The sequence below is a fragment of the Nonomuraea sp. NPDC049309 genome (genome assembly GCF_043196965.1).
GTDB lineage: Bacteria > Actinomycetota > Actinomycetes > Streptosporangiales > Streptosporangiaceae > Nonomuraea > Nonomuraea fastidiosa.
In genome coordinates, this window is record NZ_JBICSH010000002.1 from 1 (window position 1) to 55,495 (window position 55,495).

Annotated in this window: 58 protein-coding genes and 1 tRNA gene (1 of these 59 cut by a window edge); 17 read left to right on the forward strand and 42 right to left on the reverse strand. The window is 69.8% G+C overall.

The features are described from left to right. The 11 genes from rpoB to ACGFIM_RS13700 form a co-directional block, all read right to left on the reverse strand. A partial coding sequence (gene rpoB, locus ACGFIM_RS13650; protein WP_393199788.1) for a DNA-directed RNA polymerase subunit beta occupies positions 1-3,059 on the reverse strand: 3,059 nt, incomplete at its 3' end. A gap of 445 nt (positions 3,060-3,504) precedes the next feature. Further along, the gene (locus ACGFIM_RS13655) at positions 3,505-4,002 is read right to left on the reverse strand and encodes a hypothetical protein (RefSeq protein ID WP_393199790.1); all 498 of its coding nucleotides are present in this window, start codon (positions 4,000-4,002) and stop codon (positions 3,505-3,507) included. Beyond that, the gene (locus tag ACGFIM_RS13660) at positions 3,999-4,499 is read right to left on the reverse strand and encodes a hypothetical protein (RefSeq protein ID WP_393199792.1); all 501 of its coding nucleotides are present in this window, start codon (positions 4,497-4,499) and stop codon (positions 3,999-4,001) included. The genes ACGFIM_RS13655 and ACGFIM_RS13660 overlap by 4 nt, the downstream gene beginning before the upstream one ends. Before the next feature lie 946 nt (positions 4,500-5,445). Continuing rightward, positions 5,446-5,844 (reverse strand): 50S ribosomal protein L7/L12, encoded by a 399-nt coding sequence (rplL, locus tag ACGFIM_RS13665; RefSeq protein ID WP_364068701.1) that lies wholly within the window; start codon positions 5,842-5,844, stop codon positions 5,446-5,448. 72 nt (positions 5,845-5,916) lie between these two features. Next, on the reverse strand, positions 5,917-6,441 hold the full coding sequence (gene rplJ / locus ACGFIM_RS13670; protein WP_393199794.1) for a 50S ribosomal protein L10: 525 nt from the start codon (positions 6,439-6,441) through the stop codon (positions 5,917-5,919). A 236-nt stretch (positions 6,442-6,677) separates the two neighbouring features. Beyond that, positions 6,678-7,502, reverse strand: coding sequence for an LppX_LprAFG lipoprotein (locus tag ACGFIM_RS13675; RefSeq protein WP_393199796.1), 825 nt, complete (start codon positions 7,500-7,502; stop codon positions 6,678-6,680). 258 nt (positions 7,503-7,760) lie between these two features. Continuing rightward, a complete protein-coding gene (gene rplA, locus ACGFIM_RS13680; protein WP_393199798.1) occupies positions 7,761-8,480 on the reverse strand; it encodes a 50S ribosomal protein L1 in 720 nt (239 codons plus the stop codon). Positions 8,481-8,543: 63 nt separating this feature from the next. Then, positions 8,544-8,975: a 50S ribosomal protein L11 gene (rplK, locus tag ACGFIM_RS13685; RefSeq protein ID WP_393199800.1), complete on the reverse strand. Its 432-nt coding sequence runs from the start codon at positions 8,973-8,975 to the stop codon at positions 8,544-8,546. A 118-nt stretch (positions 8,976-9,093) separates the two neighbouring features. After that, positions 9,094-9,858 (reverse strand): transcription termination/antitermination protein NusG, encoded by a 765-nt coding sequence (nusG, locus tag ACGFIM_RS13690; RefSeq protein ID WP_393199802.1) that lies wholly within the window; start codon positions 9,856-9,858, stop codon positions 9,094-9,096. 67 nt (positions 9,859-9,925) lie between these two features. Further along, positions 9,926-10,171: a preprotein translocase subunit SecE gene (gene secE / locus ACGFIM_RS13695; protein ID WP_393199804.1), complete on the reverse strand. Its 246-nt coding sequence runs from the start codon at positions 10,169-10,171 to the stop codon at positions 9,926-9,928. 78 nt (positions 10,172-10,249) lie between these two features. Then, positions 10,250-10,322: transfer RNA gene (locus tag ACGFIM_RS13700), tRNA-Trp, on the reverse strand. 168 nt (positions 10,323-10,490) lie between these two features. Here ACGFIM_RS13700 and ACGFIM_RS13705 point away from each other — a divergent pair. Beyond that, the gene (locus ACGFIM_RS13705; protein ID WP_393199807.1) at positions 10,491-11,699 is read left to right on the forward strand and encodes a pyridoxal phosphate-dependent aminotransferase; all 1,209 of its coding nucleotides are present in this window, start codon (positions 10,491-10,493) and stop codon (positions 11,697-11,699) included. An 81-nt stretch (positions 11,700-11,780) separates the two neighbouring features. On the opposite strand, the gene ACGFIM_RS13710 is transcribed toward ACGFIM_RS13705, so the two are convergent. Next, a complete protein-coding gene (locus ACGFIM_RS13710; protein ID WP_393199809.1) occupies positions 11,781-12,284 on the reverse strand; it encodes a hypothetical protein in 504 nt (167 codons plus the stop codon). A gap of 53 nt (positions 12,285-12,337) precedes the next feature. Continuing rightward, positions 12,338-12,997 (reverse strand): hypothetical protein, encoded by a 660-nt coding sequence (locus ACGFIM_RS13715; protein WP_393199811.1) that lies wholly within the window; start codon positions 12,995-12,997, stop codon positions 12,338-12,340. Between the two features lie 18 nt (positions 12,998-13,015). Between ACGFIM_RS13715 and ACGFIM_RS13720 the strand changes: the two genes are divergently transcribed. After that, the gene (locus tag ACGFIM_RS13720) at positions 13,016-14,038 is read left to right on the forward strand and encodes an adenosine deaminase (RefSeq protein WP_393199813.1); all 1,023 of its coding nucleotides are present in this window, start codon (positions 13,016-13,018) and stop codon (positions 14,036-14,038) included. Here ACGFIM_RS13720 and ACGFIM_RS13725 read toward each other — a convergent pair. Together ACGFIM_RS13725 and ACGFIM_RS13730 are read right to left on the reverse strand one after the other, a co-directional pair. Beyond that, positions 14,027-14,911 (reverse strand): hypothetical protein, encoded by an 885-nt coding sequence (locus ACGFIM_RS13725; RefSeq protein WP_393199815.1) that lies wholly within the window; start codon positions 14,909-14,911, stop codon positions 14,027-14,029. The genes ACGFIM_RS13720 and ACGFIM_RS13725 overlap by 12 nt on opposite strands. After that, on the reverse strand, positions 14,898-15,437 hold the full coding sequence (locus ACGFIM_RS13730; protein WP_393199817.1) for an RNA polymerase sigma factor: 540 nt from the start codon (positions 15,435-15,437) through the stop codon (positions 14,898-14,900). The genes ACGFIM_RS13725 and ACGFIM_RS13730 overlap by 14 nt, the downstream gene beginning before the upstream one ends. 125 nt (positions 15,438-15,562) lie before the next feature. On the opposite strand from ACGFIM_RS13730, the gene ACGFIM_RS13735 reads away from it, so the two are divergent. Further along, entirely contained in the window at positions 15,563-16,306 is a 744-nt protein-coding gene (locus ACGFIM_RS13735) for a class I SAM-dependent methyltransferase (protein ID WP_393199819.1), read from the forward strand. Between the two features lie 52 nt (positions 16,307-16,358). Here the strand turns inward: ACGFIM_RS13735 and ACGFIM_RS13740 are convergent, their stop codons facing one another. The 4 genes from ACGFIM_RS13740 to ACGFIM_RS13755 form a co-directional block, all read right to left on the reverse strand. Then, complete coding sequence (locus ACGFIM_RS13740) at positions 16,359-17,243, reverse strand: carbohydrate ABC transporter permease (RefSeq protein ID WP_393199821.1); 885 nt, start codon at positions 17,241-17,243, stop codon at positions 16,359-16,361. Next, on the reverse strand, positions 17,243-18,127 hold the full coding sequence (locus ACGFIM_RS13745) for a carbohydrate ABC transporter permease (RefSeq protein ID WP_393199823.1): 885 nt from the start codon (positions 18,125-18,127) through the stop codon (positions 17,243-17,245). The genes ACGFIM_RS13740 and ACGFIM_RS13745 overlap by 1 nt, the downstream gene beginning before the upstream one ends. A gap of 60 nt (positions 18,128-18,187) precedes the next feature. Continuing rightward, positions 18,188-19,459 carry an extracellular solute-binding protein gene (locus tag ACGFIM_RS13750; protein WP_393199825.1) on the reverse strand — a complete coding sequence of 424 codons (1,272 nt, stop codon included), beginning with the start codon at positions 19,457-19,459 and terminating at the stop codon, positions 18,188-18,190. Between the two features lie 214 nt (positions 19,460-19,673). Continuing rightward, complete coding sequence (locus ACGFIM_RS13755; RefSeq protein ID WP_393199827.1) at positions 19,674-21,545, reverse strand: acyl-CoA dehydrogenase family protein; 1,872 nt, start codon at positions 21,543-21,545, stop codon at positions 19,674-19,676. Between the two features lie 267 nt (positions 21,546-21,812). On the opposite strand from ACGFIM_RS13755, the gene ACGFIM_RS13760 reads away from it, so the two are divergent. Genes ACGFIM_RS13760 through ACGFIM_RS13780 form a run of 5 tightly spaced genes read left to right on the forward strand, consistent with a single transcriptional unit; the run spans position 21,813 to position 24,606 of the window. Further along, a complete protein-coding gene (locus tag ACGFIM_RS13760; protein WP_393199829.1) occupies positions 21,813-22,205 on the forward strand; it encodes a YbaB/EbfC family nucleoid-associated protein in 393 nt (130 codons plus the stop codon). Next, entirely contained in the window at positions 22,202-22,594 is a 393-nt protein-coding gene (locus tag ACGFIM_RS13765; RefSeq protein ID WP_393199831.1) for a YbaB/EbfC family nucleoid-associated protein, read from the forward strand. The genes ACGFIM_RS13760 and ACGFIM_RS13765 overlap by 4 nt, the downstream gene beginning before the upstream one ends. A 39-nt stretch (positions 22,595-22,633) precedes the next feature. Next, positions 22,634-22,936, forward strand: coding sequence for a hypothetical protein (locus ACGFIM_RS13770; RefSeq protein ID WP_393199833.1), 303 nt, complete (start codon positions 22,634-22,636; stop codon positions 22,934-22,936). Continuing rightward, the gene (locus ACGFIM_RS13775) at positions 22,927-23,904 is read left to right on the forward strand and encodes a hypothetical protein (RefSeq protein WP_393199835.1); all 978 of its coding nucleotides are present in this window, start codon (positions 22,927-22,929) and stop codon (positions 23,902-23,904) included. The genes ACGFIM_RS13770 and ACGFIM_RS13775 overlap by 10 nt, the downstream gene beginning before the upstream one ends. A gap of 27 nt (positions 23,905-23,931) precedes the next feature. Further along, positions 23,932-24,606, forward strand: a complete 675-nt coding sequence (locus tag ACGFIM_RS13780; protein WP_393199837.1) for a hypothetical protein — start codon at positions 23,932-23,934, stop codon at positions 24,604-24,606. Positions 24,607-24,827: 221 nt separating this feature from the next. Here ACGFIM_RS13780 and ACGFIM_RS13785 read toward each other — a convergent pair whose 3' ends face one another. Further along, on the reverse strand, positions 24,828-25,985 hold the full coding sequence (locus tag ACGFIM_RS13785) for an MFS transporter (protein ID WP_393199839.1): 1,158 nt from the start codon (positions 25,983-25,985) through the stop codon (positions 24,828-24,830). 58 nt (positions 25,986-26,043) lie between these two features. Here ACGFIM_RS13785 and ACGFIM_RS13790 point away from each other — a divergent pair, with 58 nt between their 5' ends. Continuing rightward, positions 26,044-26,409, forward strand: coding sequence for a MerR family transcriptional regulator (locus ACGFIM_RS13790; protein WP_393199841.1), 366 nt, complete (start codon positions 26,044-26,046; stop codon positions 26,407-26,409). A gap of 541 nt (positions 26,410-26,950) precedes the next feature. Here the strand turns inward: ACGFIM_RS13790 and ACGFIM_RS13795 are convergent. From ACGFIM_RS13795 to ACGFIM_RS13820, 6 genes are all read right to left on the reverse strand, one after another. Beyond that, on the reverse strand, positions 26,951-28,096 hold the full coding sequence (locus ACGFIM_RS13795) for an acetyl-CoA C-acetyltransferase (protein ID WP_393199843.1): 1,146 nt from the start codon (positions 28,094-28,096) through the stop codon (positions 26,951-26,953). 57 nt (positions 28,097-28,153) lie between these two features. Then, positions 28,154-28,819, reverse strand: a complete 666-nt coding sequence (locus ACGFIM_RS13800) for a hypothetical protein (RefSeq protein WP_393199844.1) — start codon at positions 28,817-28,819, stop codon at positions 28,154-28,156. Positions 28,820-28,842: 23 nt separating this feature from the next. Then, positions 28,843-29,604: a class F sortase gene (locus tag ACGFIM_RS13805; protein ID WP_393199846.1), complete on the reverse strand. Its 762-nt coding sequence runs from the start codon at positions 29,602-29,604 to the stop codon at positions 28,843-28,845. A gap of 6 nt (positions 29,605-29,610) precedes the next feature. Continuing rightward, positions 29,611-30,933, reverse strand: a complete 1,323-nt coding sequence (locus ACGFIM_RS13810) for a hypothetical protein (RefSeq protein ID WP_393199849.1) — start codon at positions 30,931-30,933, stop codon at positions 29,611-29,613. A 142-nt stretch (positions 30,934-31,075) separates the two neighbouring features. Next, positions 31,076-31,864, reverse strand: a complete 789-nt coding sequence (locus ACGFIM_RS13815) for a class F sortase (protein WP_393199851.1) — start codon at positions 31,862-31,864, stop codon at positions 31,076-31,078. Between the two features lie 3 nt (positions 31,865-31,867). Next, positions 31,868-33,178 carry a hypothetical protein gene (locus ACGFIM_RS13820; RefSeq protein ID WP_393199853.1) on the reverse strand — a complete coding sequence of 437 codons (1,311 nt, stop codon included), beginning with the start codon at positions 33,176-33,178 and terminating at the stop codon, positions 31,868-31,870. 217 nt (positions 33,179-33,395) lie between these two features. Here ACGFIM_RS13820 and ACGFIM_RS13825 point away from each other — a divergent pair, with 217 nt between their 5' ends. Continuing rightward, positions 33,396-34,541: an acyl-CoA dehydrogenase family protein gene (locus tag ACGFIM_RS13825; RefSeq protein WP_393199855.1), complete on the forward strand. Its 1,146-nt coding sequence runs from the start codon at positions 33,396-33,398 to the stop codon at positions 34,539-34,541. 44 nt (positions 34,542-34,585) lie between these two features. Beyond that, positions 34,586-34,747 carry a hypothetical protein gene (locus ACGFIM_RS13830; protein ID WP_364068758.1) on the forward strand — a complete coding sequence of 54 codons (162 nt, stop codon included), beginning with the start codon at positions 34,586-34,588 and terminating at the stop codon, positions 34,745-34,747. A gap of 30 nt (positions 34,748-34,777) precedes the next feature. On the opposite strand, the gene ACGFIM_RS13835 is transcribed toward ACGFIM_RS13830, so the two are convergent. The 5 genes from ACGFIM_RS13835 to pdxH form a co-directional block, all read right to left on the reverse strand. Continuing rightward, positions 34,778-35,545 carry an alpha/beta fold hydrolase gene (locus ACGFIM_RS13835; protein ID WP_393199858.1) on the reverse strand — a complete coding sequence of 256 codons (768 nt, stop codon included), beginning with the start codon at positions 35,543-35,545 and terminating at the stop codon, positions 34,778-34,780. Positions 35,546-35,561: 16 nt separating this feature from the next. After that, the gene (locus tag ACGFIM_RS13840) at positions 35,562-37,784 is read right to left on the reverse strand and encodes a SpoIIE family protein phosphatase (protein WP_393199860.1); all 2,223 of its coding nucleotides are present in this window, start codon (positions 37,782-37,784) and stop codon (positions 35,562-35,564) included. A 123-nt stretch (positions 37,785-37,907) separates the two neighbouring features. Next, on the reverse strand, positions 37,908-38,612 hold the full coding sequence (locus ACGFIM_RS13845; RefSeq protein WP_393199862.1) for a metal-dependent transcriptional regulator: 705 nt from the start codon (positions 38,610-38,612) through the stop codon (positions 37,908-37,910). A gap of 177 nt (positions 38,613-38,789) precedes the next feature. Further along, positions 38,790-40,025 carry an MFS transporter gene (locus tag ACGFIM_RS13850; RefSeq protein WP_393199864.1) on the reverse strand — a complete coding sequence of 412 codons (1,236 nt, stop codon included), beginning with the start codon at positions 40,023-40,025 and terminating at the stop codon, positions 38,790-38,792. A gap of 10 nt (positions 40,026-40,035) precedes the next feature. Further along, positions 40,036-40,713 carry a pyridoxamine 5'-phosphate oxidase gene (gene pdxH / locus ACGFIM_RS13855; RefSeq protein ID WP_393199866.1) on the reverse strand — a complete coding sequence of 226 codons (678 nt, stop codon included), beginning with the start codon at positions 40,711-40,713 and terminating at the stop codon, positions 40,036-40,038. Positions 40,714-40,973: 260 nt separating this feature from the next. Here pdxH and ACGFIM_RS13860 point away from each other — a divergent pair, with 260 nt between their 5' ends. The 3 genes from ACGFIM_RS13860 to ACGFIM_RS13870 all read left to right on the forward strand — a co-directional run bounded on the left by ACGFIM_RS13860 (position 40,974) and on the right by ACGFIM_RS13870 (position 44,095). Next, positions 40,974-42,080 carry a citrate synthase 2 gene (locus ACGFIM_RS13860; RefSeq protein ID WP_364063204.1) on the forward strand — a complete coding sequence of 369 codons (1,107 nt, stop codon included), beginning with the start codon at positions 40,974-40,976 and terminating at the stop codon, positions 42,078-42,080. Positions 42,081-42,300: 220 nt separating this feature from the next. Beyond that, complete coding sequence (serC, locus tag ACGFIM_RS13865; protein ID WP_393199869.1) at positions 42,301-43,410, forward strand: phosphoserine transaminase; 1,110 nt, start codon at positions 42,301-42,303, stop codon at positions 43,408-43,410. Between the two features lie 103 nt (positions 43,411-43,513). Then, entirely contained in the window at positions 43,514-44,095 is a 582-nt protein-coding gene (locus tag ACGFIM_RS13870) for a TIGR00645 family protein (protein ID WP_393199871.1), read from the forward strand. Positions 44,096-44,108: 13 nt separating this feature from the next. On the opposite strand, the gene ACGFIM_RS13875 is transcribed toward ACGFIM_RS13870, so the two are convergent. From ACGFIM_RS13875 to ACGFIM_RS13910, 8 genes are all read right to left on the reverse strand, one after another. After that, entirely contained in the window at positions 44,109-44,756 is a 648-nt protein-coding gene (locus ACGFIM_RS13875) for a rhomboid family intramembrane serine protease (RefSeq protein WP_393199873.1), read from the reverse strand. 212 nt (positions 44,757-44,968) lie between these two features. Then, the gene (locus ACGFIM_RS13880) at positions 44,969-45,733 is read right to left on the reverse strand and encodes a crotonase/enoyl-CoA hydratase family protein (RefSeq protein WP_393199875.1); all 765 of its coding nucleotides are present in this window, start codon (positions 45,731-45,733) and stop codon (positions 44,969-44,971) included. A gap of 6 nt (positions 45,734-45,739) precedes the next feature. After that, complete coding sequence (locus tag ACGFIM_RS13885; protein WP_393199877.1) at positions 45,740-46,513, reverse strand: SDR family NAD(P)-dependent oxidoreductase; 774 nt, start codon at positions 46,511-46,513, stop codon at positions 45,740-45,742. A gap of 47 nt (positions 46,514-46,560) precedes the next feature. Further along, positions 46,561-46,899, reverse strand: coding sequence for an STAS domain-containing protein (locus ACGFIM_RS13890; RefSeq protein WP_043624827.1), 339 nt, complete (start codon positions 46,897-46,899; stop codon positions 46,561-46,563). A 367-nt stretch (positions 46,900-47,266) separates the two neighbouring features. After that, positions 47,267-48,004, reverse strand: coding sequence for an energy-coupling factor ABC transporter ATP-binding protein (locus tag ACGFIM_RS13895; protein ID WP_393202540.1), 738 nt, complete (start codon positions 48,002-48,004; stop codon positions 47,267-47,269). Continuing rightward, positions 47,998-48,753, reverse strand: coding sequence for a cobalt ECF transporter T component CbiQ (cbiQ, locus tag ACGFIM_RS13900; protein ID WP_364063182.1), 756 nt, complete (start codon positions 48,751-48,753; stop codon positions 47,998-48,000). The genes ACGFIM_RS13895 and cbiQ overlap by 7 nt, the downstream gene beginning before the upstream one ends. A 4-nt stretch (positions 48,754-48,757) precedes the next feature. Next, a complete protein-coding gene (locus ACGFIM_RS13905) occupies positions 48,758-49,783 on the reverse strand; it encodes an energy-coupling factor ABC transporter permease (protein WP_364063179.1) in 1,026 nt (341 codons plus the stop codon). 76 nt (positions 49,784-49,859) lie between these two features. Next, entirely contained in the window at positions 49,860-51,707 is a 1,848-nt protein-coding gene (locus ACGFIM_RS13910) for a glycosyltransferase family 2 protein (protein ID WP_393199881.1), read from the reverse strand. A 291-nt stretch (positions 51,708-51,998) separates the two neighbouring features. Here ACGFIM_RS13910 and ACGFIM_RS13915 point away from each other — a divergent pair, with 291 nt between their 5' ends. Next, positions 51,999-52,358 carry a hypothetical protein gene (locus tag ACGFIM_RS13915; protein ID WP_393199883.1) on the forward strand — a complete coding sequence of 120 codons (360 nt, stop codon included), beginning with the start codon at positions 51,999-52,001 and terminating at the stop codon, positions 52,356-52,358. A 316-nt stretch (positions 52,359-52,674) separates the two neighbouring features. After that, on the forward strand, positions 52,675-53,619 hold the full coding sequence (locus ACGFIM_RS13920) for a D-2-hydroxyacid dehydrogenase family protein (RefSeq protein ID WP_393199885.1): 945 nt from the start codon (positions 52,675-52,677) through the stop codon (positions 53,617-53,619). Here the strand turns inward: ACGFIM_RS13920 and ACGFIM_RS13925 are convergent. Together ACGFIM_RS13925 and ACGFIM_RS13930 are read right to left on the reverse strand one after the other, a co-directional pair. Further along, entirely contained in the window at positions 53,612-53,896 is a 285-nt protein-coding gene (locus ACGFIM_RS13925; protein ID WP_393199887.1) for a GNAT family N-acetyltransferase, read from the reverse strand. The two genes, ACGFIM_RS13920 and ACGFIM_RS13925, sit on opposite strands and share 8 nt — an antisense overlap. A 1-nt stretch (position 53,897) precedes the next feature. Continuing rightward, entirely contained in the window at positions 53,898-54,464 is a 567-nt protein-coding gene (locus ACGFIM_RS13930) for a CGNR zinc finger domain-containing protein (RefSeq protein WP_393199889.1), read from the reverse strand. Between the two features lie 72 nt (positions 54,465-54,536). Here ACGFIM_RS13930 and ACGFIM_RS13935 point away from each other — a divergent pair, with 72 nt between their 5' ends. Beyond that, positions 54,537-55,292, forward strand: coding sequence for a class I SAM-dependent methyltransferase (locus ACGFIM_RS13935; protein WP_393199891.1), 756 nt, complete (start codon positions 54,537-54,539; stop codon positions 55,290-55,292). A gap of 59 nt (positions 55,293-55,351) precedes the next feature. Here the strand turns inward: ACGFIM_RS13935 and ACGFIM_RS13940 are convergent, their stop codons facing one another. Then, on the reverse strand, positions 55,352-55,495 hold the 3' end of the coding sequence (locus tag ACGFIM_RS13940) for a class I SAM-dependent methyltransferase (protein ID WP_393199893.1). Its footprint extends 777 nt past the window's final position; the window shows 144 of its 921 coding nt (coding positions 778-921); its start codon lies off the right edge, out of view; the stop codon is at positions 55,352-55,354.

A 55,495-nucleotide genomic window follows, 5' to 3' on the forward strand; every position in this document is an offset into this window, starting at 1 on the left:
ATCTTGTCGTCCACCAGGTGCAGCAGCTTCAGGATGTAGATGTAGCCCACCGCGATCGGGTAGGGGAACGGCTCGCCGGAACGCCCGTCGAACAGTTGCGCCTTACCCGTCGGCTCGACCATGCGCTGGCCGTCGCGGTTGGGGATGGTGTTCTCGAGCAGGCCGACGATCTCCTCCTCGTGGGCGCCGTCGAAGACCGGCGTGGCCACGTTGGTGCGCGGCTCCACCTTCTCGAAGCCCTTCTCGCGCAGGCGCTCGGCCCACGCCTCCTGGACTCCGGAGATGTCCCAGCCTCTGGCGGCGATCCAGCCCAGATGTGTCTCCAGGACCTGGCCGACGTTCATACGGCCGGGAACGCCCAGCGGGTTGAGGATGATGTCGACCGGGGTGCCGTCCTCGAGGAACGGCATGTCCTCGACCGGGAGGATCTTGGAGATGACGCCCTTGTTGCCGTGCCGGCCGGCCAGCTTGTCACCGTCGGTGATCTTACGCTTCTGCGCGACGTAGACGCGCACCAGCTCGTTGACACCGGGCGGCAGCTCGTCGCCCTCCTCGCGCGAGAACACGCGGACCGCGATGACCTTGCCCTGCTCGCCGTGCGGCACCTTCAGCGAGGTGTCGCGCACCTCGCGGGCCTTCTCACCGAAGATCGCGCGCAGCAGCCGCTCCTCCGGGGTCAGCTCGGTCTCACCCTTCGGGGTGACCTTGCCGACCAGGATGTCACCGGGCACGACCTCGGCGCCGATGCGGATGATGCCGCGCTCGTCGAGGTCGGCCAGCACCTCCTCGGAGACGTTGGGGATGTCGCGGGTGATCTCCTCGGGGCCCAGCTTGGTGTCGCGGGCGTCGACCTCGTGCTCCTCGATGTGGATCGAGGAGAGCACGTCGTCCTGCACCAGGCGCTGGGACAGGATGATCGCGTCCTCGTAGTTGTGGCCCTCCCACGGCATGAACGCCACCAGGAGGTTCTTGCCCAGCGCCATCTCGCCGTTGTCAGTGCAAGGACCGTCGGCGATGACCTGGTTGACCTCGACCCGGTCGCCCTCGGAGACGATCGGCTTCTGGTTGAAGCTCGTGCCCTGGTTGGAGCGCTTGAACTTCGCCACGCGGTACGTCGTCCGCGTGCCGTCGTCGTTCATGACCGTGATGTAGTCGGCCGAGACCTCCTCGACCACGCCGGCCTTCTCCGCGCTGATGACGTCGCCCGCGTCGGTCGCGGCACGGTACTCCATGCCGGTGCCGACCAGCGGCGCCTCGCTCTTGAGCAGCGGCACCGACTGGCGCTGCATGTTGGAGCCCATGAGCGCGCGGTTGGCGTCGTCGTGCTCGAGGAACGGGATCATCGCGGTGGCCACCGACACCATCTGGCGCGGCGAGACGTCGATGTAGTCGACCTCCTCGGCGCGGGCCAGCTCGGTCTCACCGCCCTTGGTGCGGACCAGGACGCGGGCCTCGGCGAACGAGCCGTCGGGGTTGAGCGCCGTGTTGGCCTGCGCCTTGACGTAGCGGTCCTCCTCGTCGGCGGTGAGGTAGTCGATCTGGTCGGTCACCTTGCCGTCGACGACCTTGCGGTACGGCGTCTCGACGAAGCCGAAGGCGTTGATCCGGCCGTAGGAGGCCAGCGAGCCGATGAGGCCGATGTTGGGACCTTCAGGGGTCTCGATCGGGCACATCCGGCCGTAGTGGGACGGGTGCACGTCACGGACCTCGAAGCCCGCACGCTCACGCGACAGACCACCGGGGCCCAGCGCGGACAGACGCCGCTTGTGCGTCAGGCCGGCCAGCGGGTTGGTCTGGTCCATGAACTGCGACAGCTGCGAGGTGCCGAAGAACTCCTTGATCGAGGCCACCACGGGGCGGATGTTGATCAGGGTCTGCGGCGTGATCGCCTCGACGTCCTGGGTGGTCATGCGCTCGCGCACGACCCGCTCCATGCGGGCGAGGCCCAGGCGCACCTGGTTCTGGATCAGCTCGCCGACGCTGCGCAGGCGGCGGTTGCCGAAGTGGTCGATGTCGTCCACCTCGACGAGGACGTCGCCGTTGGCGCCCGGCATGGTCTCCTCGCCGGCGTGCAGGCGCACGATGTACTCGATCGTGGCGACGATGTCGTCCTCGGTCAGCGTGCCCTGGGTGATGTCGGCGTCGACGCCCAGCTTCTTGTTGATCTTGTAGCGGCCGACCTTGGCCAGGTCGTAGCGCTTGGGGTTGAAGTAAAGGTTTTCCAGCAGGGTCTGCGCCGACTCCTTGGTCGGCGGCTCACCCGGACGCAGCTTGCGGTAGATGTCGAGCAGCGCGTCGTCCTGGCCGGCCGTGTGGTCCTTCTCCAGGGTGGCCCGCATCGACTCGTACTGGCCGAAGCGCTCGAGGATCTGCTCGTTGGTCCATCCCAGAGCCTTGAGAAGCACGGTGACGGCCTGCTTGCGCTTGCGGTCGATGCGCACACCGACGCTGTCGCGCTTGTCGATCTCGAACTCCAGCCACGCACCCCGCGACGGGATGACCTTGCAGCCGTAGAGGTCCTTGTCGGACGTCTTGTCGACAGTCCGTTCGAAGTAGACACCGGGCGAACGGACGAGCTGGGACACCACGACACGCTCGGTGCCGTTGATGATGAAGGTGCCCTTGGGCGTCATGAGCGGGAAGTCGCCCATGAACACCGTCTGGCTCTTGATCTCACCGGTGGTGTTATTGATGAACTCCGCCGTGACGAACATCGGGGCGGAGAAGGTCATGTCCTTCTCTTTGCACTCATCTACGGAGTACTTCGGCGGCTCGAACCGGTGATCACGGAACGACAAGGACATGGTCCCCGAGAAGTCCTCGATAGGACTGATCTCTTCGAAGATCTCTTCGAGACCCGACTGGGTCGGGACGTCCTTGCGCCCGGCCTGACGAGCCGCCTCTACCCGGGCTTTCCACTTCTCGTTGCCGAGCAGCCAGTCGAAGGACTCGGTCTGCAGAGCAAGGAGGTCAGGAACCTCGAGGGGCTCCTGAATGCGCGCGAAAGAGACGCGACGGGGACCGGCGGGTACGGCGGAGGCGTTGCGCGAGGCTGCCAACAGATGTCCTTCCGAGGGCTCGCGGCGGACTGACTACACGCACGCCAGACAACCTCGCAACGTGAGCAAGCATCGCGGGTCGTCAAAGGGCAGCGCAAAGGGGCAGTGTAGCCGAACGGCACACGCCTGTCCACTTCGCCCTCGCTGCATGCTCCACGTTGGTCGCAGCATCGCCCGTTCAGGCGGAAACGTCAAGCCCGCAAGCCCGACTTTTAGCCGACTCAGGGCCCGGACGCTGGGTTTTCTCCCCTGTGTGACTGATCGCCTACCGCCAGGCCCAAGACGATACCCGCGATCGGGGGCGGTTAACGCTCTGTCACACCGGGGTGCGAACCCATGCCGACAACCGGTGTTGCTGTGACTGAGGTACCCCTGCCAACGGCTGCGCTAAACCTGAACTTTAATAACAATTGAAGGTAGTGGCACGCCGGGGATCTCCGCGGCCTCAGGCGGTGCCCAGCAGCGTGGACAGGCCCGCCACCAGCCAGCGCGAATCTTGCCGGACCATGACGAACCTCGCCCGGTTCTGGGTGAACTCTTGCTGCGGTCCTTCTTTGCCGGGGATCTCCTTGACCGTACCGGTGTTCACGAAGAGCAGAACCTCTACCCTGCCGGGCTCGGCGCGCTCCACCCCGGCCGCCGCCACGGACACGTTCTGCACGATCTTCTGCTCTTTCGCCCGGGAGACGAGGGTCTTGGCCAGCTCCTTGTACTGCTCGGTCAGCTCGCCCGTCGTGAGCCTGCCCGCGCGCGCCAGGTCCTCCTCGACCGTGCGGTAGTCGTACGAGAGCAGGTCGGGCGCGAGCTTCTTGGCCGCGGCCACGGCCGCCACCGCGGACGCCTCGGCGTCGCGCAGGTCGCGCAGGTTGAACCACATCGTCGGCACGAGCACCGCGCCCACGGCCACCAGCAGGCTGAGCAGCACGATCGCGAAGATCCTCACGGCACCTGCACCACCTTCGACACCAGCCACCGCCCGCCGGTCTTCGCCAGGTCCATCTGCCAGCGGTAGTAGCGCTCCTGAGGCTTGCTGCGCGAGTCCTCCCAGCGGATCTCCACGTCGGCCACCACCAGCACCCGGGCCGTGTTCGCGGTCATCGAGACCAGGCCGGTCGCGCGCAGCACGCCCTGCTGGACGACCTTGTTCTCGATCGTGGTGGTCTTGAGCTTGGCGGCGTTGGCCTCGTACTCCTCGCGCGCCTCGCCCGTGGAGGTGTCGAGTATGCGGCGCAGGTCGGCGTCCACGCTCTTGTGGTCGAGCGACATGAGGCTCTTGGCGTGCTCGCCCGCCGCGATGAGCACCGCCCGCCTGTCGCCCGCCCTGCCCTGCTCGTCGCGCGCCTGGGCGGCGATCCACACGCCCGTGCCGACCAGGACCGCCAGCACCCCGCTGAGCGCCGCGATGATGATCCGGGCGGGCCGAGCACCGAGTCCTGCCACCTGCTCACTCCCCTCCCGGCCGGCCGCTGCCGGATCATAACGCGACACCCGCCGCAGAATCCCTCCAAACGACAGAGGCGGTTGGTGACGCCGGAGAGCCCCGCTCTCAGGGACGAAACGGTCAGGGCATCCCTATCCCCCGCAAATGCCACCCAGAGGCCCTGTGAAGCCCCCAGAAGCCTTCTGCCGCCCTCAGGCGACCTGGTTAGTGACCTGCGGGCTTCGCGGCGGCCTACGGGCTCTTCAGCGGCCTGGAGCACCAGGCGAGGCGTCCGACCCCCGCTCGACGCACGCGCCCACGGTCAGGGACGTCGCAGCGAGCAGAGCCGTGACCGCACCGACCCGCGCCCGGGGGCAGCGTGAGCGCCCCCGCCGCTTTCCGGTCGCAGGGCGTGCTCGGGGAACGGCGGCCCGCGCCGCCGCCTGCGATGGCCGCGCCACCGCCTTCACGGTCACGACGGCCCATCGAAGTGAGACCTGTTCCAGCACCTTGTCACCGGGCGGTCATCGCACGAGCCACCCGGCCGGTTTCAGGAGTCCGCCGGACCGACGTCGCCATCCCGCCCGGCGGCTTTTCGCGGGTCCCGGCGGGCGGGCCGTCACGTGTCCTGGCCGGCGGGCTCCTGCCCGGCGAGCGCGTGCAGGCTCGGGCGGAGCAGCCGGGCGATCTCCTGCTGAGGCACGCCACGCAGCTCGTCCAGCTCCAGGAGCCGGTGCCGGCCGTGACACCGAGCAGGCCGATAAGCGGCGACGCACCACCGAACCGACCGGCACCCCCAGCGAACGTCGCCAGACGCGCACGCTGGGAAGCGGCGATGCGCCACCACACCATCGGACCGACCGGCGCCCCGGTGAACGTCTCCGGAAACGCGAAAAGAGGCGGCACACCCGGCACCAGGGTGTGTCCGCCTCTTTTCGTTGAGCTGTGCGTGAAGCGAAGGGGAAGTTACTTCACGGTCACGGTGGCGCCGGCGCCCTCGAGGGCAGCCTTGGCCTTCTCCGCCTGCTCCTTGTTGACCTTGCCGTCGAAGACCGGCTTCGGAGCACCGTCGACCAGGTCCTTGGCCTCCTTGAGGCCCAGGGACGTGAGGGCGCGGATCTCCTTGATGACCTGGATCTTCTTGTCGCCGGCGGCCTCGAGGATGACCTCGAACTCGTCCTGCTCCTCGGCGGCGGCGGCCTCACCGCCGGCGGCGCCGGCGGCCGGAGCGGCAGCGGCGACCGCGACCGGGGCGGCGGCCTTGACGTCGAAGGTCTCCTCGAAGACCTTCACGAACTCGGACAGCTCGAGGAGGGTCATCTCCTTGAAAGCGTCGAGCAGCTCGTCGGTGCTGAGCTTCGCCATGATGGTTTCCTTACGCTAGGAACTGCTTGAAAACTGGTAACGGGACCGCGGTGTCCTGCGGCAACCCCCGTGCTACTCGCCCGCCTCTTCGCGCTTGGCGCGCAGGGCCTCGGCCAGCTGAGCCATCTGCGTGGGCAGAGCGGCGAACATCGCGGCAGCGGCGCTCTGCTTGGCCTTCAAGGCACCGGCAAGCTTCGCGAGGAGAACCTCGCGGGATTCGAGATCGGCAAGCTTGGTGATCTCGGTGGCGTCGAGCGTCTTGCCCTCGAGAACGCCACCCTTGATCACCAGGAGGGGATTGGCCTTGGCGAAGTCACGCAGACCCTTGGCCGCCTCGACAACGTCGCCGTTGACGAACGCGATCGCGGTCGGACCGGTGAGCAGGCTGTCGAGGCCCGAAACGCCGGCCTCGTTGGCCGCAATCTTGGTCAGGGTGTTCTTCGCCACGGCGAACTTCGCATTCTCACCGAGAGTGGTGCGCAGCTCCTTGAGCTGAGCGACGGTGAGACCGCGGTACTCGGTCAGAACGGCGGCGGCGCTGCCCTCGAACTCGCGCTTGAGCTCGGCAACCGCTGTCGCCTTATCCGCCCTCGCCATGGGCCTCCTTCCAGGTGTGCCACCGGCGAAGGCCCCCGACATGAGAACAGCCCCGGCGCAGGGCGCACGGGGCTCACGCACACGGATCGACCATGTGGGAAACTCGCATCACACACCTGCGCGGGCCGTCCACATGATGTGGATCCTTCGGTCGCCAGATTTAGGCATCTGACGACGACCGGCGGTCTTCGGCAACGACCAGAGTACGTGCTGGCCGCCGAGTTTCCAAATCGTTCTCAGTTGGTGGTGCCGCGAGGCAGTTCGCCGATCTGGTCGGCGGGCGGCGCCTGAATGCTCACAGGCTCGTTGAAGCCCTTGAAGAACAGGGTCGCGTCGAGGCTCGCGCCGTCCTTGGCACCGTTCATGGCGAGCTTGCGGGGCAGGCCGTCGGCCGCCACCCAGATGTCGAACTTGACGTCCTTCAGCTCGGCCAGGTGCTCGCGGGCCCGCTCCTGCTCGTCGGCGGGAAGCTGCTGGACGGCCGCATCCACCGGGAACGTGCCGGTGTAGTGGGTGGTGTCCTCGCCGTTGACGGTCTCGTTGCCGGCGGCCTTGACGTCCTGCGAGGCCGTGACGAGCCGGGTCACGTGGGCGAGGTCGAACTGCTGGACGCGCGAGAGCAGCTCGTCGATCTCACCGGAGCCGCCGTCCGCCTCCTTGAGCGGGACCTTGATCCACGGCTTGGTGGCGCCTACGAGCTCCTTGAGCGCCTCGACCTTCACGTAGACGGTGTCGCCCTGCAGCACGGCGCGGACACCGCCGGGCACGCTGCGCTGCCCGAAGTCGAGGGTGTCGAGGGTGACGTCGGCGGCGAGCTGCGGTTTGCTCTGGTAGAGCATGCGGCCCTGGACCGTGCCGCTGCCCTCGTGGGGGTGCGTCAGGTTCACCACGGCGTCGACCGTGTAGCTCGTGACCTCCGCGGTCTTCTGCGCGGCCTGGGTGAGCACCTCGGCCGCGGCCAGGTTGACCTGAATGGGCTGGGCGTTCGATCCACAACCGGCGACCGCGGCCACCACCAGTGCGGCCCCGGCCGCGGTCATACTCATCGTGCGCTTCAGCATGTCCTTGACCCTACGTTCGGCTTCGCCGATATGGCGGCTTCCCCCGGCAAATAGGGGAAAACCCAGGGTTATCCCTCACATCCGCTGCACGCTTCCCGCGCATTCCTCCGGCGAGCGCTTTCTCCCCTCGCACACGCCGGACAGGCGGCTTCTCTTCACACGTACGGCATGCCCCGCGACCACCTGCGCGAACCCGTACGGAAAACGCGAGCGCCCCCGCCCGGAGACTCGGACGGGGGCGCTCGGAGAAGCCGAAACTCAGCTGTCCAGCTCGGCCGTGATGCCGCGCGTGATGTTGGGGTCGACGGGAACACCCGGCCCCATCGTGGTGGAGAAGGTGACCTTCTTCAGGTAACGGCCCTTGGCCGCCGACGGCTTGAGACGCAGCACCTCATCGAGGGCGGCGGCGTAGTTCTCCACGAGCTGGCGCTCGCCGAACGACGTCTTGCCGATGATGAAGTGCAGGTTGGCCTGCCGGTCGGTGCGGAACTCGATCTTGCCGCCCTTGATGTCGGACACGGCCTTGGCGACGTCGGGCGTCACGGTGCCGGTCTTGGGGTTGGGCATGAGACCACGCGGGCCGAGCACGCGACCGAGGCGGCCGACCTTGCCCATGAGGTCGGGCGTGGCCACGACGGCGTCGAACTCGTTGAGGCGGTTGCCCTTGGAGATCTCGTCGATCAGCTCGTCGGCGCCGACGATGTCGGCGCCGGCCTCGCGGGCCGCCTCGGCACGGTCACCGGTCGCGAAGACCAGGACCCGGGCGGTCTTACCGGTGCCGTGCGGGAGGTTGACCGTGCCGCGCACGATCTGGTCGGCCTTACGAGGGTCGACACCCAGCCGGAGCGCGACCTCGACGGTGGCGTCGAACTTCGTGGTCGACGTCTCCTTGGCGAGCTTCGCGGCCTCGGCGGGCGTGTAGAGCTTGTCGCGGTCGATTTTCGCCGCGACGTCCTTGTACGCCTTGCTGCGCTTCATGTGGAACTCCTTGTGGTGTGCGGGCCGTGTCTCAACGGCCCTCCCACGACGTCTGGGAAGGTCTTACTCGGCGATCGTGATGCCCATCGACCGGGCGGTGCCGGCGATGATCTTCTCGGCCGCCTCGATGTCGTTGGCGTTGAGGTCGGGCATCTTGGTCTCGGCGATGCTGCGCAGCTGCTCGCGGGTGAGCTTGCCCACCTTGTCGCGGTGCGGCACGGAGCTGCCCTTCTCGATGCCCAGGGCCTTCTTGATCAGCTCGGGGGCCGGCGGCGTCTTCGTGATGAAGCTGAAGCTGCGGTCCTCGTAGATCGTGATCTCAACGGGGATGATGTTGCCCCGCTGGGACTCCGTCGCGGCGTTGTACTGCTTGACGAAGTCCATGATGTTGACGCCGTGAGGACCGAGGGCGGTACCCACCGGCGGCGCCGGGGTGGCCTGGCCAGCGGGGAGCTGGACCTTCACCAGTGCGGCGATTTTCTTCTTCGGAGGCATGTGTCCTTCTCCGGGTCCTGATTGCGATGCCGTCAGGGTCGCGGTTGCGCCCCTGACATGTCGGCGGCCGCCCTTCGCGAGAGGCGGCCGACCGAACGTCTAAGTGTATGTGATGGTCTCAGATCTTCGAGACCTGGTTGAAGGAGAGCTCCACGGGAGTCTCGCGGCCGAAGATCGACACGAGCACCTTGAGCTTCTGCTGCTCGGGGCTGATCTCGCTCACCGAGGCGGGCAGCGTGGCGAACGGGCCGTCCATGACGGTGACGGACTCGCCGATCTCGAACTCGACGGCCGGGCCGGCGGCGGCCTTGGTGGTGGCCTTCTTCGTCTCCTCGGTCGGCTCGGGCGCCAGCAGCTTGGCGACCTCGTCGAGGCTCAGCGGGCTCGGCTTGTTGGACAGTCCGACGAAGCCGGTCACGCCGGGCGTGTTGCGGACGGCGGCCCAGGACTCGTCGGTGAGCTCCATGCGCACCAGGACGTAGCCGGGCAGCACGCGCTCCTTGACCGGGACCTTCTTGCCGCTCTTGAACTCCTGGACGGTGTGCGTGGGCACCTCGACCTGGTAGATGTAGTCCTCCATGTTGAGCGACACGTTGCGGCTCTCGATGTTGGACTTCACGCGGTTTTCGTAGCCGGCGTAGGAGTGGATGACGTACCACTCGCCGGGCAGCCCGCGCAGCGACTCCTTGAACTCCTCAACGGGGTCGACGTCGGGAAGAACCGAACCGTCCTCGACGGCGGCGGCCTCTTCGTCAGCCGCCTCGTCGCTCTCCTCGACCTCGGCCTCCTCGGACGCCGCCGCAGCAGGCTCCTCGGTGGCCTCTTCCAGCTCGCCGTCCCACTCTTCGCGGGACTCGCCGGCCGGAACTGAAGACTCGGACACGGTGACTCTTCCTCTTTCGTGGTTTCGAATGGCGACTCCGTCAGGCGATCACCGGCGAAGTCTTCGGTCAGGATCCGCCGAAAACGCGGAGGACCGCCCATCCCAGGGCGCTGTCGAGCCCGTACACGATCGCGACCATGATCAGCACGAAAACCAGAACGACCGTGGTGTAGGTGACGAGATCCTTACGAGTCGGCCAGATGACCTTGCGCAGCTCGTTGATGACCTGCCGATAGAAGAGGGCAGGAGAAGTGCGGGTCTTCTTCTCGCCGCTCGGCTTGCCTGCGGTCTCGCCGCGCGTGTCGATCGCCACAGTCCTCACCTGATCAGTCGTATCCAACGCAGTTTTGCGGCGCGCTCTTACACGCCATTATTGCGCGGACCGCACTCGCAGGGCACGAGGGACTCGAACCCCCAACCGCCGGTTTTGGAGACCGGTGCGCTACCAATTGCGCCAGTGCCCTATGTCGTAGACCAGATTACCCTGATCGACTCACTGCCTGGACCGAACCGCTCGCCGACATGCGGCGGAAGGACCAGGCGAAAGCATACGGGTCATTGCCCGCCACGTCGAACCAAAACCTGATCCCCCAGGTCACGTGGGTGTGGCGGCCCCGTGGGACCATGGACGCATGTCCACCCGACCCCGCATCTCCGCGAGAATTTCCGCGATTTCCGAGTCCGCCACGCTCGCCGTGGACGCCAAGGCGAAGGCGATGAAGGCGGCCGGGCGGCCCGTCATCGGCTTCGGCGCGGGCGAGCCCGACTTCCCGACGCCCGGCTACATCGTCGAGGCCGCGGTGGCGGCGGCCCGCGATCCGCGCTTCCACAAGTACACCCCGGCCGGCGGTCTGCCCGAGCTGAAGAAGGCGATCGCCGAGAAGACGCGCCGCGACTCCGGCTACTCCGTCGAGCCGTCGCAGGTGCTGGTCACCAACGGCGGCAAGCAGGCGGTCTACGAGGCGTTCGCGACGCTGCTCGACCCGGGCGACGAGGTGCTGGTCGTCGCCCCCTACTGGACGACCTACCCCGAGGCGATCAAGCTGGCGGGCGGCGTCCAGGTCGACGTCGTGACCGACGAGTCCACCGGCTACCTCGCGACCGTCGAGCAGCTGGAGGCGGCGCGCACCGAGCGGACGAAGGTGCTGCTGTTCGTCTCGCCGTCCAACCCGACGGGCGCGGTCTACTCGCGCGAGCAGACGGTGGAGATCGGGCGCTGGGCGGCCGAGCACGGGCTGTGGGTGGTCACCGACGAGATCTACGAGCACCTCGTGTACGGCGACGCCGAGTTCACCAGCATCGCCACGGCCGTCCCCGAGCTGGGCGACCAGGTCGTGATCCTCAACGGCGTGGCCAAGACGTACGCGATGACGGGCTGGCGGGTCGGCTGGCTGATCGGGCCTTCGGACGTCGTCAAGGCGGCCACCAACCTGCAGTCGCACGCCACCTCCAACGTCTCCAACGTGGCCCAGATGGCGGCGCTCGCGGCGGTCTCCGGCGACCTTTCCGCGGTGGCGGAGATGCGGGCGGCCTTCGACCGGCGGCGGCAGACGATGGTCAAGATGCTCAACGAGATCCCGGGCGTGTTGTGCCCGGAACCTAAGGGGGCCTTCTACGCATATCCCTCGGTCAAGGAGCTGATCGGCAAGGAGCTGCGCGGGCGGCGGCCGCGGTCGTCGAGCGAGCTGGCCGAGGTGATCCTGGAGGAGGCCGAGGTGGCGGTGGTCCCCGGTGAGGCGTTCGGCACGCCCGGCTACTTCCGGCTGTCGTACGCGCTGGGCGACTCCGACCTCGTCGAGGGCGTCAGCCGCCTCGGCAAGCTCCTCTCCGAGGCCCGCTGAGCACGACGGGCGCCCGGCCGCAGCGCAGGCGGGCGACGCGCCCCGGGCCCCGCGCTTCGGGGGCCCCGCCGCGCCACCGGGTCAGCCCGCCGTGATGTCGGCGGCGATCGGCCTGATCTCGCTGCTGAGGCCGGGTGTGGCGCCGATGTAGACGGCGGTGCCCGGCCTCTCCAGCCACATGAAGCAGCGCACGCCCGTCCGCGTGGTCCAGCGCAGGGCGGGCTTGCCGCCGTACAGGGTGAGCGTGGCCTGCGCGACGATCGTGACGAACTGCTCGGCCGTGCGGGGGCCGCAGACCACGCCGACGTACAGCCGCTCGTCGTTGTCGCTCCAGATGCGGCCGCGCACCTTGAGCGGGCGGCGCAGCGAGTCGAGGTGGGTGAACGTGCCCGCGGGGCTGAGCCCCGCCGGCGACTCCGGCAGCCGGATGCCGGGGCCGTCGCAGGAGAGGACGGTGCCGTACCTGGCGGTGAGCTCCGGCTTGGGCGCGGGCGGGGTGGTGGACGGCGACGCCACGGGAGGCGCGCCGCCGACGCCGCACGACGCGAGCGAGAGTGCGAGAAGCACCGCAGCCGGCCGCCGCATCGACACCCCCCCTTGACGTGACTGATGACCTGGGTGGACCGGGGTAAAGGTCTTTAGTCTCCTACAGCAGCCCTGATGGAGGCGGCAAGGGCGAGCAGCTCGCGGCTCAGCGACTCGCTGACCCGGATCGACACGCCGGTGCCCGGACGTTCCAGCCAGGCGATCATCCTTCCGCCCTGCGGGTGCCTGCCGGCCACCGCGGGCCTGCCGCGCACGGCGGTGGGGCGGGCGTCGCGCACCGCGAGCGCGCCGCGGAACCGCCCCCAGTCCGCAGCCGCCGCGCCCCGCGTCACGCGGGCCTCGACGAACCCGCCGGCCGCCGAGGCGAAGCGCGCGGTGCCGCCGTCGCCGCCGATCCGTACGAGGCCGCCCGGCAGGTACGTGAGCCACAGCCGCTCGGAGACGACCGCGACCGTCTCAGCGGGCCCTGGAACCGCCGGCGAGCCCGCCGGGGGCGGAGCCGTGGCCGGAGGCGGCGCGGGGACGGGCAGGGGCTCGAAGGCGGGTACCGCGGCGCGCGGAACGCGCCCGAACCCCGACGAGAAGATCGCGTAGATGGCCAGCGCGGCCGCCGCGAAGGAGAGCGCCGCGAGGGCTCCGCGCCCGGCTTGCCCGACCTCGCGCGGTGATGGCGTGCGTACGGGACGGCCCGCGTCACTGATCGCGCCCGCCCGGCCACCCGACTCGGAATCCCGGCTCCCCCACACTCGCACCGGTGGCAAGATATGCCAATGCCACGGCCTCTGCACGCGCTTCCCAAGGCCCACTTGCACCTGCACTTCACCGGTTCGATGCGGCATGCCACGCTCATCGAGCTGGCCAGGGAGCAAGGGATGCATCTCCCCGACGCGCTGGAGCAGGACTGGCCGCCCAAGCTGCGGGCCACCGACGAGCGGGGCTGGTTCAGGTTCCAGCGGCTCTACGACATCGCCAGATCCGTGCTGACCAAGCCGGAGCACGTCTACCGGCTGCTGCGCGAGACCGCCGAGGACGAGGTGGCGGCGGGCTGCCAGTGGCTGGAGATCCAGGTGGACCCGTCGGGTTACGCGCAGCGCTTCGGCGGGCTGACGGCCACGCTGGAGCTGATGCTGGACGCGGTGGACCAGGCCGCCGCACATGCCGGCATCGGCATCGCGGTGATCGTGGCCGCCAACCGCACCCGCCACCCGCTCGACGCCAACACCCTGGCCCGCCTGGCCTCCCAGTACACCGGCAAGAACGTCGTCGGCTTCGGCCTGTCCAACGACGAGCGGCGCGGCCAGGCGCGCGAGTTCGAGCGGGCCTTCCGCATCGCCAAGCGCGCCGGTCTGCTGTCGGTGCCCCACGGCGGCGAGCTGATGGGGCCGCGCAGCGTCGCCCAGTGCGTGGACGACCTGGGCGCCGACCGGGTCGGCCACGGCGTGCGCGCCGCCGAGGACGAGCGGCTGATGCAGCGCCTCGCCGACCGGCAGATCTGCTGCGAGATCTGCCCCACCTCGAACGTCGGGCTCGGCGTCGCCGAGGAGCCCAAGGACGTGCCGCTGCGCAAGCTGTTCGACGCGGGGGTGCCGATCGCGCTGGGCGCCGACGACCCGCTGCTGTTCGGCACGCGGCTGCTGCGCCAGTACGAGCTGGCCAGGGAGGTCTACGAGTTCTCCGACGCGGAGGTGGCCGAGCTGGCCCGCCAGTCCATCCGCTCCTCGACCGCCCCGGAGTCGGTGCGCAAGGAGCTGCTCAAGGGCGTGGACGACTGGCTGGCCGGCTCACCCGAGTGACTCCGCGATCCTGATGGCCTCCTCCTTGCTCTCCAGCCCTTCGAGGCGGAGGGTGAGGATGCCGTGCTGCCAGATGAGGGTGGGCCCGGCCTGGCGCAGCGGCACCTCGGTGCCGTCCGCGCGCTTGATGTAGCCGAGCGGGTGCTCACCCTTGATCCACCACGCGGTGCGCCCGCCGACCTCGGCGTAGTCCGGGTACGGCGGACCGAGCTTCTTGAAGATGATCGGGTCCATGGTGCCGTCGAACTGGTCGAGCCTGATCCCGCCCGGCCAGAACATCGACACGACCCGGCCGCCGTCGCTCACCGTGGTCCGCTGCGGCGGGCCGAGCGCGGCCGGGGTCCTCGCCAGGCGCGGCACGTCAGGGGGCGCGACCGTGTGCTCGCCCGGCAGCGGCGCCGTCGTGGTGACCGGCGGCGGCGTGGTGTCCTGCATCCGCAGCTCGATTCCGGCGTACCGGAGCACGCGCTCCACCGCCGCCCGCCCCTGCGGGGTGGCCGCGACCAGGGCGGCGACGGCCGCGACCACGGCGACCGCGACCTTCCACCGCGCCGGCCGCCTCCGCCGCCGCCTCTCCGGCACGTGCCGCCGCTCGGCCGGCTCCGGCGTCTCTCCCGGACCGCCACGTCCCGAGCCCCCGGGGGCATCCGCCTGAGAGCCGGCGTCCGGGGTGGGCGCGGCGAGGCGGGCGCGGACGGCGGCGGCGACGTCGGCAGGCGCCGGGGCCGGGGGATCAAGGAGGTCACCGAGGAGGTCGCCGAGCGCGCGCAGCTCGGCCTCGATCGCCTCGTACTCCGCACGCTCGTCGCGCCCGTCGCGCCCGTCGCGCCGCGCGTCCGGCTCGTCGCCCTCGTGCGGGTCACGCGAGCTCATCGCCCACCTCCTCCCTCAGCCGGGCCAGCCCCCGGTGGGTGCTGGACTTGACGGTGCCGATGGGCCAGTCGAGCACCTGCGCGGTCTCCGCCTCGCTCAGCTGTAAGAAGTACCGGCAGACGACGGCCTGACGTTCCCGATCAGGCAGGGAGCGGACGGCGGCGAGCAGCCGGGTGCGGCGGTCGGTGGCGATGGCGGCGCCTTCGGGGTCGTCGGGCGCGCGCGTCACGGCACCGGCGGACAGCCTCAGGGCGAGGTCGCTCCTGCGTCCGCGCGCGCGGGTGAGGTTGTGCGTCTCATTGGCTACGATGCGCAGCAGCCAGGGTTTGAACGGCGCGCCGAGGCGGAAGCCGGCCAGATGGCGGAACGCCTTGACGAACGCCTCCTGCACGACGTCCTCTGCCTCGTCGCCCGCGCCGAGCATGGCGGCCGTGCGGTGGGCGAGCGTGCTGTAGCGGGCGACCAGCACCTCGTAGGCGGCCAGGTCTCCCTTGAGCGAACGGGCGATCGCCTCGTCGTCGTCCATGCCGTCTCGGATTCCACCGCATCACGGGCCGAGGTGGGAAGGGAGTTTCGCTGATCGTGTCATCCTGGTGACCGGCGCGGGCATTAGACTCTGGCAATCCGTGTGCCCCTCGAAGGAACGGGATTATGTCTTCTGGGTATGACCGTGTAGTGCAACCGGCGGCCGGTGACGAGGCCCTGGAGAACCACCTGGGTGGGGACGAGGCCAAGAACTACCGGCAGTACGAGTTCGACATGGTCGCCCCGTACGTCGGGCGTTCGATGCTGGAGATCGGCTCGGGCCTGGGGCACTTCGCCGAGCAGTTCCTGCCGCGGCTCGACCGGCTCGTGGTCAGCGACTTCGACCCCTACTGCGTCGAGCAGCTCGAAAAGCGGTTCGCCGCCCGCGACGACGTCGAGGTCCTGCAGTTCGGCCTGCCGACCGACATCCCGCTGCAGGACAAGGTCGACACGGTCGTCATGATGAACGTCCTGGAGCACATCGAGGACGACGCCGAGGCGCTGCGCTCGCTGGCGCGGGTGACGCTGCCGGGCGGGCGCATCGTCATCTGGGTGCCCGGCTACATGCAGCTGTACGGCGACTTCGACCGCAAGGTGGGCCACGTGCAGCGCTACACGCCGAAGACGCTGGCCACCACGGTCGCCAAGGCCGGGCTCGACGTCGAGGTGCTCAAGCCGATCAACTTCCTGGGCGGCATCGCCTGGTGGGTCGCGGTGCGCCGGGGCGGCGTCGGCTACCCCGACCCCCGGCTGGTGAAGATCTACGACCGCACGGTGGTGCCGATGACGCGGCTGATCGAGCGGTTCGTACGCCCGCCGTTCGGCCAGACGGTGTTCTGCGTGGCCCGCGTGCCCGTCCCGAAGAGCTGAGCCGAGACGTCAGGCCGCCCCCTTTCGGGTGCCCTGGGGCGGCCTGGCGGGTCTACTTGATGGAGCCGGCGGTCAGGCCGCCGACCACCTTCCGCTCGATGAGAGCGAACAGGATGATCACCGGGATGGTGGCGATCACCGAACCGGCGAACAGGTTCTGCCAGTCCACCTGGTACTGCCCGATGAACGAGTTGAGCGCCACGGGCAGCGGCTGGTTCTCGGGGCTCGTGGTGAGCGTGAGCGCGACCACGAACTCGTTCCACGCGGCGATGAACGTGAAGATCAGCGCGGTGATGACGCCGGGCATGGCCAGCGGCAGCGTGATCCGGAACAGCGCGCCGAAGCGGCCGTTGCCGTCGATGAACGCCGCCTCTTCCAGCTCGCGCGGGATCGAGGAGAAGTAGGCGTTCAGGATCCACACCGCGAAGGCGAGGTTGAACCCGCCGTTGACGAGGATCAGCGCCCAGATCGAGTCCACCAGCCCGAACTGGAAGAACTCGCGGTAGATGCCTACCACCATGGCGGTGGGCTGGAACATCTGCGTGATGAGCACGAGGATCAGGAACGCGGTGCGGCCGCGGAAGCGGTGGCGCGCGGTGTAGTACGCGGCGGGCAGCGCGACGAGCAGCACGAGCAGCGTCGCACCGGCGGCCACCTTGATCGTCACCCAGAGGTTCCCGGCCAGGCCGCTGCCCCAGAACCCGGTGAGGTTGCTCCACACCCATTCCTCGGGCCAGAACGTCACATCGCGCAGCGACTCCTGCGAGCGCAGCGAGGTCAGCAGCATGACCACGTACGGGAACAGGAAGATGAACGCGACGACGTACGCGGTGGCCGCGATGAGGACGGTCTTGAGGCGCGGCACGCTGTTCGGCCCGCGTACGGTGCGGGTCTGGGCGCGCCGCTCGACCGGGGCCGGCGCGGTCTCGACGGCCATCACGCCACCTCCCTGTTCCACCGCGACACCCGCAGGAAGATCACGGTGAGCACGATGACCATGCCGAAGTTGACCACGGACATGGCGGCGGACTCGCCGATGTCGGAGCCCTTGAGGATGTACATGAAGATCGTCGAGGTGGCGGTGGAGTAGCCGGGCTGCCCGTGTGTCATGGCCCAGATGATCGGGAAGCTGTTGAAGACGTTCATGACGTTGATCAGCGTGGCCACGGTGAGCGCGGGGCGCAGCAGCGGCAGCGTGATCGACCAGTACGTCCGCAGCCGTCCTGCTCCGTCCATCTTGGCGGCCTCGTAGACGTCCGCCGGGATGGTGGCCAGGCCGGCGAGCAGCGCGTACGTGGTGAACGGCACCGACACGAACACCGCGACGAAGATCAGCCACGGCATGGCGGTCGAGGCGTCACCGAGCTGGTCGGCCGAGGCCCCGCCCATCGCGTCGATCAGCCCGAGTTTCAGCCGGATCTGGTTGATCACGCCGACCTCTGGGTCGAGCATCCATTTGAAGATGATCGCGGTCATCAGCACCGAGGCGGCCCACGGCGCGATGAGCGCCCAGCGGGCGACCTTGCGCAGTGGGAAGCGCTGGTTGAACAGCTGGGCCAGGGCGAGCGAGACCAGCACGGTGAGCGCGACGACCGCGACCACCCAGATGACGCTGCGGACCATGATGTCCGCGAAGTCCTTCTCGGCGAAGAGCTTGTCGTAGTTCGCGAACCCGGCGGAGCCGCGTACCACGCCCAGACGGCTGATCTCGAGGAACGACGACCTGATCATCTCGATCACGGGCCAGAGCACGACCAGGGCGATCAGCACGATGGCGGGCCCGACCCATGCGAGGGGTTCGAGGGCGCGCAACCTTCTCATCAGTCACCTTTCCAGGACGGTACGGCCGGCGACGCGCCGGCCGTACCGTGTCCTGCTGGATCAGCCCGCGGCCGACTCGGCGGTCTTCTGCAGCTCACCGAGGACCTTGGCGGGGTCGTCCTTGACGGCGCCGCCGATGGTCTGCTTGATGGCCGGGTTCACCTCGGCCCACGCGGGGTCCTGGAAGGGGTAGAAGCTGGCGTTGGGCAGGGCGTCGAGGAACGGCTTGAGCTTCTCGTCGCCGGACAGCTTCTGGATGCCGCTGTTGGTGACGGGCAGCAGTTTGTAGGTGTCGGAGATCTTCTGCGCGGCGTCGCCGGTGAAGAAGAAGTCGAAGAACTTCTTGATCTCGGCGGCGTGGCCGTTCTTGTTGAACGCCATGATCCAGTCCATGACGCCGAGCGTGGTGTCGAGCGGGCCGTTCTTGCCCGGGATGGGCGCGACGCCGTAGTTCTTCAGCCCGGCCGCGTCGAAGATCGGGATGGACATGGGGCCGCCGTTGACCATGCCGACCTTGCCCGCGCCGAAGTCCTCCCAGACCGTCTTGCGGTCCTTGGTGCCCGGGTTGGGGGTGGTCAGGCCGGCGTCGACCAGGCCCTTGAGGTAGGTGAACGTCTCGACGTTCTGCGGGGAGTCGATCGCCCACTTGCCGGAGTCGTCCTTGTAGCCGCCGCCGTTGCCCAGCATCCACAGGAACGACTCGGCCTGGGCCTCCTCCTGGCCGAGCGGCAGGCCGAACGGCTGGGTGACGCCGACGGCCTTGAGCTTCTCGGCGGCGGCCTTCAGCTCGTCCCAGGTTTTCGGCGGCTCGGCGATCTTGGCCTTGTCGAACAGGTCCTTGTTGTAGAACAGCGCGCGGGCCGAGGAGACGAACGGGATGCCGTACGCGGTGCCGTCCACCTTCCCGAACTCGGCGAACTTCTCCAGCAGGTCGCCGGAGACCTCGGGCGACAGGACCTCGTCCACCTTGTAGAGCAGGCCGTCCTTGACGAAGCCCGAGTAGTCGCCGGTCTGCAGGATGTCGGGCACCTGACCGTTCTGGATCATGGTGGCGACCTGCTTGTCGATGTCGTTCCAGTTGATGACCTGGACGTCGACCTTGATGTTCGGGTTGGCCGCCTGGAACTCGTCCACGACGCCCTTCCAGAAGTTCTCGCCCGAGTTCGGCTTGCCGGGACCGTCGCCGTAGTCGGCGGCGACCATCTTCAGCGTGACCTGGCCGTCGCTCGCCTGGGAGTCGCCTCCTCCGCCGTCGGCGCCGCCACCGCAACTGGACAGGACCAGCATGGTCGCGATGCCGAGAGCGGCGCCGCCCACAAGCTTGATGTTCACTGCAGATACCGCCTTCTCGTCCTACTCGCCGGACGGGTCCGGCTGGTCCGTACCAGTTCGGCCGGCCCAGCCCAGGGGGATGTGGCACGCGAGTCACGGCTTGCCCGCGTTTTGCGTCAGCGTAAGCCTGAGATGAGCGGCCGGTCTATACCGGTCCGTCTCGTTTTTGCAACACCTGACGAAAGCCCGGATCACAACCGGTCTAGACCGGATGTCAGGAGATCTTCCTCCGGACGCTCTCACCGCCCTCCGGCACGCCGATCCACGGACCCTCGATCGACGGGTCGAGGATGCCCTCCTCCAGGAACGTGTAGCGGCCGTCCAGCACGTACCCGGCCAGGCGCACGTCCTGACCGTCGGTGTTGTCCCAGAGCCTGGCGAACAGCGAGTCCACCCGGCGTCGTGCCTGGTGGCAGAAGGTGTCGGCGAGCTCGTACGGCCGCCGCCCCAGGTCCCGCGCGTCCTCCTCGGCCTTGAGGCAGGCGGCGGTCATGGCGTACAGCTCGGCCCCGATGTCGACGATGCGGCCGAGGAACGACTGCTTGTGCTCCAGGCCGCCCTGCCAGCGGGACATGCCGTAGAAGGTGGACCTGGCCAGCTTCCTGCTGGTCCGCTCCACGAAGCGCAGGTGGGCGGCGAGCGGGCCGAACTCGGCGTACGAGGTGGGCAGGTTGCCCGTACCGGCGACCAGGGTGGGCAGCCACGTGGCATAGAACCGGCCGGCCCTGCGCAGCGCCTGGGCGCGCTCGTGGCGTCCGGCGTCCGGGTTGATCAGCTCGCCGGCGGCGGTCAGGTGAGCGTCCACCGCCTCCCTGGTGATGGCCAGGCGCATGATCTCGGACGAGCCCTCGAAGATGCGGTTGATGCGGGAGTCGCGCAGCATCTGCTCGGCGGGCACGCCGCGCTCGCCCCGCGCGGCCAGCGACGCGGCCGTCTCGTAGCCGCGCCCGCCGCGCATCTGGACCAGCTCGTCGAGCACCCGGTAGGCGAGCTCCGATGCGTACAGCTTGGCCAGCGCCGCCTCGATCCTGATGTCGTTGCGCCGGTCGTCGGCGAGCCTGCTGGTCAGCTCGCAGACGGCCTCCAGAGCGTACGCACTGGCCGCGATGAACGCGATCTTGGTGGCGACGGCCTCGTGCCGGCCGACCGGGCGGCCCCACTGCACGCGCTCGCTCCCCCACTCGCGGGCGATCTTGACCGCCCACTTGGCGTTGCCCGCGCACGTGGCGGGCAGGGAGAGGCGGCCGGTGTTGAGCGTGGTGAGCGCGATCTTGAGTCCTTCGCCCTCCTTGCCGATGAGGTTCCTGGCCGGCACCCTGACCTGGTCGAACACGGTGACGCCGTTCTCGATGCCGCGCAGGCCCATGAACTCGTTGCGCCGCTTGACCGTGATGCCCGGCGTGCCGGCCTCGACGACGAACGCGCTGATCTTCTCGCCGGTCCTGGCCATGACCACCAGCAGGTCGGCGATGACGCCGTTGGTCGTCCACAGCTTGACGCCGTCGATGACGTACTCGTCGCCGTCGCGCACGGCGGTGGTGGCAAGGCGCGCGGGGTCGGAGCCGACGTCGGGCTCGGTCAGCAGGAACGCGGAGATCTCCCCCGCCGCACACCTCGGCAGGAACTCGCGCTTCTGCTCCTCGGTGCCGAACAGCTTGAGCGGCTGCGGCACGCCGATCGACTGGTGCGCCGACAGCAGCGTGGCCAGCGCCGGGCAGTAGGAGCCGACCAGCATCAGGGCGCGGCAGTAGTACAGGTACGGCAGGCCCAGCCCGCCGTACTCCTCCTTGATCGTGATGCCGAACGCGCCGAGCCGCGCCAGCCCCTTGACCACGTCGTCGGGCACCTGCGCGGTGCGCTCGATGAGCTGGGGATCGACGTGCGCGCCGAGGAAGCGGCGCAGCGACCTGACGAACTCCTCGCCGCGCTTGGCCGCGTCGTCGGGCGGCGCGGGAGCCGGATGCACCAGGTCCAGCCGATAGTCGCCGAGGAAGAGCCGCCTGGCGAAGCTGGGGCGGGTCCACTCCTTCTCGCGTGCCTGCTCGCCGACTTCCCGGGACTCCGCGTACTTGGCGTGCTCGGTCATGGCACCTCCGGACGTCGCGCCGTTCTGTGCTCATGGGTACTGCCCGCCGTCATGGCACCCTGTCGCCGTTATAGCCCGATTCGGCGGGATCGGCGAGCATTCAGCCGCCTGCGGGCCGCCGGGCATGTCGACCGGCCGGGCCGGCACCGGTGCGCGCAGCGCGGAGCATGCCCGCCCAGGCCGGCGCGGAGCCGCCGCCCGCGCCGTGAACGCGGCGGAGGTAGGATCCTGAACTTCTTGTGAATCACCGGTGAAGGGGGCCTCCGGGTGTCATTGCCGTCTCCTGAGCAGGATCGGCTCTATTTCGACCACGTCCTGCGGCAGACCGAGGAGGCCACGCGTCACCTCCGCACCGCGAAGCAGCTCATCGACCAGGTACGCGGCACCGGCGCGGGCGCCGACGGGCTGATCCAGGTCACGGCGGGCGCGGGCGGCGTCCTGAGCGGCGTCGACCTGAACCCGCGCCTGCTGCGCCTGTCCCCTGCGGTCATCGGCCGCGAGCTGACCAAGGCGATCCAGCAGGCTCAAGACGACGCGGCGCGGCGCTCGCAGGAGATCCTCGACGGCGTCGCCCCGCAGGTCGCGGCCCTGCCGGAGCCGCTGGACGAGGCCTTCGTCCGGCGGCGTGTGGACGCGGCGATGCGTGATCTGGAGGGGTGAGAGCGGGGATGTTCGGCTACGAGATCGACAAGAGCGACATCCGTCACCAGGACGTCGATCGCGCCACCGAGCAGGCCGCGCGGGCCGAGGCCGCGCTCGCCGGCGCGGACGGGCTGCTGGACGAGCTGACCGGCACGGGACGGGCGAAGGGCGTGACCGCCACCGTGGACGCCGAGGGCCGGGTGATGAAGATCACGCTCGGGCCGCAGGCGCTGCGCGAGGGCACCGCCGGGCTGCGCGAGGCGGTGTTCGCCGCCGTGGGAGCGGCCCAGGATGACGCCAGGGTGCAGGGCGAAGAGCTGCTGCGCGAGCACTTCCGGCAGGCCGTGCCCGGCATCGCCCTCGACCCGGCCGAGCTTCAGCGGCGACTTGTTCGCTTTCTTCAATAAACGCCCCATAAGTCGTATTGCGCCACTAAGGTCGCACCCATGCATTACGGGGTTGAAATCGCCAAGGAGGCGTACACAGAGCAGGCAAAGCGCCTGCAGACCCACGGGGACGACTATGTGGCGGCGGTCGAGAGGCTGCGCGAGCGCGGGGGCAGGTGGGGCGACGACGGCCTCTTCGCCGCCATCGAAATGGCCTGGGTGGACTGCCGCCAGGCGATGCTGGAGGCCGTACCCGGGCTCGGCGGCCACATCGGAGAGGTGAGCGAGGGCATGCGGCTCGTCCCGCGCAACGTCACGGCCGCCGAGCAGGCCGGCGCCATGGATCCGGCGGCATGGCGATAACGCTTCCTCCACAGCTCGACGCGACATTGGAGCTGGCGGGCATCTGGTTCCCCAACATCAACGAGGACGAGATCCACGCCGACGCCGACGCCGCCCGCATCGTGCAGGCGCACGCCGCGCGAGCGGGCGGCGAAGCCGACACCACCGTACGCGGCGCCACCGCGATCCACCGGGGCGACTCCGCCGTCGCGCTGCAGAGCGCGTGGAACGCCGCCGACAACTCCACCGGGCACCTGGCGCAGGCCGCCGCGGCGACGCGGGTCGCCCCCGCGGCGCTCGACGGCCTGGGCTACGTGGTGACCGGCACCAAGATCGCGATCGGCTCGATCGCGGCCATCGGCACCGTACGGATGCTGTACTCCGCGCTCGCCGGCGGGCCGCTGGGCGGGTTCACCGCGACCGCGACCCTGCTCGCGATCAGGCGGGCGGGCACCAAGGTGCTGCGCGAGGCGGCCGAGGGCACCGGACGGCAGCTCGCGCCCGCCCTGACCAGGCGGGCCACCGCGCCGCTGCGCGACATCCTGGCCCGGCTCCGGCCGCCGGGCGCACCCGGTGCCCCGGCGCTCGCCGGCGCGGGCGGACGGCTTCCCGGCGCCCGCGTCCCGCTCTCGGGCAAAGGACTCGACGGCAAGCCTGGCATCCTCCAGATGGGCCGCAGGAACCGCGGCGGAGGCGGAGGCGGCAGACGCGGGGGCGACGGCGGCCGGCGCGGAGGCGGCGGCACCAACTACGATCCGAACGCCCCGGCCACCTTCGACGAGCGTGCGGGACGCATGCACGGCAAATTGCCGTCACGCAGCGACATCGACAAGCTGACCCCTGAGGAAGCGGCCGAGCTGGCGAAGGATTACGAGAAAAGCGTCAACACGCGGGATCTCAACCAAAAGCTCTACGGCAACGAGGCCGGGCACGATGCCCGGCTGGATCAGGAGAAGAGGATCCTGGGGTGGCTCAGGAACAAGAAATGACCCGGCGATAAGAGGACGTGACGCCACATGCATGCACACGTAGGCGACGACCTGATGGCGCGCCTCCTCGCCCACCCCGCCGACGAAGAGCTCCGGGGACGGATCGCCAACGACCTGCTCAACGAGCTGTTCGACGGCTACCCGGTCGAGAAGCTGCGCGCCCTGCTGCACAGCGGCGACGACGACACCGTCCAGACCGGGGCGTGGCTGCTGTCGGAGCTGGGTGGAAGCGCGGCGTCGCTGCTGGACGAGGTCCCCGCGCTGCTCGCCCATCCGCGCCGCCAGGTGCGCTTCTTCGCCGTCGAGTTCGTGCTGCTCGCCGCCGAGGAGCCGGAGGACGCGCCGGTCCTCGCCCAGGCCATCACGCTGAGCCGCGACCCCGACGCCGCCGTCCGGTGGAAGGTCCTGCACTTCCTGGCGATGGCCTCGACCGAGCAGCTCATGGCCGGGCTGTCGCAGCTCACCGATCCCGAGCTCCGGCGGCACACGGAGGCGCTGATCGCCGCCGACACCGGCGAGCCCGACCCCGGGGAGGTGGTGGCCGGTCTGGCCGGCGACGACCCGGTGGCCCGGCTGTTCGCGGCGGCGATCGCGACCCGCATGGCCGAGGACGACCCGGCGCTGCTGCGCCACGCCGCCAGGTCACGCGACGAGCAGATCAAGACGTTCGCGCAGTGGCAGCTCGACCAGCTGGAGGAGTAGCGTCCGCGCGAGCCGCCACCGTCGTGGCGGCTCGCTCACGAACATCTCGCCGCGGGCACCTCGCCGCGGGCACCTCGCCCACGGGCTCCTCCCCTACGGACAGCTCGCCCACGGGCTCCTCCCCTACGGACACCTCGCCCACGAACACCTCGCCGACGAACACTGAGCACCGGCACGGACGGCTCACACGCTCACAGACACCGGGCACCGGCACCGACGGCTCACACGCTCGCGGGCGCGGGGCGGCGGGGGACGGCGGCGTAGCTGATGGCGAGAGCGCCGAGGCTGAGCGCGGCGGCGGCCAGGCCGAGCCAGCGCAGCCCGTCCACCGCCACCAGGCCGCCGCCCAGCGCCGACCCGGCCGCGATGCCGATGTTGAACGCGCACACGTTCACCGACGTCGCGAGCATCGGAGCCTGACCGGCCTGCCGGAGCAGCAGGCTCTGCAGCGCGGGCGTGGTGGCCGAGGTCAGCACGCCCAGCGCCAGCACCACCACGACGGCGGTGCCCGCCCACGGCACGGCGAACGGGAACACGGCCAGCACCACCGCCAGTCCGATGAACGTGCCGCGCACCGTGCCCGCGAGCGAACGGTCCGCGAGCCGCCCGGCCACCAGTCCGCCGGCCAGGCTGCCCGCCCCGTAGACGAGCAGCAGCGTCGAGACCGCGCCGGGCCCGAGGCCGGTGATGCCGGTCAGCGCCGGCGCGAGGTAGGTGAAGACGGTCGAGGTCGCGGCCAGGCCGACCGCCGTGGTGGCGATCACGACCAGCACCCGGCGGCCCAGCACCGTGGCGATCTCCTCGCGCACGCTCGTGGCCGGCGCGTCCTGGCGGGGCAGCGCGGCGGCCAGCGCTCCGGTGACGACGAGCGCCAGCGCGGCCAGCACCGCGAACGGCGTCCGCCACCCCGCACCCTCCCCCAGCAGCACGCCGAGCGGCACGCCCAGCAGCGTCGCGGCGGAGAAGCCGGCGGCGACGGCGGCGATCGCGGTGCCCGCACGGTCCGGCGCGACCACCCGGGTGACCATCATCAGCGCCACGGTCAAGAAGGCCGCGTGGCTGAGCGAGGCGACCACCCGCCCGGCGATCAGCACCTCGTACGACCCCGCCGCCGCGCATATCGCGTTCCCTGCGGCGAACAGCACCAGCAACCCCAGCGCCAGCCCTTTGCGCGGCAAACGGACGGTCGCGATCGTCATCAGCGGCCCGCCGATCACGACGCCGAGCGCGTACGCCGTCACCGCCTGACCCGCCGTGGAGACGGAGACTCCCAGGTCGGTGGCCATCTGCGGGAGTAATCCCGCGATCAGATACTCGGACGTGCCGACCACGAACACGCTCGTCATGAGCACGGCCGGCACCAGCAGGCTTCTTCTCATGCGAGGACGCTAAGGTCTCACATGGATGTCAGAGTCAAGTCGTCGCGAGGGAGAGCACATGCGGATCGGCGAGCTCGTCCGGCGCACCGGCGTACACGAGCGGCTGCTGCGCTACTACGAGGAGCAGGGACTGCTGCGGCCCGAGCGCTCGCCCAACGGCTACCGGGAGTACACCGAGGCTCACGTCGAGACCGTGCGCCGCATCCGCTGCCTGCTCGCCGCCGGGCTGGGCACGTCCGCCATCGCCGCCGTGCTGCCCTGCCTGGACTCCGACGGCGAGCGCCTGGCTCCCACCTGCTCCGACGTGCTGGGGCAGCTACGCGCCGAGCGGGACAGGATCGACCGCGCGATGGAGGCGCTGCGCGAGTCCCGCGAAGCCCTCGACCGCGTCATCTCAGCGGGACTGCACAAAACGACGGCCTGACGCGGCGAAACGCGGCTGCGCAAGATGACGGCCTGACGCGGCGAGACGCCGGGTCCGGCGTGACGGAACCGCGCCGCCTTTCCGGCATCCGCATAGATCGGTCACACCGGCCCCGTTGTCCGGCATGGCGGATAAATCGGTTGCACCGGCTCCTGGCGCACCCATACCGTCATGGACATGCGCCTTTACCTGTGATTCGCGCCCGACGCGACCCGTCCCCCGTCCACCTTGTGACGCGGCGCTGACGTCGCCCACCGGCTCTTGATCTCGTGTCGATCCGTCCAACCCGATCGATCACGTCGAGCCGCGTTGCCGAATTACGTAAAGGAGCCTCTCATGCGCGCTCGCGCCACCAAGCAGAACCGCCCGCACCTGCCCGTCGTCCGCCCCATGCCCAAGATGCCGAAGCGGCCGATCATGCCGCCGCGCCGCATCCCGCCCAAGGGGCGATAACAGCCGACTACCGGGATGGGTGGTGAGAAGCGGGCGCCGCCTCCTCTGTTACGCCTGGAGGCGGCGCCCGCACCACGCCCGAAGCGGCTCAAAGCCGTTCGATGATCGTGACGTTGGCCTGGCCGCCGCCCTCGCACATCGTCTGCAGGCCGTAACGGCCGCCGGTGCGCTCCAGCTCGTGCAGCAGCTTCGTCATGAGGATCGCGCCCGTGCCGCCGAGCGGGTGGCCGAGCGCGATCGCGCCGCCGTTGGGGTTGACCTTGGCCGGGTCGGCGCCCAGCTCGTGCATCCAGGCCAGCGGCACCGGGGCGAACGCCTCGTTGATCTCCACCACGTCGATGTCGTCGATCGACATGCCGGCCTTCTTCAGCGCCCGCCGCGTGGCGGGGATCGGCGCGGTCAGCATGTAGACCGGGTCGTCTCCCATGAGCGCGAGCTGGTGGATGCGGGCCCTCGGGGTCAGGCCGTGGTCGCGTACGGCCTGCTCGGAGGCGATGAGCACGGCGCCGGAGCCGTCGGAGATCTGCGAGGAGGTGGCGGCGGTGATCTGGCCGCCCTCCTTGAGGGTCTTGAGCGCGGCCATCTTCTCCAGCGTCGTGTCGGGCCGCGGGCCCTCGTCGTCCTCGACGCCGTTGATCGGCTCGATCTGCTCCTTGAAGTAGCCGTTGGCGATGGCCTTGGCGGCACGCTGGTGGGATTCGAGCGCGTACCGTTCGAGGACGTCGCGGGTGAAGCCCCACTTCTCGCACATCAGCTCGGCACCGCGGAACTGCGAGATCTCCTGCTTGCCGTAACGCTCGACCCACTTGTCGCCGAACGGGAACGGCATGCCCATGTCGAGCGCCGCCTTGATCGAGGAGCCCATGGGCACGATGCTCATCGACTCGACGCCGCCCGCCACGACGAGGTCCTGCGTACCGGAGAGCACGCCCTGCGCGGCGAAGTGGATGGCCTGCTGCGAGGAGCCGCACTGCCGGTCGATGGTGACGCCCGGAGTCGTCTCGGGGAGCCCGGCCGAGAGCCACGCGTTGCGCGCGATGTCCATGCTCTGCGGGCCGAACTGCATGACGCACCCCAGGATGACGTCCTCGACCGCCTCGGGGTCGACGCCGGTGCGGTCGATCAGCGCCTTGAGGGTGTGCGCGGCCAGGTCAGTGGGGTGGACGGTGGACAGGCCACCCTTCTTCTTGCCGACCGGGGTGCGGACCGCCCCGACGATGTACGCCTCTGCCACAGTGCCTCCTGAGAACCGAGCATTATTCGGTTACTAGAGGCAGCGTACAACAGAATCTCATTCGGAAGCAGGTCGCTCCGGGGCCACGAGATCCTCCGCCGCGTCGATCCTGAACCGCCACCGGTCCACCGCGATGCCGTTGAGAGACTCCGCCAGCTCCAGCGCCAGCGCGCCCAGCTTGACCGGCTCGGCGCCGCGCAGCTCGATCGCCGTCAGCTCGGCGGCGAACGGCAGCAGCTCCTCCGCCGCCGGCGGCTGCCCCGCCTGCGGCACCAGCACCGCCTTGATGTCGCCCGCCGTGAACGCCGGGCCGTCCTCCTCCTGCTCCAGGTGCGGCGACAGCTCCTCGGGCGCCGGACGCACGGGGAGGATCACCGCGGGACCGCCCTCGTCATCGTCGGCGGGGTCGCTCACCTCGCCCCGGCAGATCGCGAGCCCGCCCAGCCGGAACGCCAGGCCCTCGGCGAGATAGCGGTCGAAATAGTTGAGCGGCAGCGGCCCCTCCGCGGCCACCCGCACCGCCCACACCTTCTCCAGCACCCCGCCCGTCAGCTCGGGCTCGGCCTCGACCGGCGCGTGCACCCGCACGTCGGTCGCCACGATGTCATCGCCGTCGAGCCGGGCCTTCGGGTCGGCGAGCCGGACCAGCCGCAGCAGCTCCGCCTGAGCCGGTTTCGCGGGAACGGCCGCCGTCGGGCCAGTTCGCAGTCTCCGCTTCGCCATCCAGCCCATACCAGCCTCCGCGCTCAGCTTCGATAGGAGCTCGTCATCGTCGCGTAGACGATCAGGTTGTCGGTGTAGTGCCCGGTGGTGCGATCGTAGGTGCCACTGCAGGTGATCAGGTGGAGCTGCGCGTTCTGCTGGCCGCCATAGACGCGCTGGGTCGGGAACGTCTTCTTGTTCGCCTGCTCCACGCCACCGACGGTGAACACCGCGGTCGTCTTGTCCTGGCGTCTGACCTCGATGGTATCGCCGTTCCTGATCTCCTTCAGCCTGGCGAAGACCGCAGGACCCGTACGCGTGTCCACGTGCCCGAGAAGCACGGCGGGACCCGCCTCACCCGGCGTGGACATGTTGCGATACCAGCCCACAAGGTTGGGATTGTCCGGTGGCGGCACCTCGATCGTGCCGTTCTTCCGCAGGCCCACCGACGTGATCGGCGCGTTGATGCCGAGCCGCTTGACCACGATCCGCACCGGCGTCGAAGGCAGCATCGGCGGGGCCGGGTTGATCTGCGGCAACGGAGGCGGCACGTTCGCCGGCGCCTGGAAGTACGCCTGCTCCTGCTCGGCGGTGGTCTTCGGCTGCGCCTGCACGTCAAGGCTGTCACGGCTGCTCTGCAGGCCGTACTCGGCAGGGGAACGCAGCACGATCAGCAGACCGGCCACGACCGTGGCGACCCCGGCGATCGCCGCCACGATCAGCACCGCCCTCAGCGCCACGCTGCCCTTGTTCCCCGGAGGAGGGACCGGAGCCTGGGCACCGCCGTACGGGTAGTAGCCGGACACCGCCGATCAGCTCCTGATCGAACGCCGGCGCAGCACCAGCCCGCCGACCCCGGCCGCCGCCACCAGCGCGGTGCCCGTCAGGATGAACAGCCGACCGTCAGGCCCGGCCATGCCGCCCGCACCGGTGTCCGCGCCCGCCTTGGGGGTCTGCGAGTTCCTGGTGGGGGTGCTGGTCGAACGGGTGGCGCTCGGCGTGATCGTCACCGTCGCGGTGTGCGTCTGCGTCGGACGCGGCGTGGTCGTGGTCGGGCTCGGGCTCGGGCTCGGGCTCGCCGTCGGGCTCGTGGTGCCGTTGCCGACCGTGAACGTGTAGGACTTCAGGTCATCATCGTTCTGAACCGTGCACTCGATCATCGGGGTGTTGCCCGTGCGGCTGTCCGCGCCAAAGTTGACCTTCGATGGCTTCACCGTGACCGTGCCCGTCGAACTGGCAGTGGCCTTGAGGTCGATGGCCGTGGTGGGAAGCGGAATCGGGCTGTTGGCCGTGATCGTGCCCGTCGAGCCTTCGCCCGTTGCGGAGCTCAGGCCCGTAATGCCGCTCAAAGACGCATAAGCGAAGATCTTCGGGCTGAGCGTCTGCCCGCTGGGGGCCTTCAGCTCCTTGCCCGTCGTGTAGGTGCCCTTCCACTTGATCGCGAACTGCTGGTTGACGCTCGCCGAGGTGGGCATGGTCAGCTCCACCTTGATCTCGACATCCTGCGTGTCGGTCGTCTCCGGACCGACACACCTGTACTCGACGACGTCGGTACCGGTCCCGCCGTTGTTGCTGCCCGTCTGGACAGGGATCGAGGTTTCGGTAGGCGTCGCGGAGACGTAGGTGCAGGTCGTCTGTTCCCCGGCCACGGTGATGATCACCGGCGCGTTGCCCACCTCCAAGACGAGGTTGCCGCCCGCCGTCGCGGTCACGTTGACCGTGCCGGTCATCTTGGGAGGGGTATACGAGCCGTTGGCGCTGACAGGCGTTGTGACCGTGCCGTTTCCCGAACCCTTCACCGTCGCGGGAGTGCCGCCTGTCACGGAGAGGTCACCGCCGCTGGTGGTGACTACGGCATTGGCGGCGATCGCCTTGGTAGCGGTCAATGAGGAGAAGGTCCACTCGATCGTCGCCGTCTTAGACGGCTCCACCGACGTGGGAGGAGTCGCGGTTAAAACCATCGAGTTACTGCTCAGGTAACCGCCCGAGCAGGTATAGGTCATCTTCAGCGGCTCTGCTGCGGCGGCCTCAGCCGGTGACGACAGCGCAAAAACCGAGCCGACAAAGACTGCGAGTGTGCCTGCAAGCCCCAATGCGGACGTCTTCTGGGCGAGGCGGCGCCCCACCTGGGACATAAGCACGGGTCCTTCTCCGTTTCACAGCGGTGTCAACAGTCGTGCCAGAATTCCAGCCGTTGGTCACGGTCAGGTTGAGATCCTACGAACTGTGTCCGTCAACTTCCCGTAAACCGGCAAATCCACCGTAACTTTCCCAGACTCACCCCTTCTTCTTGGACAGCGTGGCGTACACCACGATGTTGTCCGTGTAGTGGTGGGTCGTCTTGTTGTAAACCCCACCGCAGGTGATGAGCCTGAGCTGGGCGTCCTTGGTGTTGCCGTAGACGCGCTTGGTCGGGAACGCGTTCTTGCTGGCCTGCTCGATGCCGCTGACCGTGAAGCGGGTGACCTTGCCGTCCGACCGGTACACGTAGATGTGGTCGCCCTTGGCGAGCTCGCGCAGGCGGTCGAAGACGGCGGGGCCCTTGCGGGTGGTGACGTGGCCGTTGATGATCGCGGGGCCGGCCTCGCCGGGGACCGGCGAGTACTTGTACCAGCCGGTCCTGTTGGGCTGGGTGAGCGGCGGGGTGCCGAGAGCGCCCTTCTTGTCCAGGGTGACCGCGCCGATCGGGGCGTTCACCTTGATTTTGGGGATCTTGATGCGGGTCGGCCGCACCAGAGCGGCCTTGGTCTTGGCCTTGGGCTTCGGGATGGCCGGGACGACCGGCGCGGCCGCCGGCGGAGGCGGCGCGTCCAGGCGGGCCGGGGTCAGCGGCTGGTTCTTGCCGCCGGGCCCGACGGTCGGCGGGAGCACGAACGCCCCCGCGTTCTGCATCTCCACCGTCGTCGGCTCCGCCTGCGCCTGCGCCGCCACGCGCGGCTCTGAGCCGTCGTCCACCGGCGGCACGAGCGACAGCAGGGTCACCATGACCAGGCCGACGCCGCCGAGCGAACCGGCGACGAGCAGGCCGGGCATCGCCCGCTGCATCGGGGTCTTCTGCTCGGTCATCGCTTACGCACCTCCCGCGTGCGCGGCCCGCCGCCGGCGCAGCAGCAGCCCGCCACCGGCGCTGCCCGCCACGACGACCATCCCGGTGGCCAGCAGGGCGTACGGCGGCCGGTCACCCTCGTCGGGGGCCACGCCGGTCTCCACACCGCCGCTGGGGGTCTTGGCGACCTGAGCGCGGTAGTACCTGGTCGCGGTCGGGCCGGTGCTCGTCGGGGTGGACGAGGTGCTGCTCGACGCCTGCGGCACCACCCGCACGTGCTCGCCGATGGTCCCGACGTCGTTGTCGCCACCGTTTTGGCCCGGGTCGCTCGGGTCCGGGTCCTTGGGGTCCTCGCCGGGGTCGCTGGGCTCGTCGCTGGGGTCGTCGGACGGGTCGTCCGGCGGGTTCGTGGTGGGACCGGGGACGTTGACGTCGATGGCGCCGGGGTCGCCCACCAGGTCGCAGGTGGCCTGCCCGTACTCGGGCGGCTCGGTGATGCCGCTGGTGGTCACCTGGAAGGCGTCCAGGTAGGCGCGCTTGTCCTCGACGTTGATGACCTCGATCCAGTGCGGGCCGTAGTCCAGCTGCGGCGAGGTCCAGAGCACCTGCTGGGTCTCGGTGCCGGTCATCGGGTTGCCGGCGCGGTCTTTGCCCGGCTCGACCTCTCCCTCGGTGACGTGCTGGCCGTCGATGAGCACCCTGACCGGGCCCAGGTCCTTCTCGCGCCGGGCGATGTAGGCGACCTTCGTGCCGACGAAGTCCAGCCGCGCCTTGGCGTTCGCCTGCCTGGTCACCTGGATGTCGCTCTTGTAGTCGTCGTACTCGTTGCCGGTGTAGCGCTTGCGCCACGTGCCTTCGTACTTGACCTCGGGCACCGAGTTGTTGACCATCGTCTCGCCCTCGGCGGGGGTGAAGCGGACGGTCAGTTTGCCGGGCTTGAAGCGGATGTTCCCCGCGCGGGTGATCGAGGCGTCGTCGGAGAGCCCTTCCGGCAGGTCGAGGAAGTCGCCGGGCACCAGCGCGCCCTGCAGCCGGCCGCCCCTCGGCCGGAGCTGGCCGGACCAGGCGCCGCTGACGTCGACGGTGCCCTCCAGGTCGAGCGAGGAGCCTTCGGGGAAGAAGCCGGGCGAGCCGAACCGCTGCACGCTCGTGTACTTCAGGTCCCAGCGCACGTTCATGGTGCCCGACTCGATCTGCGGCGTCATGCGCGCTTCGAGATCGACGCCGGCACCGGCGATGCCGCCCGTGCAGTGGTACTTCATGACCAGCGAGGACTCGGCCTGGCCGGGAATCGTGGACGTGGCGACGTATGCCGCCGTTGCCGCTAAGCTCACCGATCCGGCGATCAAAACCTTGCGCCACCGACTCACGGAGACTCCGATCACCCACAAATAGACCGAGGGTAGATCTTATGGCGGCAAACATCGCAACACAGGCGGTTCTCCCCTTCTTCCAGCACTTGTGATGAACCCGTGTCCAGGTCCCCCTTAAGCCTGCGAAAGCGGGTATACGTGGCGGTAACAGAAGAGAATTCTGGCCTGGAGGCGTTCGATGGAGCGTGACCTCTTCGACGAGGAGCACCTGCTCTTCCGCGAGACCGTCCGCGAGTTCATGGCCCGCGAGGTCGTGCCGCACCACCCCCAGTGGGAGAAGGACGGCATCGTGCCCCGCGAGGTCTGGAAGAAGGCCGGGGAACTGGGCATGTTCGGCTTCTCGGTGCCGGAGGAGTACGGCGGCGCGGGCGTCGAGGACTTCCGCTACAACGCGATCATCGTCGAGGAGATCATGCGCAACGGCGCGACCGGCCTCGGCTTCTCGCTGCACAACGACGTCATGGCCCCGTACGTCGTCGGCCTGACGAACGATGAGCAGAAGCAGCGCTGGCTGCCCGGCTTCGCGAGCGGCGAGCTGATCACCGCGATCGCCATGACCGAGCCGGGCGCGGGCAGCGACCTTCAGGGCATCAGGACGACGGCGGTCCGCGACGGCGACCACTACGTGCTCAACGGGCAGAAGACGTTCATCACGAACGGCATCAACGCCGACCTCGTCGTCGTGGTGGCCAAGACCGACCCGGACAAGGGGGCGCGGGGCATCACGCTGCTCGTGGCCGAGCGGGGCATGGAGGGCTTCGCACGCGGCAGGAACTTGGACAAGGTCGGCATGAAGGCCCAGGACACGGCCGAGCTGTTCTTCGAGAACGTCCGCGTCCCCGTGGCCAACCGCCTCGGCCCCAAGGAGGGCGAGGGCTTCTTCCAGCTCATGAACAACCTGCCGCAGGAGCGCCTGTCGATCGCGGTGGCGGCGGTGGCCGCGGCGGAGGCGGTGCTGGAGCAGACGATCGAGTACTGCAGGACCCGCCAGGCGTTCGGCCGCAGCATCGGCTCGTTCCAGAACACCCGCTTCGTCCTGGCGGAGCTGGCCACCGAGACCGAGATCGCCCGCCACTACGTGGACAAGTGCATCCTCGCGCTGAACGCGGGCCGGCTGACCGCCGTGGACGCCGCCAAGGCCAAGTGGTGGACGACCGAGCTGCAGAACAAGGTCGTCGACCGCTGCCTGCAGCTGCACGGCGGGTACGGCTACATGACGGAGTACCCGGTCGCCAAGGCGTGGCTGGACAGCCGCGTCCAGACGATCTACGGCGGCACCACCGAGATCATGAAAGAGATCATCGGCAGATCCTTCCAATTCTGACGCCTTCAGCGCGGCGACCCTGATTCCGCCGCATACTGGACAGCATGGACAGCGGCCTGATCCTCCTGATCTTCCTGGCACTGCTGTTCGCCTGGGGCCTCAACCGCGTGCGCCGGGCGATCCGCCTCGGCCCCGTCGGCTACGCCGGTGTGATGATCGTGTTCATCCTGGTCATGCTGCTGCTCTGGGGCCAGACGAAGATCTGAGGATCGGCGGGCGCTCGGCCGCCCGCGGCGCTAGCCGCGCAGGATGACCTCGGCCACCAGCTCGGGGTCGTCGCTCATCGGCACGTGGCCGCAGCCCTTGAGCAGCTTCACCCGCTGCCCCGACCAGCGGGCCGCGCGTACGGCCTGGCGGCGCAGCAGCAGCCGGTCGTGCTCGCCCCACGCGATCGTGACGGGCGACTTGGGCGGGGCGGGCGGCATCAGCCCGGTGAACGACTCCAGCGTCTCGTCGAACCCGGCCGAGCGGGCCAGCGCCTCGGTGGCGGCGGTGAGGGCGGCGGGGTCGAGGCGGCCGGGGCGGGCGACCAGGACGCCGGCCGACACCGTACGCAGGTAGCGGCTCTCCGCCGTCCTGGCGAGCCGGTCAGCGGGCAGCGAGCGGGCCGTGGCCCGCAGCGCGCGCAGCACCGCCTGGCAGTAGAGCAGCTCGGGGCGGGACCAGAACCCGGCGGGAGACAGCGCGGTGGCCGAGCTCACGACGCCGCGCGAGGCCAGCTCGAGCGCGATGTAGCCGCCCAGCGAGTTGCCCGCGACGTGCGGCTCGCGTACGCCGAGCCGCGCGCAGAACGACTCGACCGCGTCCGCCAGCGACTCGGCGGTGTAGGGGACGCCGTCGGGCAGGCCGGGCGACGCGCCGAACCCGGGCAGGTCGAGCGCGATCACCGTACGGGCGGCGGCCAGCCGGTCGAGCACCGGCAGCCAGCCCTGCCAGTGGTGGCCGATGCCGTGGATGAGGATCAGCGGCGCGCCGGAGCCCCGTCGTTCGAAGGCCAGGTCCATTGCGCCAGTAGAACACTCACCTGCCGCGCGTGGGAATCTCGAACCAGACGGCTTTGCCTTCCCTGGTAGGACGCGAGCCCCAACGCCTGGCGAGCTGATCCACCAGGTAAAGGCCGCGCCCGCCCTCGTCGTTCTCCCCCGCGCTGCGGATGCGGGGCAGCCGCAGGTCCTGGTCGAACACCTCGACCCAGACCGACTCCGCGCCCCTGCGCAGCCGCAGCGTGAACTCCTTGTCGCCGACCTCCTCCTCTTCGAGGCCGGGGACGTCCCACGACTCCTCGAACGGCAGCGGCGGCCCCTCGACGACCAGCTCCCTGCGCGGCACGCCCGCGGCGGCGGCGTGCAGCACCACGTTGGTCACGACCTCGGAGACCAGCAGGCAGGCCAGCTCGGCCCGCTCTTCAGGGACGTTCCAGCTCGCGAAGGCCTCCGCGGCCATGCGCCGCGCCTCGCCGACCATGATCGGCTGGGCGGGGAAGGTGCGGGACTCGACGTCGAGATCGACGTCGCTGGAGCGGACCACGAGGATCGCCATGTCGTCGTCGATCTCGCCGGGCACCGCGACCGTGGCGGCGTCGGCGATGCGCTCGACCTCGGCGCCGGACAGCTTGGAGAGCTTCTCGCACAGGATGCCGAGCGTCTCCTCCTCGCTCGGCGAGGTGCCGTCGCGGCTGGGCCGGCGATCGACCAGGCCGTCGGTGTAGAGCAGCAGCGCAGCGCCCGGCGGGAGCGTGCGGGTCTCCTCCTTGTAGACGAGGTCGGCGTGCAGGCCCTTGGCGCGCACGCCGAGCGGCTGGCCGACCTCCTCGATCTCCAGCTCGCGGCACTCGCCGTCGACCAGCAGCAGCGGCGGCGCGTGCCCGGCGTTGGCGAACGACAGCTGCCGCGACCAGGCGTCGTAGACCAGGTATTGGCAGGTGACGATCGGCGGGATGCTGACCTCGCCGCCCTTGTCGTCCTGCTCGGGGGTGGCGATGATGCGGGTCCACTCGTCGAGCCTGGCCAGGATGTCGGCCGGCGACTTGTCGTCCTGGGCGAACGCCCGCAGCGCGGCCCTGAGCTGGCCCATGATGGCCGCCGCCTTGGCGCCTCTGCCCTCGACGTCGCCGATCACGATGCCGACGCGGCCGGCCGACAGCGGGATGACGTCGTACCAGTCGCCGCCGACCTGGGTCTGGATGCCCTGGCCGTGGGAGGCGAGCGGGGCGGCCGGGTAGTAGCGCACCGCGATCTGCAGGCCGTCGAGCTGCGGCAGCGCGCGCGGCAGCAGGTATTTCTGGAACGACTCGGCGGTGTGGCGCTCCTCTTCGAAGAGCAGCGCGTTGTCGATGGCGAGCGCGACCCGGGTGGCGATGGCGCCCACGAAGTCGCGGTCGAAGGCGTCGTAGTGGGGGCTGCGGCGGTCGGTGAGGTTGGACAGCCCGAGGTACATCAGGCCCAGCGTCTCGCCGCGCACCAGCAGCGGCGCCACGATGGCCGAGGTCATGCCGATCTCGCCGCACAGCCGCGCGCTGCCCTCATGGGGCGCGGGGTAGCGGCTGCGCGAGAAGTCCTCGACGAGGATCGTCTCCTGGCGGCGGAGCGCGGTGTCGGCGTAGTGGCCGGGGGGGTAGCGGATCTCCGCCCCCACCGGCTTCCATGTGCCCGACGGCGGCGTCCACCCCTGCACGTGCTGGGAGACCCGGCGGACCAGCCGGTCGCCCTCCATCAGCTCGATGAAGCAGTGGTCGGCGAACTGAGGCACCAGCATCTCGGCGACGCGCTTGAGCGTCTCCTCGACGTACAGCGAGCCGGCCAGCCGCTCGCCGATGCGCTCCAGCAGGCCGAAGCGGTCCTTCTCCCGCTCGTTGCTGCGCAGCGCCTCCCTGGCCGTCAGGACGATGCCCGTCACCTGCCCCGAGGGGTGGCGCAGCGGCACCGCCTGCGCGCGGACGTAGACGATCGTGCCGTCGGCGCGGCGCACGTCGAACGTGCCCTCCCAGACGCCGCCCTTGAGCACCTGTTTGGCCAGCTCGACGGCGACCGGGTGGTCCTTCTCCATGATCCCGAGGGACAGCGCGGACGAGTCACGCGAGGGCGACTTGTCCGGCGCGCCGAAAAGCTTTTCGGCGAACGGGTTCCAGTAGAGGAGATTGCTGAAACGGTCGGTGACGATGACCGCCATCTCGGCCTGGTCGAGCACGGCCCCGGCAGCCAGGTGATCGGCCGCTTCTTGTGACAGATCCCCCCAACGCTTCATCCGGAGACCACTCCTCGGGGTGGCGTGTCTGCACGACGGACCACGGGCACTCCTGCAACAGTCTTGGCCAGGGGAGAGTGGAGGGCCTCCCTAGAGGGATTCAACCAAGTAGCCGCGCGCGCGTCAGCGCTTGGAGACAAAAACGTGCGCGGCGATATCGCGGGGAAGTTCCGCAGGAGTTTCGTTCGCGTCACCGTCACCTGTCACCCGTACACCGTCGTCGCTCGCCGCGAGCGTCACCTCGCGTCCGGGTTGTATCCCAACTTGCTTGAGTTTAAGCATCGCAGCGGGATCGCTTTGCACTTGTTCGCTGATTCGGCGCACGACGACGGCCGTATCGCCGTTGGCGGCGAGCTCGCTCATCGTGGTGAGCGCGTCGTCGCCCGTGTCGGCGGGCTCGCGGGCGCCCAGCTCGGCCAGGCCGGGGATCGGGTTGCCGTGCGGGCAGACGGTCGGGTTGTCGAGCAGCGTCACGAGCCGCGTCTCGACGGACTCGGACATGACGTGCTCCCAGCGGCACGCCTCGATGTGCACCTCTTCCCAGGGCAGCCCGATGACCTGGGTGAGCAGGCATTCGGCGAGGCGGTGCTTGCGCATCACGCGGGTGGCGAGCGTGCGTCCCAGCTCGGTCATCGCGAGGTGACGGTCACCTTCGACGCGGACCAGCCCGTCGCGCTCCATGCGGGCGACGGTCTGGCTGACGGTGGGGCCGCTCTGCTGAAGACGTTCTGCGATGCGGGCCCGGAGGGGGACGATGCCCTCTTCTTCGAGCTCGTAAATCGTGCGGAGATACATCTCCGTGGTATCGATCAGGCCGTGTGCGGTCAAGGCTCCTCCCAACTGCATGGTACGCCGTTCGACGTGGGGACTGAGCCCGTCGAACTCGGGCGCAGAAGTCACACGAACCCTAAGGGGGGAACGGCCGGGGACGGTTGAGAAAGCAAACAATTGAGCGGCCGGGTTCGTTCCCGTGCCGCGCAATGCGGGAAAGGGCGGCCGAGGGGCCTAACGGGCGCGGTATTCGCGGAAGCCGCGTACGGACAGGCCGACGATGAGCACGGTGACGGCGCAGGCGAGCCCGCCGCCCACCCAGGCTCCGGTCAGCCCGAACGCCGTCGCCGTCGCGCCGGCCCGCAGCTCGCCGAGGCGCGGCCCGCCGGCCACCACGACGAGGAAGACGCCCTGGAGCCGGCCGCGCATCTCGTCGGGCGCGTAGAGCTGCAGGATCGACTGCCGCCACACCGAGGAGATGACGTCGGCCACGCCGCCGACGGCCATGAGCAGCACCACCAGCCACAGGTCGTGCGCGAGCCCCGCGCCCGCCACCGCGAGCCCCCAGACGGCGATGATGATCGACAGCCCCACCCCCTGCCGCTTGACCCGGCCGACCCAGCCGGAGAACAGCGCGCCGGCCAGGGAGCCGATGCCCATGGCCGAGGTCATCCAGCCGAGCGCCAGCTCGGAGCCGCCGAAGCGCTCGGCGGTCAGCTCCGGGTAGAGCGCCCTCGGCATGGCGAGGACCATCGCGATGATGTCCACGACGAAGGACATCAGCAGCACGGGGCTTTTGGCGATGAAGCTGAAGCCGTCGATCACGGACTTGAGCCCCGGCCTGGTCACCTTGCCCTGCGGGGGCAGCGGGGGGAGCTTGAGCGCCGCGTACAGGCTGGCGCTGAAGAGCACGGCGTCCAGCGCGTACGCCGCCGCGAACCCGCCGCCGGTCATCACGGCCGCCCCGACCATGGGGCCGACGACCGCGGCCATGCTGAAGACGAGCGAGTTGAGCGCGTTCGCGGCGGGCACCAGCTCGGCGCCCAGGATGCGCGGGATGATCGCGCCCCTGGTCGGCCCGGTGATCGCGAAGCCGGTGGAGTTGACCGCGACCGCGAGGAGGATCAGCCAGACGTTCTGCAGGTCCAGCAGGGCCTGGAGGAAGATGAACAGGGTGGCCGCCCAGGCGATGAGCGAGCCGGTGATGAGCAGCCTGCGCCGGTCGACGGCGTCGGCGATGGCCCCGCCCCACAGGCCGAAGACGATGAGCGGGATGAGGTTGGCCATGCCGATCAGGCCCACGTAGAACGAGGACCGGGTCAGCTCGAAGACCTGCTGGCCGACCGCGATGACGGTGACGTGCACCCCGATGTTGGAGACGGTCTGGCCGGTCCAGATCCGGCGGTAGGCCGGGACGCCCAGCGGACGCGTATCGACGAAGTGACGCTTGACCAGGTCCCCGATGAGCACCTAAGGAACATTAAGGGGCAAGTCTCTCCAGCACCCAGCCGGGTCGGGTCCTCCGGTAGCGCAGCCGGTCGTGCATCCTGTCGAGCTGCCCCTGCCAGAACTCCACCTCAAGGGGGTAGACGCGGAAGCCGCCCCAGAAGTCGGGCACCGGCGGGTTCTCCGGCCAGCGCGCCGCCAGCTCCTCGTAGCGGGCGTCCAGCTCCTCCCTCGACCGCACCACCGCCGACTGCCGCGAGGCCCACGCGCCGATGCGCGAGCCGTACGGGCGGGAGTTGAAGTATTCGGCGGACTCCTCCGGCGACAGGCGGGTCACCGTGCCCTCCACGCGGACCTGGCGGCGCAGCGGATGCCACGGGAAGAGCAGGGACGCGCGCGGGTTCTCCGCCAGGTCGCGGCCCTTGCGGGACTCGTAGTTGGTGTAGAAGACGAATCCGCGCTCGTCGTAGCCCTTGAGCAGGACCGTCCTGGCGCTCGGCCGGCCGCCCGCGGAGGCGGTGGCGAGCACCATCGCGTTGGGTTCCGGCAGGCCGGCGTCGAGCGCCTCCTGGAACCACACGGTGAACTGCGTGATCGGGTCGGCCGCGAGGTCCGATTCGAGCAGCGGCTCGCCCTCGTACGTACGGCGAAGCCCCGCCAGCATGGGCGGGCGCGGGGTGGCATCCACGAGACGGTATTCTTGCGCGCTCATGCGGCGGATCACATGGTGGGTCCGCCTGCCAGCGGGTCGTCCCCCAAAGTCCGACCCAGCCTTCGACCAGGGGCTTTGCCCGAACGGCGGGTCCGGAGACCGACCACGACCTGGGAGGGGGTTAAATTGACCCGCCGGTATCTCGACATCAACATAGCGGGCCAGCACGAGGGGAGAACGACTATGAGACCCCTGTGGCGGCCGCGACATGGCAGAGCATCGCGTTGCCGAAACATGGCAAGAAAGGGAGGCGGCCGAGAATGTCCGACTTCAAACCCGGCCTCGAAGGCGTCGTAGCTTTCGAGACCGAGATCGCGGAACCGGACAAAGAAGGGGGCGCCCTTCGATACCGGGGCGTCGACATCGAAGAGCTTGTCGGCCGTGTCCCATTCGGACACGTTTGGGGCCTTCTGGTCGACAACGCGTTCCAGCCGGGCCTGCCCCCGGCGGAGCCGTACCCCATCCCTGTCCACTCCGGAGACATCCGCGTCGACGTGCAGAGCGCGCTGGCGATGCTGGCTCCGGCCTACGGCTTCAAGCCGCTGCTCGACATCAGCGACGAGGAGGCGCGCGACCAGCTCGCGCGCGCGTCGGTGATGGCCCTGTCCTTCGTCGCGCAGTCCGCGCGCGGCCTCGGCCTGCCGATGGTGCCGCAGAGCCGCGTCGACGAGGCCAAGACCATCGTCGAGCGTTTCATGATCCGCTGGCGCGGTGAGCCCGACCCCAAGCACGTCAAGGCCATCGACGCCTACTGGACCTCCGCCGCCGAGCACGGCATGAACGCCTCCACGTTCACCGCCCGCGTCATCGCCTCCACCGGCGCCGACGTGGCGGCCGCCCTGTCCGGCGCGGTCGGCGCGATGTCGGGCCCGCTGCACGGCGGCGCCCCCGCGCGCGTCCTGCACATGATCGAGGGCGTCGAGCAGCTCGGCGACGCCAAGAAGTACGTCCAGAGCGAGCTCGACAAGGGCAACCGCCTCATGGGCTTCGGCCACCGCGTCTACCGCGCGGAGGACCCGCGGGCCCGTGTGCTGCGGCGCACCGCCAAGGAGCTCGGCGCGCCCCGCTACGAGGTCGCCGCCGCCCTTGAGCAGGCCGCGCTGGAGGAGCTGCACGCCCGCAAGCCCGACCGGGTGCTGGCCACCAACGTGGAGTACTGGGCCGCCGTGGTCCTCGACTTCGCCGAGGTGCCCGCCCACATGTTCACCTCCATGTTCACCTGCGCCCGCACGGCCGGCTGGGCCGCGCACATCCTGGAGCAGAAGCGCACGGGCAGGCTGGTCCGCCCCAGCGCCAAGTACGTCGGCCCGGCCTCGCGCCCGCTGACCGACGTCCCAGGGGCCGACGAGGTCGTCGGCAAGTTCTGACACGCTCATCCCCCGCTGACGGCTACCGCGCGGCTCCTCAGGGCCCTGCGGTAGCCGTTCCTCGTCTCTGGGAGGCTCTGGGAGCCTCTGGGGGCGTTTTCCGACGCCCTGAGGGCTTTGAGGGCTTTCACAGGCTTTCGAAGCGGGCGGTGACGTGCCCCGCGTCTCAGAATCCGGGCCGCGTGCGAGCCAGTCCCCGCAGGTCGGTAGGCTCCGTTACGTGGCTGACATCGTGATTCCCGCTGACATCAAGCCCGCCGACGGCCGCTTCGGCTGCGGTCCTTCGAAGGTTCGCCCGGAGCAGCTGGCCGCGCTCGCCGCCTCCGGTGCGAGCGTCATGGGCACCTCGCACCGCCAGAAGCCGGTCAAGAACCTGGTCGGCCGCGTCCGGTCGGGCCTTGCCGACCTGTTCTCGCTGCCCGAGGGCTACCAGGTCGTGCTGGGCAACGGCGGCACCACCGCGTTCTGGGAGATCGCGGCCTTCGGGCTCATCCGCGAGAAGTCGCAGCACCTGTCGTTCGGCGAGTTCTCCTCGAAGTTCGCGGCGGTCACCAAGAAGGCGCCCTGGCTGGCCGAGCCGAGCGTCATCAAGTCCGAGGTCGGCACCCACCCCGAGGCGGTCGCCGAGGACGGCGTCGACGCCTACGCGCTGACCCACAACGAGACCTCCACCGGCGTGGCGATGCCGATCAAGCGGGTCGGCTCCGACGACTCGCTGGTGCTGGTCGACGCCACCTCCGGCGCGGGCGGCCTGCCCGTCGACCTCAACGAGGCCGACGTCTACTACTTCGCCCCGCAGAAGAGCTTCGCCTCCGACGGCGGCCTGTGGATCGCGATCATGTCGCCGCGCGCCCTGGCCAGGGTCGAGGAGATCGCCGCGAGCGGCCGCTACGTCCCCGAGTTCTTCAGCCTGCCCGTCGCGATCGACAACAGCGCGAAGGACCAGACCTACAACACCCCGGCCGTGGCCACGCTGTTCCTGCTGGCCGACCAGCTCGACTGGATGAACGGCAACGGCGGCCTGGCCTGGACCACCGCCCGCACGGCCGACTCCGCCTCGCGCCTGTACACGTGGGCCGAGAAGTCGTCCTTCGCCACCCCGTTCGCGGCGCCCGAGTTCCGCTCGCAGGTGGTCGGCACGATCGACTTCAACGACGACGTCGACGCCGCGGCGGTGGCCAAGGTGCTGCGCGCCAACGGCATCGTCGACACCGAGCCCTACCGCAAGCTGGGCCGCAACCAGCTGCGCATCGCGATGTTCCCGGCCATCGACCCGGCCGACATCGAGGCTCTGACGACCTGCATCGACTACGTCGTCGAGCGCCTCTAGCGGCGTCCAGCCCGCAACCGCGAAGGCCAGCACCGGATCCTCGGTGCTGGCCTCTTGCTACTCCTGTCCACCACGCTTCGACATTTCACGACTAGGAACGTCCTTGCCCGACAAGCCCTCGTTCGGCCAGGGGACCGCACGGCAGAAGAGCCTCGGCTACCTCATGTTCGCCAGCCGCTGGCTGCAGGTCCCCCTCTACGTCGGCCTCATCGTGGCCCAGGCGGTCTACGTCTGGCAGTTCGCGATCGAGCTGTGGCACCTCATCGAAGGCGTCTTCCTGCACAGCGCGCCGCCGTCCGACGGCACCTCGCCCGAGGCCGTGGTCATGCTCACCGTGCTGGCGCTGATCGACGTCGTGATGATCTCGAACCTGCTCATCATGGTGATCATCGGCGGTTACGAGACGTTCGTCTCCCGCATCAACCTCGACGGCCACCCCGACGAGCCCGAGTGGCTCTCCCACGTCAACGCGAACGTGCTGAAGGTCAAGCTGGCCACCGCCATCATCGGCATCTCGTCGGTGCACCTGCTGCAGACGTTCATCAGGGCGGGCGAGATCCCCAACGACAAGATCATGTGGCAGACGTTCATCCACCTGGCGTTCGTGGTCTCGGCGCTCGGCCTGGCCTGGATCGACCGCCTGCTGTCGTCGTCGCCGGCCGAGCACACGCGCCCGCACATCTAGCCCGGGTACGTCTTCAGCTCAGGTACGGATACGAGGTGGCGGGCGGCAGCTCGCGCTTCTTGCGGCGCAGCACCCAGGCCGCCACCACACCGCCGATGAGGCCGAACAGGTGTCCCTGCCAGGAGATGCCCGGCTGGTTGGGCAGCACGCCCGCGAGGATGCCCCAGTAGGCCACGCCGACGCCGATCGCGATGAGGATGTCGAGCAGCCGGTGGTCGAAGATGCCGCGCGCCACGATGAAGCCGAAGTAGCCGAAGACCAGGCCGCTGGCCCCGACGGTGTAGGTCATCGGGCCGCTGAGCAGCCACGTGCCGATGCCGCCGATGAAGATGATCAGCACGGTGGCCCAGAGGAACTTGCGGATGTCGCGCAGGCCCGCCAGGAAGCCCAGCACGAGCAGCGGCACCGAGTTGGCCATCAGATGGCCGAAGCCGACGTGGAGGAACGGCGCGAAGAGGATGCCGAGCAGGCCGTCGGGGTCCCAGCCCCTGATGCCGTACTCGTAGTCGAGGGTGCCGCCGAGGAAGAAGTCGACGCCCTCCACGAGCCACATCACCGCGAGCATGGTGACCATGACGATGAGCGCGCTCAGGGCACCCGACAGCAGGGCTCCGGCGCCGCGCTTGGCGGACTCGAACCTGGAACCCGAATAGTCGCTCATGCGCTCTCCCGGTAGGTCGTCCTCCTCTCCCTTTACCGTATCCAGGCGAAGCCGGGTGCGCGCTAGAGCGTTCCCCTCCCGTTTCGTGGTCAACCGGGAGGGGACACCTCTTCACGACGCCATCAGACGCCATCAGACGCCATCAAACGCCATCAGGCGCGATCAGACGCCATCAGACGCGATCAGACGCGATCAGACGCTGCCGGGCGCGGTCACTCGCCCTTCCACCGGGGCGCGCGCTTCTCGGCGAAGGCCGCAGCGCCTTCCATCGCGTCCTTGGAGGCGAAGACCGGGTTCACGATCGCGGACTGCTTCTTGAACATCTCGTCCAGCGACCAGTCCTGCGACTCGATCACGACCCGCTTGGTCGCGATGAGCGAGAGCGGCGCGTTCGCGGCGATCTTCTTCGCCAGCTCCAGCGCGCCCTCCAGCGCCGCGCCCGGCTCGGTGACGCGGTTGACCAGGCCCAGCTCGTACAGGCGGGAGGCCGGGTAGTGGTCGCCGGTCAGCGCGATCTCCATGGCCACGTGGTACGGGATGCGCCGGGGCAGCCGCATGATGCCGCCCGCGGCCGCCACGAGGCCCCGCTTGGGCTCGGGCAGCCCGAACTTGGCCTCCGACGACGCCACGATGACGTCGCAGGAGAGCGCGAGCTCGAACCCGCCCGCCAGCGCGTAGCCCTCGACGGCGGCCACCAGCGGCTTCTTCGGCGGCGCCTCGGTGATGCCGCCGAAGCCGCGGCCCTCGACCACCGGCATGTCACCGCTGAGGAAGCCCTTGAGGTCCATGCCGGCGGAGAAGGTGCCGCCCGCCCCGGTCAGGACGTAGGCGGAGATGTCGGGACGTGCGTCCAGGGCGTCCAGCGCCTCCGCCATGCCCCTGGCCACCGCCCCGTTGATCGCGTTGCGCGCCTTGGGGCGGTTGATCGTGATGACGGCCACGTTGCCGGACTCTTCGACGAGCACTTCGTCAGACACGGGACCTCACTTGGGCTGGAAGCGGATGCCGCCGTCGAAGCGGATGACCTCGGCGTTCATGTAGTCGTTCTCGATGAGCGACTTCACCAGGTGGGCGAACTCGTCGGCGCGGCCCATGCGCTTGGGGAAGACCACCGGCGCGACCAGCTTGGCCTTGAACTCCTCGGCGTTCGGCGAGAAGCCGTAGATCGGGGTGTCGATGATGCCGGGGCAGATCGTGTTCACCCGTACGCCGATGGCCGACAGGTCGCGCGCCGCGGGCACGGTCATGCCCACGATGCCGCCCTTGGACGCCGAGTACGCGAGCTGCCCGGTCTGCCCTTCGAGCGCCGCCACGGAGGCGGTGTTGATGACCACGCCGCGCTGGCCGTCGGCGTCGGCCGGCTCGGTCTTGGCGATGGCCGCCGCGGCGATGCTCATGAGGTTGAACGTGCCGATCAGGTTGACCTCGATGACCTTGCGGTAGGAGGCCGGGTTGTGCGGCTTGCCCTCGCGGTTGACCGTGCGCTCCGCCCAGCCGATGCCGGCGCTGTTGACGACCACGCGCAGCGGCTTGCCGGTGGCCACGGCGGCGTCCACGGCCGCCTGCACCTGCTCGGTGTCGGAGACGTCGGTCTTGACGAAGACGCCGCCGATCTCGTCGGCGACGGCCTTGCCGCGCTCCTCGTTGAGGTCGGCGATGACCACGGTGGCGCCGGCTCGGGCGAGCTCGCGGGCGGTCGCCTCGCCGAGGCCGCTGGCGCCGCCGGAGATGATTGCTGCAGATCCGTTCACGTCCATAACGTGGACCTTAACCGCAGACCGAATGAAGTTCTACTCGGGGGCGGCTAAATCTCGCCCACGGCCGTGTCGACGTCGGAGTAGACCTTGATCCGGCGGTCGAGGCCGGTCGTGCGCAGGATGCGGGCGACGGGGGCCTGGGGCGCGGCCAGGGAGACGCCGCCGCCCTCGCCGGTGGCCAGCCGCCACGCCTCGATCAGCACGGACAGGCCGCTCGAGTCCATGAACGACAGCTGCTGCAGGTCGAGCACGAGCCGCGCGCCGTCCTGCTTGATGGCATCGCGTACCTCGTCGCGCAGGAACGGCGCGGTGAACAGGTCAAGCTCTCCCTCGACGGCCACCACCACGGCGTCACCCAGGGCGTGTCGCGCAAGCCGCAGCTTCATTGGGCCCCTCCTCGATGAGCCACTGTACTTCGACATCCCCGGATCGCGGGCATGCACAAACTACGAAAAGTCGGGTGTTGGGGGACAAGGCGGGCCTAAACGCGTACCAAACGCCCCGTCAAGAACCACGCTCAGGGTTTTTACCCATCTAGGGCCGGTTGCTCCAACCCGAGCCTAGCGGGAGCTCCAGGTACGCCAGAGGCCGCGGAACCGCACTCCAGGCGCCTTCCAAGCCCTCTCGGACGACTCAAAGGCTCAGGCCGCATCTCAGGCCACGCCTCAGGCCACGCGCCAGGCCGAGCGCCAGGCCGAGCGGTCGTGCCACAGAGGACGGCTGGGTCTCAGACAGCCCGGGACGGCCGAGGGCTCAGGCCGCCGGGATGGCGAACCCGTAGGGCAGCTCCAGCCGGTGCCGCGCCAGCAGCTCGGAGTCGGCCAGCAGCCGCCGCGTGGGCCCGTCGGCGGCGATCACTCCCCCGGACAGGATGACCGAGCGCTCGCACAGCTCCAGCGCGTACGGCAGGTCGTGGGTGACCATGAGCACCGTCACGTCGAGCGAGCGCAGGATCTCCGCCAGCTCCCTGCGCGCGGCCGGGTCGAGGTTGGACGAGGGCTCGTCGAGCACCAGGATCTCCGGCGCCATCGCCAGCACCGTGGCCACCGCCACCCTGCGGCGCTGCCCGAACGACAGGTGGTGCGGCGGCCGGTCGGCGAACTCCAGCATGCCGACGCGCTCCAGCGCGTCTTTGACCACCCGGTCCAGCTCCTCGCCCCGCAGGCCCGCGTTGGCCGGGCCGAAGGCCACGTCGTCGCGTACGGTCGGCATGAAGAGCTGGTCGTCGGGATCCTGGAAGACCAGGCCGACGCGCTGCCTGATCTCTTTCAGCGTGTCCTTGCGGACGGGGGTGCCGGCCACGGTGACCGTGCCGTGCCCCGGGGTGAGGATGCCGTTGAGGTGCATGACGAGCGTGGTCTTGCCGGCGCCGTTGGGGCCGAGCAGGGCGACACGCTCGCCGCGGGCGATCGTCAGGTCCACGCCGAACAGCGCCTGCGTGCCGTCCGGGTAGGCGTAGGCGAGCTGCCGGACTTCGAGTGAGTTCACCAGGTGAGTCCCAACACTGCGAGTGCGATGGCGGGCAGGGCCAGCGCGAGGCCCCATTGGCGTACGGATGCCGTCATGTCATGAATTATCGGCATACTGCCCGCGTATCCCCTGCTCAGCATCGCCAGATGCACCCGCTCGCCCCGCTCGTACGAGCGGATGAACAGCGCGCCCGCCGACCGCGCGAGCACCGGGATCTGGCGGAAGTTCCGCGCCTCGAACCCCCGCGACTCCCTGGCCACCCGCATGCGCCGCATCTCGTCCACGATCACGTCGAGGTACCTGAGCATGAACATCGCGATCTGCACCAGCAGGCTCGGCAGCCGCAGCCGCTGCGCCCCCATGAGGATCGCGCGCGGCTCGGTCGTGGCCGCGAGCAGGATGGACGCCACCACGCCCAGCGTGGCCTTGGCGAGGATGTTCCAGGCCGCCCACAGGCCGGGCACGCTCAGCGAGAGCCCGAGCACCGTGGTGCGCTCCCCCATCCCGATGACCGGGATGAGGAAGGCGAACAGCACGAAGGGCACCTCGATCGCCATCCGCCGCAGCACATAGAGCGCCGGGACCCTGGCCGCCGCCGCGACGCCGGCCAGCAGCACGGCGTACGCGGCGAAGGCCCAGAAGCTTTCGCGCGGGGTGGCCACCACCACGAGGGCGAAGGCGAAGACCGCCAGCAGCTTGCACTGCGGCGGCAGCCGATGCACGACGGAATCGCCCGGCAGGTACAGCTGGTGGTGGTGCCCCGCGCTCAACGTCTCACGCCTTGATCTCGTCCCGGCTCTGGTCAGCGGACTCACCGCGGCCGCGCGCCGCGTAGGCGACGACCCCGGCGATCAGCAGCACGAGCCCCACGCCGATGATCCCGGCCACACCCACGGGGATGCCGCCCACATCACCGTAGTCGGCCAGCGCCCACGACCCGAACAGGTGGTCGGCGGCCTGGTCGCTGAAGCCCTTGTTCTCGGCCACCGCCTCCAGGCCGTCGGGGTCGGGCGAGGCGAAGAACGACACGACACCGGCCAGCACCAGCGTCACGCCGATACCGCCGAGCAGGAACGGCTTGAGCCCGCCGCGCGCCGGGGCCACGGGCTGCTGCCCGGCCACCGTGGTCTCGCCGTCCGCGCCGCGCAGGACCAGCGGCTTGGCCAGGCCGCGGGCGCCGTACACGAGGTCGGGCCGCACGGCCAGCACGGCACCGACGGTCAGGGCCGTGATGACCGCCTCGCCGATGCCGATCAGCACGTGCACGCCGCCCATCGCGGCGGCGACGGCGCCCACCTCGATCGGGGCGGTGCCGCCGATCCAGAACAGCAGCGTGAACACCAGCGCGGCGGCCGGCACCGAGACCAGCGCGCCCAGGAACGCGGCGATCACGACCTTGCCCTTGGCCAGGCCCGTGACCAGCTTGAAGACGCCCCAGCCGACGAGCACGGTGACCAGGCCCATGATCGTGACGTTGACGCCGAGCGCCGTCAGCCCGCCGTCGGCGAAGAACACGCCTTGCACGAGCAGCACCACGGCCATGCACAACACGCCCGTGTACGGCCCCACGAGTATCGCCGCCAGCGCCCCGCCCATCAGGTGTCCGCTGGTGCCCGCCGCGACCGGGAAGTTCAGCATCTGCACGGCGAAGATGAACGCCGCGACCAGCCCGGCCATGGGCGCGGTCCGGTCGTCGAGCTCGCGCCGCGCGCCGCGCAGGCACACCGCGACACCGGCGGCGGCCACGACACCGGCGGAGACGGAGGTCACAGCGTTGAAGAAGCCATCGGGTACGTGCACCGCTGCCTCCAGTGAGCAGGTCGGACAAACGGTCCTTACTTTAGGACATCGTCTTGCACCTGCACATAGTTGGCAATTAGCGCAGAAGTCTTTTCACCAGACTTTCGGCCGTCAGCCGCTTGACCACCGCGCTCAGCCGCCCCTTGCCCGCCGTCGCGTACGGCCGCACGCTGCGCATCAGCGCCACCGTCCACCACCTGCTCGGGGCCGCCACCGTGCCGCCGCCCGTCTCGATCCTGAACCGCGCGGGCGGCCCGCCCAGATCGAGCTCCAGGTACGCATCCCAGGTCCCCGGCGCGAGCCGCCCCACGGCGGGCCGGGCCGCGAACCCGCCGCCCGGCAGCGGCACCACCCGCTCGGCCCGCTCGCAGCCGCTGCGCCGCTCCCGCCACACCAGCCGCTTGATGGACGCCGCCTGCGGCGCCGTGCCCGCCACCGAGACCTCACCGTCGATCAGCAGCCGCCGGCCGAGCGACCAGCGCGTCCTGGTCAGCCTGGCCGTACCGGGCACCGCCACCACGTGGCCGCCCACGTCGATGCTGAGGTTGCCGTTGTCCCTGGTGAAGTAGGGCAGCACCACGACGCCGCCGATCAGCCGGGGCCGCGGCCTGCCGATGTCGCTCTCGCGATCGGCCCCGAGCCGCCCCAGCCGGATCACGCCCTCGATCTCGACCGCCACCCGCAGGTCCCAGACGCCGGACGCGAGCGCGCCGACGTCCAGCCGGACGGTGAACTCGCCGCCCTTGCGCTCGACCGGCAGCACCAGCTCGGTGCCCGGGTCGTGGCGGGCGCGCAGCACCACCGTCAGGCCGTCGTCCCTGGTGATGCCGTCGAGGCGGGCCGCGCCGGTCACCACCAGCCGGTCGCCCTCCCAGCGCAGCCCGGTCAGCCTGCGGCGCACGGTGGCGCTCTCGATGCGGGCCAGGCGCACCAGGCGGTCGATGTCGCCGAGCGCGTCGGCCCGCTGCCTGTCGATGGTGTTGAGCCGCTCGTGCACCCCCGGCGTGTACCACTCGTCGACGATCGCGGCGACCTCGCGTGCGATCTCCTTCCTGCGCACGTCGTCGCTCTCCAGGAACGGCGTGCCGAGCTGGGTGAACACGTCGAGCCTGAAGTGCCTGCGCAGCAGGTGGTCGCGCAGCGGGCCCGGCTCGACGTGCCTGGCCATGAGCCGGATCGGCTCTTTGATCATCGCCAGCCAGGCCAGCGGGTCCCTGCTGCCCGCCTGCTGCATGATGCTGCTGCCGTCGGGCCTGGACACCAGGTGGTAGCAGTCGTAGTCGGCCACGATGGAGATCGGCCCCGCATGGCAGTAGGCGTGGACGCTGAAGAGAATGTCCTCCCCCACGAGCATGCCCTCGCCGAACCTGATGCGGTGGCGTTCGAGCAGCTCGCGCCTGAACAGCTTGAAACAGCTCAGACTGTTGTAGACGGGGCTGTCGCCGAGGCTCACCCGGTCGGCGTTGTGCTGGAACATCGAGACCGGCGCGCGCCTGCCGTGGCCGACGATGCGGCCGAGCACGATGTCGGACGAGTTGGCGTCGGCCACGGAGACCATGCGCTCGAGCGCCTCCGGGCCGAGGTAGTCGTCGGCGTCGCAGAAGAAGACGTAGCGGCCGGTGGCGTGCTCGATGCCGACGTTGCGCGGGCGGCCGGCGCCGCCGCTGCCGTCGATGTGCAAGACCTTGACGCAGCCGGGGTGGTAGGAGGCGTACAGGTCGAGCAGCTCGCCGCTGCCGTCGGTGGAGCCGTCGTCCACCACCACGATCTCCTTCTTCACCCGCTGCACGAGCGCCGAAGTGAGACACCGGTCGATGTAGGGCCGGCAGTTGTGCACGGGGATGACGACGCTGACGTCGACCGCGTCGTCATCGCTGCCTGTCCCCGGCATCGCCACCACTCCAGAGTCACGTCGCGTCGTCATCCCGCTTCAGTATGTGACGAGTACGGGCATCCGCGAGAGCCGATCGCGCGTCTTCATCCCCATGCTTTTGCTAAGACCGGAGAATCGCGGCATTAAGCCGAAACAGCCTCGCAGGGTCGCCAAATAGTCCATTCACGCAGCGTCGAATGGGTTTCAGGGATGGTGATTTCCCACCCGGGAGAAGGAATCCATCTCCGCCTGGTGCTTTCCCCCACCGCGGCGGGCCTCCGGTGATCCCGTCGGGAACCTGACACGTCTACAGTTAGGCGACCTGACTCGGAGGTGGCGGGAATGGGATCGGACCTGCGCGGTGACACCGCGAACGAATCGGCCGTGCACACGGCGGAGTTCATCGTTTCCTCGGCACGGCTCACGGAGCTGTACGAATGCGCCGTCCTGCTGCGCCGTACCCGGTTGCGCGCGGAGGAGATCGTGGACGAGGCGCGCGCCCTGGTGGCCGAGGCCCGGCAGCACGGCGACACCGAGCGCGCCCTCCTGCTGGAGGATCAGCTCGAACAGGCGCACGCGCGATATCGCCAGGTGCTGAAGGCGTACCTGGTGTTGTGCCGCAGAATCAACGAGGAACGCCAGGAGATCCTGCGCGTGCACCTCGAACGTGACCGGCTCTCGGGTTTGTCGGGCGCCGCTTGAACGGCATTCGGCACTCGGCTTTTGCCAAGGCCGCCGCTCGCCGCGGCCACCGGGGCGCGGCCCGCCGGGCGCGTGTTTCAGCAGCGATCCGGGAAACCGCCGAGAATGCGATAAATTGGGGTGAACCGTTGTGGCGTTTGGGGCGTCTCATAGTCAAGGGAAGCCCGAAATGCACGTCTTGCACGGTCGCGCGGCAGCCTGCAGTGGCAGCGGCTCCAGCCGCTCCTGATCGTAGCGCCGCGCGCATCTGAGCGGGCTCCAGCTCCCCGGGGGCCGTCCCCGGGGAGCTGGGGCAGGGGGCGTAACATGGCTGATCATGTTGCGCTGCGCTGTACTCGATGATTACCAGGACGTCGCACTCGGCCTGGCCGACTGGTCCCGGGTGCAGGCTAGGAGCTATCGCGACCACTTCGCCACGGTCGACGACCTCGTCACCGCCGTCCACGACTGCGAGATCATCGTCGCGATGCGCGAGCGCACGCCGTTCACCGCCGAGGTGTTCGCCCGGCTGCCCAACCTGCGCCTGCTCGTCACCACCGGCAGGCGCAACGCCTCCATCGACCTCGCGGCCGCCCGCGAGAACGGCGTCACCGTCTGCGGCACCGGCAGCAGCTCCACCCCCACGGTCGAGCTGACCTGGGCGCTGATCCTCGGCCTCGCCCGCCACCTGCTGCCCGAGGCCAACGCCCTGCGCGCCGGCGGCCCCTGGCAGCACACCCTCGGCTTCGACCTGCACGGCCGCACGCTCGGGCTGCTCGGCCTCGGCCGCATCGGATCGCGGGTGGCCGCCGTCGGCAAGGCGTTCGGCATGGACGTCGTGGCCTGGAGCCAGAACCTCACCAAGGAGCGCGCCGCCGAGTGCGGCGCCCGCCTGGCGCCCGACCTCGACGCGCTGCTCACCGGCTCCGACATCGTCACCATCCACCTCGTGCTCTCCGACCGCACCCGCGGCCTGCTCGGCGCGCGCGAGCTGGACCTGATGAAGCCGACCGCCTACCTCGTCAACACCTCGCGGGCGGCGATCGTCGACCAGGACGCGCTGGCCGCCGCCCTGCGCGAGGGGCGCATCGCGGGCGCCGGCCTCGACGTCTACGACGTGGAGCCGCTGCCGGAGGGGCACGAGTTCCGTACGCTGCCCAACGTGCTGGCCACGCCCCACCTGGGGTACGTGACCGAGCTCAACTACGGCACCTTCTTCAGGGAGGCGGTCGAGGACATCGACGCCTTCATTGACGGCGAGCCCATCCGCCGGCTCACCTGAGGTCGCAGCGGTAGCGCGGCTCGCGGACCGGGCGGCCACCGATCACGGCGTCCTTGACCGCGCCGTCGGGCCGCCAGCCCGCCCGCTCGTAGAAGCCGATCGCGCGGTCGTTGCCCTCCAGCACCCACAGGGTGGCCGACGCGTAGCCCGCCTGCCCGAACGTCCGCATCGCCTCCGTCATCAACCGGTGCCCGGCACCGCGCTTCCAGGCGGCCGGCAGCACGTGGATCGCGGCGATGCGCCCGGCGTCGCCTGCGACGGCTCGGCGGACTCGCATGTCATCCCTTCGCCCGTGCTCGGAAAGCGGCCGTTTTCACGCGGTTCTGGCAGGCGGTCGAGCAGAAGCGGCGCGTGCCGTTGCGGGAGACGTCCACGTACACGCGGTCGCAGTGCGGGGCCGTGCAGACGCCGAGCCGGTCGTGGAACTCGCTGCCCAGCACGACCGCGAGGCCCGTCGCGCAGCCGGCCGCCCAGTCGCCGGCCATGGTGCCGCCGGGGCCGTGGAAGTGCAGGTGCCACGGCTCGCCGTCGTGGCGTTCGAGGTGGGGCCGCGCGCCGGTCTCGGCCAGCAGCGCGTTCACCAGTTCGGCCGCGCCGTCGATGTCGTCGCCTGCGACGGCGGTGAAGACCGCGCGCAGCCGGCGTGCGACCTCGGCCAGCTCCGCGCCCTCCGCCGCGCTGACCTCACGGAAGGACGGATAGACCGTGCGCAGGGCCGCGGTGGCGGCCGCGCCCAGGTCGGCGGGCTCGGGGAAGGCCCGGCCGCGCTGCTCTCCCGGGGTCAGCGCGTTGACGAGAGCCACCGCCACCCTCACCACGGCGTCTGTGTGACTGTTGAAATCCAATTGACCCGTTACACCTTCGTGCCGTACGTTGTGACTGCCCAAAGTCTAGGTGGCAGTTACAGGGGGCTTTCTGTGCTGACTCACGATGCCGCACAGCAGTGGATCGCGCGCTGGGACCGCCAGCAGGAGGGTTATCTGCCCGATCGGGAGGAGCGTTTCACCGCGCTGATCGACGCGGTGCAGGCGCTCGGCCGGCCCGACCCCGTGGTCATCGACCTCGGCTGCGGCCCCGGCTCCCTGTCCGCGCGGCTCCTCGACCGGCTGCCCGACGCCAAGGTGATCTCCGTGGACGCCGACCCGCTGCTCATCGGGCTCGGGCGGGCCGCGTACCCGCGGCTCACGTTCGTGACGGCGGACCTGCGGGAGAGCGGGTGGAGCGACCGGCTCGGCCTGGACGGCCCGGCCGACGCGGCGGTCAGCACCACCGCGCTGCACTGGATCTCCGAGCCCGAGCTCAAGGGCATGTACGCCGAACTGGCGAGCGTGCTGCGGCCCGGCGGGCTGCTGCTCAACGGCGACCACATGGACACCGACGACACCACGCCCGCGCTCTCCCGCCTCGAACACGCCATCCACGAGCTGCACACCGAGCGCGTCTTCGGAGCCGACCGCCCGGAGGACTGGCGCTCCTGGTGGGACGCCGTCGCCGCCGACCCCGACCTCGCCGAGCTCGACCGCGAGCGCACCACCGCGGGGGCCGGCCACCACGGCTCGGAGTCCCGCCTGCTGTCGCAGCACGTGGCGGCGCTGCGCGAGGCCGGGTTCACGGAGATCGGCACGCTCTGGCAGCGCGGGAACAACCGGCTGCTGTGCGCCGTACGGGGCTGACGGCGCCAGAGCGCCTGCCGACGACGCGCTGCCGGAGCACCCCGCTCGGCGAGCTGTGATCAGCGTTTGCGTGCGATCGTGACGCCGTCCCGCACGGGCAGCATCACGCAGTCGAGCCGGTCGTCGCGGGCGATCGCGTCGTTCACCCGGCGCATCGCCACGGCGCCCTCACCCTGGCAGCCGGGGTCGAACACCTGGCCGCC

Excerpts from the sequence above, each read along its gene's own strand:
- ACGFIM_RS13830 (WP_364068758.1), top strand. The coding sequence starts at position 34,586 with ATGGACAGCGGCCTGATCCTCCTGATCTTCCTGGCACTGCTGTTCGCC.
- rplJ (WP_393199794.1), bottom strand. The coding sequence starts at position 6,441 with ATGGCGAGGGCGGATAAGGCGACAGCGGTTGCCGAGCTCAAGCGCGAG.
- ACGFIM_RS13725 (WP_393199815.1), bottom strand. The coding sequence starts at position 14,911 with ATGAGCTCGCGTGACCCGCACGAGGGCGACGAGCCGGACGCGCGGCGC.
- ACGFIM_RS13735 (WP_393199819.1), top strand. The coding sequence starts at position 15,563 with ATGTCTTCTGGGTATGACCGTGTAGTGCAACCGGCGGCCGGTGACGAG.
- ACGFIM_RS13770 (WP_393199833.1), top strand. The coding sequence starts at position 22,634 with ATGCATTACGGGGTTGAAATCGCCAAGGAGGCGTACACAGAGCAGGCA.
- pdxH (WP_393199866.1), bottom strand. The coding sequence starts at position 40,713 with ATGAGCGCGCAAGAATACCGTCTCGTGGATGCCACCCCGCGCCCGCCC.
- ACGFIM_RS13745 (WP_393199823.1), bottom strand. The coding sequence starts at position 18,127 with ATGAGAAGGTTGCGCGCCCTCGAACCCCTCGCATGGGTCGGGCCCGCC.
- ACGFIM_RS13755 (WP_393199827.1), bottom strand. The coding sequence starts at position 21,545 with ATGACCGAGCACGCCAAGTACGCGGAGTCCCGGGAAGTCGGCGAGCAG.
- ACGFIM_RS13860 (WP_364063204.1), top strand. The coding sequence starts at position 40,974 with ATGTCCGACTTCAAACCCGGCCTCGAAGGCGTCGTAGCTTTCGAGACC.
- ACGFIM_RS13875 (WP_393199873.1), bottom strand. The coding sequence starts at position 44,756 with ATGAGCGACTATTCGGGTTCCAGGTTCGAGTCCGCCAAGCGCGGCGCC.
- ACGFIM_RS13815 (WP_393199851.1), bottom strand. The coding sequence starts at position 31,864 with ATGACCGAGCAGAAGACCCCGATGCAGCGGGCGATGCCCGGCCTGCTC.
- rplK (WP_393199800.1), bottom strand. The coding sequence starts at position 8,975 with ATGCCTCCGAAGAAGAAAATCGCCGCACTGGTGAAGGTCCAGCTCCCC.
- ACGFIM_RS13705 (WP_393199807.1), top strand. The coding sequence starts at position 10,491 with ATGTCCACCCGACCCCGCATCTCCGCGAGAATTTCCGCGATTTCCGAG.
- ACGFIM_RS13730 (WP_393199817.1), bottom strand. The coding sequence starts at position 15,437 with ATGGACGACGACGAGGCGATCGCCCGTTCGCTCAAGGGAGACCTGGCC.
- ACGFIM_RS13790 (WP_393199841.1), top strand. The coding sequence starts at position 26,044 with ATGCGGATCGGCGAGCTCGTCCGGCGCACCGGCGTACACGAGCGGCTG.
- ACGFIM_RS13925 (WP_393199887.1), bottom strand. The coding sequence starts at position 53,896 with ATGCGAGTCCGCCGAGCCGTCGCAGGCGACGCCGGGCGCATCGCCGCG.
- ACGFIM_RS13840 (WP_393199860.1), bottom strand. The coding sequence starts at position 37,784 with ATGAAGCGTTGGGGGGATCTGTCACAAGAAGCGGCCGATCACCTGGCT.
- ACGFIM_RS13710 (WP_393199809.1), bottom strand. The coding sequence starts at position 12,284 with ATGCGGCGGCCGGCTGCGGTGCTTCTCGCACTCTCGCTCGCGTCGTGC.
- rplL (WP_364068701.1), bottom strand. The coding sequence starts at position 5,844 with ATGGCGAAGCTCAGCACCGACGAGCTGCTCGACGCTTTCAAGGAGATG.
- rplA (WP_393199798.1), bottom strand. The coding sequence starts at position 8,480 with ATGAAGCGCAGCAAGGCGTACAAGGACGTCGCGGCGAAAATCGACCGC.
- ACGFIM_RS13890 (WP_043624827.1), bottom strand. The coding sequence starts at position 46,899 with ATGAAGCTGCGGCTTGCGCGACACGCCCTGGGTGACGCCGTGGTGGTG.
- ACGFIM_RS13835 (WP_393199858.1), bottom strand. The coding sequence starts at position 35,545 with ATGGACCTGGCCTTCGAACGACGGGGCTCCGGCGCGCCGCTGATCCTC.
- ACGFIM_RS13825 (WP_393199855.1), top strand. The coding sequence starts at position 33,396 with ATGGAGCGTGACCTCTTCGACGAGGAGCACCTGCTCTTCCGCGAGACC.
- ACGFIM_RS13910 (WP_393199881.1), bottom strand. The coding sequence starts at position 51,707 with ATGACGACGCGACGTGACTCTGGAGTGGTGGCGATGCCGGGGACAGGC.
- ACGFIM_RS13675 (WP_393199796.1), bottom strand. The coding sequence starts at position 7,502 with ATGCTGAAGCGCACGATGAGTATGACCGCGGCCGGGGCCGCACTGGTG.
- ACGFIM_RS13800 (WP_393199844.1), bottom strand. The coding sequence starts at position 28,819 with ATGGCGAAGCGGAGACTGCGAACTGGCCCGACGGCGGCCGTTCCCGCG.
- ACGFIM_RS13720 (WP_393199813.1), top strand. The coding sequence starts at position 13,016 with ATGCCACGGCCTCTGCACGCGCTTCCCAAGGCCCACTTGCACCTGCAC.
- ACGFIM_RS13740 (WP_393199821.1), bottom strand. The coding sequence starts at position 17,243 with ATGGCCGTCGAGACCGCGCCGGCCCCGGTCGAGCGGCGCGCCCAGACC.
- ACGFIM_RS13785 (WP_393199839.1), bottom strand. The coding sequence starts at position 25,985 with ATGAGAAGAAGCCTGCTGGTGCCGGCCGTGCTCATGACGAGCGTGTTC.
- ACGFIM_RS13775 (WP_393199835.1), top strand. The coding sequence starts at position 22,927 with ATGGCGATAACGCTTCCTCCACAGCTCGACGCGACATTGGAGCTGGCG.
- ACGFIM_RS13885 (WP_393199877.1), bottom strand. The coding sequence starts at position 46,513 with ATGGACGTGAACGGATCTGCAGCAATCATCTCCGGCGGCGCCAGCGGC.
- ACGFIM_RS13915 (WP_393199883.1), top strand. The coding sequence starts at position 51,999 with ATGGGATCGGACCTGCGCGGTGACACCGCGAACGAATCGGCCGTGCAC.
- ACGFIM_RS13920 (WP_393199885.1), top strand. The coding sequence starts at position 52,675 with ATGTTGCGCTGCGCTGTACTCGATGATTACCAGGACGTCGCACTCGGC.
- ACGFIM_RS13810 (WP_393199849.1), bottom strand. The coding sequence starts at position 30,933 with ATGTCCCAGGTGGGGCGCCGCCTCGCCCAGAAGACGTCCGCATTGGGG.
- ACGFIM_RS13780 (WP_393199837.1), top strand. The coding sequence starts at position 23,932 with ATGCATGCACACGTAGGCGACGACCTGATGGCGCGCCTCCTCGCCCAC.